Source organism: Nostoc sp. S13 (genome assembly GCF_029379315.1).
Lineage (GTDB): Bacteria > Cyanobacteriota > Cyanobacteriia > Cyanobacteriales > Nostocaceae > Nostoc.
Genome location: NZ_JAQYWQ010000020.1, coordinates 1 through 57,671, shown reverse-complemented (window position 1 = coordinate 57,671; position 57,671 = coordinate 1). Strand labels below are relative to the sequence as shown.

The window sequence follows — 57,671 nt, the reverse complement described above, 5'->3', positions numbered from 1 at the left end:
CCTAGAGCATCGATTCAGGAATCAAAAACCTAACCCCCCCAGCTTTTCCCTACTAGCGTTGGGGGAGCCAAACTCCCTTCTGTTTTAGAAATTATCTCGTTTATCTCGTTAAGAGTCTCCAACTGGGAATGCCCGTCTTTGAGGCTCCACCTCCCTGACTGGCGCCTCTGCCGCCAGGAATAGTATTTCCAGCCAGAGGCTCTTAACGAGGTTTTAAAGGAGTTTGGGCTTAAGTTGACACCAATGGCGAAACGCCCACCCCACAATAAGTAGTTGAGTATTTTTTTATTTTAGGACTTACGCACAAGAGATCCCCCAACCCCCTTAAAAAGGGGGCTTTTAAAGTTCCCCCCTTTTTAAGGGGAGCCAGCGCTGTGGGCGGGTTTCCCGACTTGAGGCGACTGGCGTGGGTTAGGGGGGATCTAGGTTTCAGGTTTTGAGTGCATAAGTCCTGTATTTGTCAGTCCCTTATCCAGAATCCTTGTAGAGACGTAGCACTACTACGTCTCTACATTCTTTTTCTTGATTCTCCCTAACCCTGCCGTTCCGTAACGCCTTTTTCTTTTGTCATGTCTTAACAAGGGTCTGTTGTGGGCACTATAATCCCAAGCCGAATACATCAGTTAGCAGCCAGAAAATTTTTTGGCAGCAAGTTTTTTATTTACAACTACAGTATCGACCTATGGCAGATAGTTTTAGACGTGATCTTTTTGTTTCTCGATCTCACTTATACACTGAGTTGACTTTGGGATGTTTACAGATTCAATTAGGAGTAATCTGTAGCGTAGGTATTTGGGCACAATCAGAACTTAAGTTACAAGCTGCTCAAACATATCAGACTTGGAAATCACCTTCAGAATTGGCCGAAGGAGTGGCCAAAGTAAATCCTGAGTCAGCAGAGCAATACTTAAAACTTAGAACTCATACAGATGTCAGAGCGGCGGCTTGGGGGAATAGCGTAGCGTTAGCGAGTCCGCGTTTGCCCTCTGGCTTTGCCAAGCAAGAAAGCAAACTGAACTTTGGTGACTTAGAATTTTCAATGCCGTTTCCCAATCGATTAAAGCCAAGACCTGTTTTGATGGCGGCACCGGAAAACTTCAATCCTGAGCTGCGATTACCGCCTGTGTTACCCGTACCGCCAGCGTTGCCCAAACCACCGCAGAATTCTAGCTCACCAACAACTTCCACCGAACCAGGAACGCCGGATGCAGTTTTGGAAAGTATTTATACGGATTATCGCTATGACACAGACAACTTTGGCCAAACCAATTTTTTCCTTGAACCAACAGTTCAGTTTCGATTGAGTAATGGCAATAAAATATTTTTCAAGACAGGTTTTAACTTCTTTGAGCAACGCGGTATTGAATCAATTACTAATTTTCCCTTACAAGTTGGATGGCAAGGAAAAATTGGGCAAGTGACTCTGCAAACAGCAGTCGGAGTCGATGTGTTCAATCGTTTACCCACAGCTATTAATCTCAATGCTAAGGTGGAAGCTCCCATTTCGCCGCCGCAAGTGTCGCCATCAGGTCGATTGCTATCGGTAGTAGTAGTATCAGGTAATTTAGAACAAGGCCCTTATAAATCCAATGCCCAAACTTTAGGCAATCAAATTACTGCTTGGCGATTTGGGCCTGATTTATACTGGCAAATTGACCGTAACATCAGCTTGTTTTCGTCATTACGTTTGGGTAGTTACAACGATGGTAATTCCGAGGTGCAGTCTTTTAGTAGATTAGAGCGCAAGTTTGGACAATTTTCGCTGGCAGCTAACTTATTCAGTTGGAGTTACGATCGCAATTTAGAACGCACAAGTGGCTATTTTTCTCCACCAGATTTCCTAGTTTATAACGCTGAGGTGGCTTGGGAGGGAGATATTGCTAATTTCTTACGCTGTCGCTTTGCTGCCAACTTAGGACAGCAGCGACTTCAAGGAAAATTTGACAACGCTAATACCTATCAAACGCGCTGCACGATAAAGCTGTCGCCCAATATAGAAGCAGACTTGGGCTATACCTTTAGTAATGTTCGCAATCAAGATACAGGGGAAAGTGCCTACAGTGGCAATTCTTTGACAGGACAGTTGCGGGTCAAATTTTAAGAGTCAGTTAATAATTCGTAATGACGCTCTCTACGAGACGCGCAAGGGACAATGAGTCCCTCTCCGTGGCGAAGACAGTAATTCGTAATTTTCAATTCTGTAGCAACAACTTCAGCCGGAGATAATACCAATTTTAAAAATGATGCCGATAAATGAATTCACATCAAGACGATTCCCAATCCAAAATCTAAAATCTAAAATCCAAAATGGTATGAGGCTGAAGAATGAAAGCGCCATTACCTGATAACGAAATACAGCGAATCCAATCTCTTTTGCAGTATAAGATCCTTGATACTCCTTCGGAAGCTGCCTTTGACGACCTCACCCGTTTAGCCTCATATATTTGTGGAACTCCTATTGCTTTAATCAGTTTAATTGATAGCGATCGCCAGTGGTTTAAGTCAAAAGTTGGTTTGAATGCCCTACAAACACCCCGAAATATCTCATTCTGCGCCCATACTATTATGCAACCTGAAGTTTTTGTTGTGCCTAATGCCACAGAAGACGAAAGGTTTGCGACAAATCCATTTGTCACCTCTGACGCGAATGTTCGGTTTTATGCTGCTGTACCGCTAATTAACCCTGAAGGATATGCACTAGGAACTCTTTGTGTAGTTGACCATATACCAAGAGACCTCTCTCCAGAACAAGTTGAAGCATTACGAATACTAGGTCGCCAGGTAATCAAGCAACTAGAAATGCGGCGCAACTTAGCAAGTTTCGTATTGGCGAGTGATACACGCAAACAGACAGAGAAAATACGCAAACAATTTTTTAAAAGAGTAGCTGCGGGATTTGGGTTGGCGTTGGCAATTTTAATCCTGATTGGCACGTTCTTCTATCAGAGTACGGGAGTGTTGATTAATACTAATAAAAAGTTGCATAACACCCAACTGACAATCAACAACTTGCAAGAACTGCTGTCTAATATCAAAGATACGGAAACGGAACAACGCGGTTATATACTCACTAGGCAGAATGCGTATCTAAAACCATATCAGACAGCAATTGCCAAATTTGCTCCCGAAATTAAGCAGTTAAGAAAATTAACAGCAAATGATCCTCAGCAACTGAGTCAACTCAATACCCTTGAATCCCTGATCACAGTAAAGCTGAACGAACTGAAAAAAACTATCGACTTGCGCCAGAATTTAGGATTAGATGCTGCACTGGAGGTAATGAATACAAATCAGAGAAATAACTTAATGAGTGATATCCGCAATATCATTCGTGAGATGAAAAACAAAGAGACGGAAGAATTTCAGCAGCAGTTAAAAATCACAAAAATTAGTGCCGACAATACTCTTTTGACACTTGCGATCGCTATTGTCCTAAATTTTCTGATTCTTTTCATAGTCTACTACTTCATTTATCGTCAGGTAAAACAGCGTAAATTAACAGAGGAGACACTGAGCAAAGAACGCAAATTTATCTCAGCAGTTCTTGATACAGCCAGCACTTTGGTAATAGTTGTTGACACACAAGGGCAAATTATTCGCTTCAATCAAGCTTGTGAACAAACAACTGGTTACTCATTTGATGAGGTGAGAGGAAGGCATTTCTGGAATTTGTTTCTACTTCCAGAAGATATTGGGCGGGTTAAAGCAGTTTTTGAGGAGTTGCGATTTAGTGAAGCGCCCAACGAATACGAAAACTATTGGGTAACTAAAGATGGCAATCGACGGCTGATTGCCTGGGCTAACACTTTTTTGCAAGACGATCAGGGCGAAGTTGAATATATTATTGGCACTGGTATTGACATCAGCGATGTCTACGAAGAGCTTCGCTTACGCAAACGAGCTGAACAGCATCTTAAAGCAGAGTATTCTACAACGCGCATCTTAGCAGAGTCAACTACAATCAACGAAGCCATGCCCCAAATCATGCAAGGAATCTGCGAAAGTTTGGGATGGGATTTAAGTGAATTTTGGATGGTAGATCAGCAAGTAAATCTACTAAGTTTGCTAAATTCATGGTATAAAATCTCCTTTGAGATGCAAGAATTTGACATCCTAAGTCGGCAAACCACCTTTCCACCAGGAATTGGGCTGCCTGGTCGTGTCTGGGCTAGTGCTGAACCTGTTTGGATCGCTGATGTTGTTAAAGATCAGAATTTCGTCCGCTCTCAAATCGCTGCTCAAGCAGAACTGCACGGAGCTTTCGGTTTTCCGATCCGTAGTGGTCAAAAAGTCCTCGGTGTTATTACCTGCTTTAGCCATCAGATCCAGCAACCTGACCCAGATTTGGCAAAAGTCATGAATTCTATTAGTGAGCAGGTAGGGCAGTTTATTGAGCGCAAGCAGGCAGAAGAAGAACTCAAACGCCAAAATTTGCGATCGCAACTATTTACTGAAATCACCCTGAAGATTCGTCAATCTTTGCAAATCAAAGAAATTTTCCAAATCACTGTTACGGAGGTACAAAAAATTCTCCATAGCGATCGAGTTTTGATTTATCAACCTTTGGCAGATGGATCTGGAAGCACCGTGGTGGAGGCAGTAATATCTAGTTGGCTGGCAATCAAAGATAAAAAGCTCACCAATGCTTACTTTCAAGCAGAATACATAGAGCAGTACTATCTACAGCAATACCGTCAAAAACAGAATCTGGCGCTTGGTGACTTGGACATAGTTGAAGTCCAAAAAAGCCAAATGGAATTACTGCAAGAATTTGGAGTCAAATCGAATTTAATCATACCCCTTCTTGTCAAAGAAGAACTTTGCGGTTTGCTGATTGTCCATCAGTGTGGCAGTTACCGCCACTGGTCTAGCTTTGAAACTCATCTTTTACGGCAAATAGCTGACCAAGTTGGTATTGCCTTAGCCCAAGCCCAAATGTTAAACGCCGAAACTGAACAGCGACGAGAACTCGAAATTGCCCGTCAGCAAGCTGAATTAGCTTCTCAAACCAAAAGTGCTTTTTTGGCCAACATGAGCCATGAAATCAGAACTCCGATGAATGCTGTGTTGGGGATGACAAGCTTAATGTTAGAAACTCCGCTCAACTCGGAGCAACGAGATTTTATCGAAACAATTCGCATTAGTGGAGACGCTCTCTTAAGCCTGATCAACGAAATTTTGGATTTGTCCAAACTTGAGGCTGGGGAAATGGCACTAGAAACTCTAGATTTTGACTTATCTAGCTCTGTGGAAGAGGTGTTGGAATTATTGGCTCCCTCAGCCCATAAAAAGGGATTAGAAATTGCAGCGTTGATCTATAACAACGTCCCCACTCACCTTCAAGGCGATGCTGGCCGCCTGCGGCAAATTCTCATGAACTTGATCACCAATGCGATCAAGTTCACCAGCAATGGAGAGGTAGTACTACGAGCCGAATTGCGTTCAGAAAATTCTACTACAGCCACCATTTATTTTGCGCTCACAGATACCGGTCTTGGCATTACCCCTGAAGACCAATGCAAACTCTTTACGCCATTTACCCAAGTAGATGCTTCCACCACCCGCAAATATGGTGGCACAGGTTTGGGATTAGCCATCTGCAAACAACTGGTGAGCTTGATGGGGGGAAAAATTGGCGTAGAAAGTCGTTTGGGGAAAGGATCTAAGTTTTGGTTTGAAGTAACTCTCGCCAAGCAACTTTACCCTATTTCCTCACAAGGCGAAGGCCAACTTTTGCTCAATCGCCGCTTGTTAGTAGTAGATGATAATGCTACTAATCGCAAAATCATCTATCATCAAGCTACCCGTTGGGGGATGCTGGTGGATCAGGCTGTTTCGGCTACTACTGCCCTGAAAGTTATTCAGGAGTCTGCCAACCAAAAAAATCTCTATGACATTGCTCTGATTGATATGCAGATGCCAGAAATAGATGGCATGACTTTAGGAGAGCAAATTAAGGCAAATTCAGCGATCGCTGGGCTACCTTTGATTATACTTACCTCTACTAATCAACGGGATGAAATCCAACGGGCGCTAAAAATCGGATTTGCGGCTTATTTGGTCAAACCTGTTAAGCCGTCACGACTTCTCGATACCATCATGACTATTTTAGGAGTGCACCCGGAACAAGAGGAGTCAGAATTTAGGAGTCAAAAGTCAGAAGTCAGAATTCAAGAGTTAGAACTGAAAAATTACGACAACAACAGCAAGGATTATTCTCCTGACTCCCCCAAACTTAGCAGTTCGACTACGCTCACTGCTAAAACTGAGCGAAGCCGAAGTTTTAGAATTCTCTTAGCTGAAGATAATCTGGTGAATCAAAAAGTTGCCTTGAAGCAACTCCAAAGCCTGGGTTACAGTGCTGATGTCGCTGGTAATGGCAAAGAAGTTTTGCAGTTATTGGAAAAAATTCCCTACGATTTAATTCTGATGGATTGCCAAATGCCAGTTCTCGACGGTTTAGAAACCACAAAAGAAATTCATCGTTGGCAAGAAAGCAGCTTTGCTAGCAGTCATCGCCCTGTGGTAATTGCAATGACAGCTAATGCCATGAAAGAAGATCAACAAATGTGTCTAGATGCCGGAATGGACGACTATCTGAGTAAGCCAGTAATTAAAGAAAAATTGGCTGCGGCGCTAGAGCGTTGGAAAAGTGTGATATTCAGGGCAAAAGAAACAGCTGTCCCAGAGCAGACAGTTTCTACCATAGATGCAGGTTCAGTTGACCTCCTAATTGATTGGGAACGTTTGCATCAAATCTCGGAAAATAACCCAGAATTTGAATTAGAACTACTGCAAATATTTGTTGAAGATATTCAACCTCGTCTAGAGGTAGTTAAAATAGCGATCGCATCTCATGATTTTCAGGAACTAGCGCTCCAAGCCCATCAAATTAAAGGTGCTAGTGCCAATATAGGAGCTACAACCATGCACTTGGCAGCAGAAAAACTAGAACAATTTGCTCGTAACCAAGAACGTCGAGGTACTACTAACTTTATCTCAGAGTTAGAAGAGTTTGTTGAACGCATCCAAGAGTTTTTGATTTCTAAAGATAGTAACGCCAAAATCTGAAGAATTAATAATATTTATTAATAAATTACCAGTGACGATTTTTTTTGAGTAAGCACGAAAAATATCTATTTTCCATTTCTCATTACTCATTCCCTATTTTGAAGCTGACTTTTCAGGGCATCTGTAAAATCTCTCTCTAAATCAAAGGAGAGAGACTTAGAATTCTCCCCTGAGAGCGTTGGGAAGCGGGTTAGGTTTTTCGTGGGCTTTTCCACATGACCTGAATTGTCAGATTTTGAAGATAGAACTTGTGAATAAGTGGGAATAATAAATTTGATGTACTAAAAGTAGGTTCGGTGAGTTAGCTGCGTCCTATGCTGAAAATTTTTAGCCTAAGTCTCAATTAAATCCATCACCTGCTATCCCAATTGATTACTAAAAAGTGAGATTTTCCTAATGAGTCAGATGAGTAAAGACGATGTACGAGAACGGCTTGGCAATATCGATCAGATCCGGGATATTATCCTGGGAACACAGGTAAGAGAGTACGAAAATCGATTTAGTAAGCTGGAATCAGATATCTCTCTGTTGCAACAACAGATGCGATCGCAGGTTGATCAACTCAAGTCCAACTTTTCGGGTGAACTAAAGGCAGGGTTTGAGGCGGTGGAGAAAAAGCTGAAGTCACTCAACGTGACAACTCAAGAAGAAACTCTTGACTTACGGCAACAGGTTGATAGACTCAATAAAAAGTTCTCTAACAGCGTTCAGTCGCTTGATGAGACATTAGATAGCCAAACTACCTCGATTCGAGATGAAATCTTTCAGACTAAAGTCCAATTACAAGATGATGTCACGGCATTACGGGATCTGATTTTAGAAGAAATAGATCGACGTTTCTCGCAGTTGACAGACGCTAAAGTTTCTAAAGACGATATGGCTGAAACTTTGTTTGCCTTGGGAATGCGTCTGAAAGAAACTGAATTCATTCCGAAATTGCGAGAAGCAGCCAATGAAGGCAGCGACAAATATACTACTCTACCGTTTCTAGAAACTACAAAGTTGTCAAAAGTGTTAACTCACTCCAACAGTACCGCAGAATTACATTCATAATCAAGTCAAAAAGCCAGCAGAGATCAAGGAGCAGGGGAAGCAGGAGGAGAATAATAACTCCTAACTCCTCTAACTCCTAACTCAGCACGGGCTAAACCCTAGCTATCCGCTAACAGCACTTTTAAATAGTAAAACTTACTGATATGACTCAGGTGGAAAATTCGATTTCTCAATCTGTTGAGTTAAAGCCAGAAATATCTGTACAGCTTGACAATTTATTACATTTACTCGTCGAACTCAAAATTATTGAATCACCTGAGCAATCTTTTTCTTTATTGCCATTAGAAACTAATCATAGTAATGAGTGTATTGCAGAACAAATTGAATTACTGCAACTTCCTCCCGCGACATTAGAAGTATGTGAAGCTTATTTAGAGTCGTCTTTTAATTTTCCTCAACAAATATCTAATTTCTCACAAATTCCTCAAGAAGAATTAGAAAAATCTCTGGAAACATTTGCAACTTTTGAGGAAAACTTAGACAATTCAGAGGATGCATTGCAAAAATTACGGGAGATATTGATCGGATACGAATTAGCAGAAATAAACAATATTACAGCTAAATTTGAACAACAGTTAACAAAAATAGAGCAGCAAATTTACGACCCTAAAGAGCTAATCAATCTACTACTACCGTCGATTTCTGAGCTTTTAAGGCTGACGATTGCGGAGTCGAGAGAGGAAATTGCCCAGGTAATTGCTCCGATTATTGATCAGGCTATTCACAGTCGCACCGAACAGGATAAAAATAGCATGAGTACAGCGATCGCTCCTGTTATTTCCCTAGCTATTTCCCAGCAGATTATTGTTGCTTCAGAAGAAGTTTCAGATGCGATCGCTCCTGTAATAGGACAAGCCATAAAAAAGCAAATTGAAATTGAACAGAATATTGTTGTGGATGCACTCTACCCAATTATTGGTAGTACTATAGCTAAATATATGGGAGAGACAATCAATGCCATTAACAGACAAGTTGAAGAAACCCTCAGCGTTGAAGGCATCATACGTAAAATTCGTGCCAAGTTACAGGGAGTTTCCGAAGCAGAATTAATTCTTAAAGAAGCTCTACCATTTACAATTCAAGCCATTTTCTTGATTCATAAAGCATCTGGTTTAATTATCTCAGATATTCAGCACTCTGATGCAGAGCACCTAGAGGCTGAAATGATTGCAGGAATGCTGACAGCAATTCGCAGTTTTGCCAATGATTGCATTAATCAATCTGGAAGCATGACAGAATTAGACGCAATTGAATATGGAACATCCAAAATAATTTTAGAAGTTGCTGGATACTGTTATTTAGCAATAGTTGTGCAAGGAAAGCCAAGTAAAACTTTTACCTACGAAATGCGGCAAATATTCAGCAAAATCATTAAAAAATATGGTGATTTAATTGAAAAATTTGACGGCGATCAAGATTTAATTCCTATTGAAGTTTATACACTTCTAGAAGATCTGAAAGGTACAGAAATACAGCAGAAAAATAAAAACAAATTATCGCCGCTACTACTATTAGGCTTAACAGTTATCAGCACCATTTTCATTCCTTGGGGTATTTGGCAATACCATAGTGGAGTTATACGTTCCATTGAAAATCAAACTTCGTTGGCTCTAACTTCTACTCCAGAACTAGCCGTATATCGGCTTACGGTGCAGGTAGAACACAAGAAATTAAAATTAACAGGACGATTACCTAATCAACTTCTTCGCCAGAAAGCCGAGGAAATCGTCAAAATAACTTCCCCTAATTGGTTGATTGACAATCAAATTTTATTAGTAGAAGTACCGCCAGACCCTGTATTAGCTGCTGCTGAAGTCAAACGAGTCACAGCAGTTTTAAATCAGACTGACGGTATAGCAATTTCCGCTCAATATATCGCTGATAAAGTAGCTGTGGAAGGTACTGTCAACCGGATTGCAGATGCTCAGATTATTGCTCATGCATTTGAACAAATTCCAGGCGTTAAATCTGTGTCTAGCGTGGTACGAGTACAACCCTTGCGAATTGAAGTTCGATTTTACTTTCAACCCGACTCAGCAAGTTTGATGAAAACGGATTTAATGTCCAAGGTTCAACAGGTAAGTTTTTTCCTGAATCAGCACCCAAATAAGGATTTGAAAATCATTGGTTATACTTATGATCGTACTGGTGCAAATGCGATCGCATCTCAAAAATTGGCACTAGCGCGAGCAAAGGCTGTACAACAAGCACTGATTAAATTAGGTGTTGAGCCATCTCGTCTACAGGTCATTGCTAGGACAAATTTACCACCAGGAATTGATGAAACTCAGCCCTTGTGGTTAAGCCGTTGTGTCATTCTAGAACCGTTAAAAATTAAAAATTGAAAAATAAACAAGCAATTTTAAGTTTATAGTAGCGATGATTCGGATCAGAGGATATTATGTCTACAATCTCTAAAAAAATATGCTTGTTTGGTGATTTTGGTGTTGGCAAAACTAGTCTAATTCGCCAATTTGTCGAGTGTCAATTTAGTGACGAATACCTTTCAACTGTCGGAGTAAAAATCTCCCGAAAATTAGTTAGTTCTTCTAAAGAAGGTTTAGATAATAGGCAGGATTTACAACTGATAATTTGGGATATTGAAGGTAGTAATAAGTTTAAGGCAGTTGCTCAAAATTATTTTCAAGGTTCTAAAGGTGCTGTGATAGTTGGTGATGTGACACAACCAGAAACGCTCAATCATCTCCGGGAGCATATTCAAACTTTTTTAACTGTTAATCCTAAAAGCTATATTGTTGTTGCACTGAACAAATCAGATATGATTGCAGCCGAATATTTAGAAAACATCCGCAAAATGTATCAATTCACTGATCAAGCTAATATACTAGACACATATATAACTTCAGCTAAAACTGGCAATAATGTTAATGAAATATTTCAAGCCTTAGCCACTCGTTTAATTTAGTAAGATGAACTTATTTTTGACAAACTTATTATCTGTATGTCGGATTGAATATTTGATAATTGATGAAAATTTCAAGATTCTGGAGAAGTCTTTAGGACTAAATCATTTTACCGATATTCCTAATGAAGTGAAGCCAGGTCAGGATGCTCGGATTGTATTTCCAGAATTAGAGGGACTTGAAGATATTTTTGATGCAATTCGACAGGGAGAGCAAGATAATTTTGAATTAAAAGGAATTATGCGCTCACAAGATACGGATTCTCCTTTGTATATTGATATTCGGATTACTAATAATATTCAAGAAAATTCTTCTAGCAATCCGCTAATCATTCTTGTAGAAGACTCGACAGAACGGATGGTTCTTGAGCAATCTTTGTTCCAAGGTGCAAATGAAGCAAATCTTTTGCTACGTAACTTAAAGGCTTGTAAAGAATATATTGACCAAATTGTGACATCAATGGCAGACGCGTTGTTGGTGACAACGCTATCAGGAAAGATAAAAAAAATAAATCTAGCCGCACAAATTTTGTTGGAATATGACGAAGTAGATATTCTAGGTCAATCTATAACAAAAATTATTAGAGAAGTCAATAGTTATCCGCCAATAATTGGTGAAAGCATTGATATTTTCCAGCCTCAAAATATAAATACTTTAAAAAAAGAGGTAGAAACCTTTTGCTATACCAAAAGTGGTAAAAAAATTCCCGTAGCTTTTTCATCCTCAATAGTGAAGACAGAAGTTGAACATTTTCAAGGTTATGTTTACATTTTGCGAGACATAACTGAACGGAAGCAGGCAGAGCTTGCGAAACAGGAATTTTTAGCGATGATTAGCCATGAGGTTCGGACTCCGATTTCATCAGTAATTGGTATAGCTAATTTGTTACTAGATAGTGAATTGACTGTTGAACAGAAAAACTTTATTGAAATTATTTACACCAGTGGAGATTCCTTACTCAATATTATTAACGATTTCCTTGACTTCTCCAAAATACAATCGGGCAACTTAGAACTAGAAGAGGAACCTTTTAGTTTGCGAAATTGCATTAATGAAGCTTTTTATTTACTTGCGCCTACAGCTCAAGAAAAAGGTTTAAAACTGACATTTTTAGATACTCCTAAAGTTCCTACTATGATTGTGGGGGATATCACCCGACTGCGCCAAGTCTTAATTAATCTACTCAGTAATGCTATTAAATTTACCGAAACTGGAAGCATAGAAATTTCAGTTATAATCCGCAAGAATAGCGATATTAATCATTCCTCTGCTGCAAATACTGAGGAAATTCAGTTTAGTGTTAAAGATACAGGCATTGGAATTCCAAGCGATCGCTTGGAACGTTTATTTAAAGCCTTCAGTCAAGTTAACTCCTCGATGACTCGACAGTATGGCGGTACTGGGTTAGGTCTTGCCATCTGCAAGCAACTGTGCGAGTTAATGGGTGGCAGAATTTGGGTTGAAAGCGAACTTAATGCAGGTAGTACATTTTACTTTACGATTGCCGCTTCTGTTATTCCAGATGAGTCGGGGAGTCAGGAGAGGTGCCCTGAGCTTGCCGTACCCTTACGGGGAAGCAAGCTACGCGCAGCGTCTTGTAGAGAAGGGTCAGGAGTAGAGAATTCAGAAGTGAAAAATTACGATAACAATGCTAATTATCATTCTCCTGATTCCCATAAATTAAGAATTCTCTTAACTGAAGATAATCTAGTGAATCAGAAAATAGCTTTGAAGCAACTCCAGAGCTTGGGCTACAGTGCTGATGTCGCTGTTAATGGTCAAGAAGCGTTGCAGCTATTAGAAAAAATTCCTTACGATTTGATTTTGATGGATTACCAAATGCCGATTCTCGACGGTTTAGAAACCACAAAAGAAATTTATCGTTGGCAAGAAAGCAGCTTTGCTAGTGGTCGTCGTCCTGTAATAATTGCGATGACAGCTAATGCCATGAAAGAAGACAAACAAATGTGTCTAGATGCCGGAATGGACGACTATCTGAGCAAGCCAGTAATGAAAGAAAAATTGGCTGCGGTGCTAGAGCATTGGGAAAGTATGATATCCAAAGTAAAAGAAACAGCTGCCACAGAGCAGACAATTTCTACAACACATGTAGGTTCAGTTGATCTCCCAATTGATTGGGAACGTTTGCATCAAATCTCGGAAAACAACCTAGAATTTGAATTTGAATTACTGCAAATATTTGTTGAAGATATTCAACCTCGTCTAGAGGTAATGAAAATAGCGATCACAGCTCATGATTTTGAGCAACTAACGCTCCAAGCCCATCAAATTAAAGGTGCTAGTGCCAATATGGGAGCTACAACCATGCATCTGGCAGCACAAAAATTAGAACAACTAGCTGACAATCAAGAGCATCAAGGTGGTACTAACTTCATCTCAGAGTTAGAAGAGTTTGTGAAACGTATCCAAGAGTTTTTAATCAGGAGTCAGGAGTCAGAATTGTGAATGTTGCAGTAATTTTAATAAGATTTACTAATAAATAAACAGTAACGATTATCAACTGTTGGCTCATAACTCAACTTGTCAGCAATGGCGGACATGATTTTTAAACCACGACCGCGCTCTTGCTCATTCTCCTCAAATTCAGACGTTTGTTGCAATTGCTGCTCTAAATCAAAGGCTTCACCTTCAGACCAAATCCGAATTTCTATGTATTCATCTAACCGCACAGCTTCTATCTCAATCGGAGTTTCAATGGGTAAATTTCTATGGGCATGTTCAACAATGTTAGTAAAGCCTTCCATCAAAAGTGTTTGACATTGCCACCAAATTTTTTTATCGGCAATAGGTGGTTGATTCATTTGCTCGAACCAAGACAACACTTGAGGCGACGCTGTTAGGTCTGTGTTGACTTTGAGATAAATTTTATTTTTCACTTCTTAACCAATAAAATATTTTGAGTTCATCATATTCGGTAATTAATTTATTTAATTTGAGTATTTTCACTATACATTCTCAACTAAATTGCATATAACTTAAATTAAAGCAACTATTTACTTAATAAACTGTAATCTATGTTTAAAATTCTGGTTATTGATGATGACCCGATAGTGCGAACAGTACTGAAAAGAACACTCCAAAATCAGGGTTATGATACCAGTGTAGCTAGCAATGGCCAGGAAGGAATTGCACAAGCACAATTACTACATCCTGCTCTGATTATCTGTGACTGGATGATGTCCCAGCTAGATGGGTTAGAAGTGTGTCGTCGAATTAGGGCAGATATAGAGTTGGCAACTACTTTTTTTATTCTATTGACGGCTAGGGGAGCGGCTCCAGGAGAAGAGGAAGATAGAGTTAGGGGACTTGACGCTGGAGCGGATGAGTTTATCTCTAAACCAATAGAGATGAATGAATTGAAAGCACGGGTAAGAGCAGGATTAAGGTTACACCAGCTGAATCAGGATTTACAAAGTCAAAAGCAAGCTTTGGAGACACTCAATCAGAATTTGCAAACCCAAAAGCAAATTTTGGAAGCAGAATTGGTTGAGGCAGCTGATTATGTGCGATCGCTTTTACCCTCGCCGCTTGTCGGAGCAGTAACTACAGAAAGTCTATTTATTCCCTCAGCACAGTTAGGGGGTGATTGCTTCGATCATCATTGGATTGACGAGGATAATTTAGCAATTTATTTGTTAGATGTATCAGGTCATGGGGTGGGTTCAGCCCTCCTATCTGTATCTGTACTTAATGTTTTGCGATCGCAATCTCTACCGAACACTAACTTTTGTGAACCAAGTGAAGTCCTCAAAGCCCTAAATCACGCCTTCCAAATGAGAAAGCACGGTGATAAATACTTCACAATCTGGTATGGAGTTTATCACCCCCTTAAACGTCAACTCATTTATGCCAACGCTGGACATCCACCAGCTTTACTGTTATCTAATACCTCTACGAACAGTATTCAAGTTAAACAGCTAACTTCTTTAGATTTACCAATTGGCTTTTTACCTGAAGTCAAATTTGAGGATGCTGTTTTTGAAATTGAAGAAAACAGCACTTTATATATCTTTAGTGATGGTACTTATGAAATTAATCAGCCAGATGGTCAAATTTGGGGTATTGATGCTTTCATTGACTTACTAACCGAATATAGCCTGAAAGATACGTGTAACCTAAATCAACTATTAGCGAAGATTCACACTTTAAATGCTCAAGACAATCTGGATGATGACTTATCTTTAGTAAAAGTTAAGTTTGGTTAGTTTAGTCAAATGTACATATTGATTTTTGTGTTATTTAGCAGCTTACTGTGTTGCCAATACTTGACGATTGAATTCATCCTGGTCAGCAAAGGTTTTAAAAATTCTATCCATTTTAGTCAGTTCAAACAACATTCTGACTTGATCGCTGATCGAACAGACAAAAAGTTTACCATTAGCAGCTCGTACGATTTGCATTGCGGAGACTAAAGCACCTAAGCCAGAGCTATCAATAAACTTTACTTCTTTAAGATCAAGCAGCAAAATATCGGCTCCATTGTCCACAACGTTGCTAACTTCACGACGTAGTTCATTACCTCTAATCCCATCTAAAATCCCAGATATTTCTAGTACTTTTACACTCAAATTCATGGTTTTTATTTTCCGATTATTTGGCTTGAAAACTATATCTTTCTATTTTGGCATTGATCTAATGTAAACCGCAATAGATATAGCAATAAACTACTGCAATTAGTTTTGTTTTATTGCTTGGTGATTACTATTATTTGCTATTGCAGTAAAGAAACTAGCATCAACCCATTGTCGAGAAATCTCAAAAGCTTCAAAATAACCATCTTTTTGACCTAATTCTCGTGCCCAAAAACGTGAGATAATAAGTATTGCATCTAGTTGCATAAATGCTTTGCTTGCCTCTGATTCATAACAACCAATAGCTGCGACTTTTTCCTCAATTACAGAGGTAATATCTACAAAAAAGTTTGGTTCAAAACCACGCAAAAAAACAGGTGGTGCTGAATACCATAAGGGTATGTTTTTGCGGGTAGCAACATTAGAAACTGCGATCGCACACACTTCATGATCTCTATGTCCATATTTTTCAGGTTGTGGTGCATGAGTAATAATCAGATCCGGTTGCCAACGCCCAATAGATTCTTCAGCAACTTTAATCACTGCTTGTGTGGAGAAATTGCACTCCTCAAGTGCATGAAACTCGTAAGTTGCACCGATGATTTTACCAGCTGCATCTGCTTCTTGATGACGTGTACCCTTAATAGGCGAACTAGAAAGACCACCATCAGTCAAAATTAAGCAACGAACATTCCATCCTGCCTTAGACATCAGACTGAGAGTACCAGCAGCAGGTAGGACTTCATCATCAGCGTGAGCATAAATTGTTAAGACAGTTCGCTGACTAAAGTTTTTTAAGTCTGAATAAGTGCTCATAGCTGTTTTCTTTCTAGATTGCATTTATGAATAAAAAGTTAGGAGTTCTTCGTCATCCCCCCATCATCGCGTCCTCTTTCGGCGGCTGCCAAACAGATGCACGGATGATAGCCGACAAAAGTAACAAGTTATAGATAGCCCATGCACCATTGATTAAGTGAATCAAAGGATTATTTAGATTACCAATTGCAAAGCGGTAAAGGCTCCATAATATTCCTAAAATAGTCAGCAAAAAGATAAGTAGTTGAGGCCAAACTAGTTGGAGATATACTCCAGATTGTCGCTGCTTAGGTGTTACTTGGAATTTGAGTTTGCTACCAAAAAACACACTTAAGACGGCTTGAATAAACAAGGGAAATAAAGCGATCGCATATTGTTCAGCTCGCCAAATTTCTCTAGCTGGAATGCCCCAAGTCGCTACAATAAAAGTTAAGCGGTTGATAATAAAAGCTGGAAAAAAGTGGAGGGCAAAATCAGAGCCGTAGGTTTTAACTGGAACGATGTCTGTGAAAAAATAGATGATTGGACAAGAGATAAAAACCAGAGTAGCAAAACCAGAGAAATAGCTATACATAGTTTTAAAATAGTGCAATCTTTGCCAAAAGGTTAGCCCTGGTTTTGTTAGTGGATTTTCTCTCAGTAATACTTGGATAGTTCCTTGTGCCCAGCGTAGCCGCTGTTTCAGAGTAGAACTCAGGTCATCTGGCGCTAAACCTTCTGCCAGAAGTTCATGGTGATAAATAGATTTCCATCCAGCACCATGTAGACGCATGGCTGTATTCATATCTTCCGTAATACTATTACTCGATATCCCACCAATTAAATGAAATTCATTTAAACTTTTTTCATCTTTGGCATACTCATCAGCAAAATATTGTAGTCCGACACTAATCAATGCCTCACGCCTTAATATTGCATCTGTTCCTGTATAAAAAGCCGCATTCATGCCATCCTTACCTTGTTGGAGTGGCCCATAAAATAAATGTGCTTGATGCCCAAACGGATCGCCTGGAGGAATGTTGTAAAAATCCTGGGGTGTCTGTACAAAAGCAATTTTATTCGGCTCATATTTACCTGTGAAAAGATTATAGGTGTAGAAATAAGGCAGAACTCGCTTGAGAAATTGTGGTTTGGGAATATGGTCAGCATCTAGGGTAAGAATAAACTGTCCTAAAGTTTCTCCAGAAAAAATCGCGTAATTGAGATTACCCGCTTTAGCGTGGTGGGCTACACCAGATTGTTTGGGACGAGCAATGTAGCGAAAACGAGCAAGTTCAACTAGTTCCAGTTCTTTCTTGCGAATAGCTTCTTTTAAGGCTTTGCGTTCGGTAATTAAGCGATCGCGTAGCGTCTTTACAGGAGAATCGCTTATACTTTGGTCAGCCGGAGATAACCAAAGTATAAGCGATCGCAGACTTTGCACAAATTCGGTAACTGGTTCTGATGATGATGATGCTTGCAGCCATTGTTCTGCGGCTTGAGTATTAGGTGTCAGATTTTCCAGTTGCTTCAAACGGTCCAACAAATAAGAGTGTTCTGCATCAATCCGCTCCGCCTCTAGCTGTAGTTTTGGTGACTGCAAATCCTCAATACACAATCTTTCTGTCATCGCTCGCATAGCAGCCGAGTTGCCATCATCCAGCACAAAAACCCGTAACTTTGTTGGCGGATAATCCATTACCAGAGCAGCTTTGGCAGTTTCTTCGACAATTTCTGGTGGTTCGTTGTAGCATGTTACAAACACATCTACTGTTGGCCAGTCTGATCTGGGTAGAAGCGGGGTCATCTGGTCGATAGACTTAATCTGTCGGACTAAAGGACGCCATAACCCAATTACAAACATCAGTCCGCCGAAATAACTATAAATTTCCGCTATCAGCAAAGGAATCGAGATCCAGAGCGCATCAAAATTGATGGAATGGGTAATGCGCCATTGCAAATACCAGATCCCAAAAATTAAATTTATTTCTGCCAAATAGCGAAATAACAGCGTTCTTTTTTTGAGTGCTGAACGACTGTTGCCGGAAAAGTTTGAGGAATTATCGCTAATAGAAATTGAAGTCATCTTAGTACCAGTAATTAATCTAAAACATTAGTGCAATGTGGCAAAATTAACTAACATTGAAAAAGCTCAAAACACATATTTTATAGGCATTATTCTCTTTTGATTCCTGGTTGTTGGCTCCTGGATTCAAGCACCAGTGGATGTCTACCTCTGGCTTGATAAAGCAGACTTTCTAAAACGATCGCATTGGTATTAACATCAAGTGAAGCATTAACACCGAGTTTGGAATTTTCGTATCGTCCTGAAAGATAGCCGCGATTTTTATCTGATAAATTTTGAACAAAGTTTCGTAGCATTTTCGTGTAAGCCTCATCTGGCATGAGAGCAAACCAAGAAAATGCCGCTTTCGTACTGACAAACCGCAATTGGGGATAGGCTTTTCCGCTAGTGTTAACGGCTTGCCAAGCTTCACCATTGGCGTAGACGCTGTAATACAGAAAGTAGGGGGGACGATCCAAGGAATCTTCATTTATAGCAGTTAAAATTCCAGTACGCTTAAACCGTTGTAGTTGCACTTTCAAAAGATTTTGCACTTGAGGTTTGACAGCATCATTCCAACCCATTTCTAAACCCCAAAGCAGATAAGGATCATTCGTCAGATAGTTAGTAGCTCCAGAGTTTTTTAAATTCCGTTGATCGATTTGCAGAGTAACACCATCAACCTTAACCGTCTTTACTGGTGGATTGGAGAGAGCATTAGTAGCTCGAATGTTCCACAGCTTTAGACTGTGAGCAGCGTATTGCTCGTAGCCTAATCGCCCTTCCTGGACTTCGAGAAGTTTGCCGGCTCTGGGGATAGCACCATTTAACCAACCATCTTTGACAAGTTTCGATAGATTCCAGCCAGCGACGATGCGATTAATCCGATCGCTATATTCTGGATAATGCGATCGCATAACATGCAATCCTAATAAAAATCGCGCCATATCTAGCACTGACCAACCACTTGTACCCTTGGGATCGGGGGTGTCATTGAGTTGGCGCATTTCGGCAGTACGGGTGCTATAAGCTTTGTTGGGTAAACCAGTTGCAGGTAGCGGCAGTTTTTCTAAGGTTTGTAGTAAATTGTTCATCCTCTGTTGAAACATATCTTGCGGCAATAACCCTAACTGGCGAGCCGCATGAATTCCTAATAAGGCGCTACCCTGATCCCACCAAGTTGTCCAGGGCAAGTTGTCTGCCGAATTTATTAAACCTGTTTGGGGATTCCAATTACGTTCAAAATATTTCCAAGCCCGCTCAGCGGCAATTTGATCCGCTTCTTCGGTCAATTGTGGTAAATGAACTATTGGCGAAGAAGTAGCAGGTTTTTCTGGCGTAGCTGTTGGTTTTAGCGGTAGTGGCGTGACTGTGGGAGCAGTAGGTTCTGGAACGGTTTGTGACGGTGGTGTTTTGACATCAGGGTTAAAGCTATTAGCGGCAGCAATGATCATAGATGAGGTAGGAAAGCATTGCCACGTCGCCGTACTCGGACAAAGTAGGAGTTGTTGATTTGTCGTTGCGTACAAAACTGATTGCAAAATCATACTTTTAATAACGGTTGTTGCCATTTATATTTTATTTGCCAACTCAGCAGGGGATAAATAGCCGAAATCCGGATTATTTACAGCGTCTTTATAACCAGCAGATTTGCCGCTATTACTGTTAATTGCCCAATCACATTCCTTATTAATATTGAAGTAAAGGATGGCTCTTACACCCATCCCAGGTAGCTGAGTGTAAGAGTCTCGTAACCATTGGTCTTTAGTACTTCTTTGTAAACCATTTTGGGTATTACTCGTACTAGCTGTTTGAGCGATGAAAATCGGCTTACTACCAGCCATAACCTTCATCCGCTTAATATATGGTTCAAAAACTTCTTTTGGGCTATTCCAGTGCTTCCAAGAAGAATTACTACAATAGCCCCAGTTGTACGAACTAAAGGCAACGATATCTACCCACTTGTCGCCAGGATAGTAGTTTTCAAAGCGATGTTCATTGTTTTCACTCCAACCATTAGGCGCAAATACCCAACGGATTGCTTGTGAAGATACACCAGTCTCTTTAAATATCTTTTGGATACGTTGATAAGCTAACTTGAAGTTCTGCGGGTCTTTGCTGTATGCTTCTCCAGCAATGTTCATCTCTTGCAACGGAGCGATAAACGCAATACGACCCTCGCCTTGATTTGCCCATTTAGCATAGGCTTTTGCCACTTTTTGCAGAGAACTATCTATGTCTCCCCTAGCAATCTGCGCTGCTGAATGAGTGGATTTGAGATTAATAAAGGCTGTGTATCCATTGTGCTTCAGTTGTTCTAGGGAAACTGGGATGTTGTAAGCAGGATTCGAGTCTTCGATATCAAAGAAAAATCCCGCAATAGAATGGCGCTTACCAGTCCATTGATCAACTTGACGCAATTGGCTGTCAATTGTACTTTGATTTCCGATGTAATCTGGAGTGTACAGTCCTAGTAGTACAGGGATACCGAAAGCTGTTTGGTTGCGAATTTGGTTTCCTTTACGGTTTTCGAGTTGCCTTGAGGCATCAGCAACCGCCATGAGATTTTTACTCACAAGGATGCTTCCTAGTAAAATTAGCATCATCAGCGCCAGCCGTACCTTGTTCATAGATTTGAAAGAATAAACAGGGATTTTGAATCGAAATGCATGTTGCTCGTAAAAGTTACCGCATCATGTACAAGTATTCCCAAAAAGAACTGATTAATAACAAAACAGAATTCAGGAGTCAGAAATCAGAGTACAATTCGTGTATTCTCTACGACTGGCGGATAGCGCAGCCTCAACTCTACCAGAGGCTCCGCCAACGAGTCCGGCTTTGATGGTGAATTCTGACTTCTGAATTCTTCTTTAATTTGTAACTTTTGTACTACTTCCTAACGTAGTTTTTTCGCTATCTGAAACCCAGTAACTTCCAGAACTATCAGAAATTAACTTGGTTCGTTGTGTAGCAGTGTTGGGTAAACCTCGCCCAGAATTTCCCTTACTAACTTCTTGCCACCAAGGAGATTTCATGGTGGTAGTCGGACGAATTAGGGGTTGTCGATTCGTCACTTCGGATAGCAAGGATTGCAAAATCATACTGTTGGTGCTGCTGGTGAAACCAATTGCCGTTTTACCCGTAGTTTCATAGAAGCCCTCATAAAATCCAACTAATGGATTATATAAGTCAGTCGTTCCTTGCAGTAACTCTTGACTGTACTTGTTTTCTGGAAGCAAGGCATGATAGGCAAAAGCTACTGCTGTACTTACCAATCGCCCCTTTGGTACAGATTTACCATCGTCTCCTAAAGCCACCCAAGACTCACTAATTGAGCTATGAACGGTGTAAGGTTTACGATCAATCAAAGTGGTAGCTGAGGCTGTGAGGATGCCGGTGCGACGGTAACGTTCAGCTTGCGCCTGAAAAATTGGCTCAAAGAGCGATCGCATTTGTGGATCTAGTCCAAACTCCAGTGCATAGAGTAAGAAAGGATTGCTAACTGTGTATTGGTTTTTGGAGTTAGTATTCCTGCGACGGCGTTGGACTGGGACCTTCACTCCCTCTACTAAGGCAGTTTCATATTCACCGCCAACAGCAGAATGCTCAACATTAAATCCCCATAATTGAAAAGCACGAGCAGCATATTCCTCATAACCCAAACGGGTTTCAGGGTTTACATGGGTAATAACTCGCCCATCTTGATCTTTAGCGGTTGTAGCACTGGAGAGAATACCTTCGCGCACCACACGCAAGTATGACCAATCCAGCACAATTTTATCTACGGCAGCCGTATATTCTGGATGACAAGTTTTTAAGTTGTAAAGCGCTGCGAGTATCCTGCCTAAATCTAAAGCTGACCAGCCGTTTCCTTCTGGAACTGGATTTCCACCATAATCTACTGGTTGGAGCGATCGCGTATCGTAACCCCGACTCGGCAACTCTGTTGCAAATAACGGTAACTTTGTCAAGGCTGCTAAAAGATGTCGGGTGCGCTGGTCAAATTCTTTCGGGGTAATTATATCGAGCGATCGCACTGCATGGAGTGCTGCCAGATAATCTCCCAATCCCCAGAGAGTTGCGCCTTTGAAATCACTGCGATCGTCGATCAGCCCACTCTGGGAGTGATAATTTGCTTGAAAGTATCCCCAAGCCGCCTCCGCATAACGTCGTTCAATAACCGTCAGTGATCGATCTAGTTTCAGGTTAAATGATGATTCAGGATTATCCACTGGTGGAATAGGTGCAATGGTCACTTCTATGACTTTATTAGAAGTGTCCGCAGGGATTGCGATCGGAGGTGTGACAGTAGAATTTGGAGGTGTTGTCGAAGAAGCATTTTCACTGGGCTTACCAGTAGACACACTTACAGAAGTGGAAGCAATTAAAGGGTGATTTCCCTTAGCTTTGTAGTATAAAATCTCTAAAATTAACCCATTAGTATTACCTGTCAAAGCTTTGTTGGGTTGTTTTGATTCTTCATAGATACCAGCATAGTAACCGCTATCATCAGGACTGCGGAGATCCTTGACTGCATCAAAAACTTTTTGGGCATAGGCATTATCTGGAAAAAGATAGCGCCAGCCAAAAGCTGCTTTTGTACTGATGCTGCGAAACTGTGGATAAGGTTGATTGGCATCGGTAATAGTTGCCCAGGTTGCACCGTTGGCGTAGACGGTGTTGTAAAGAAAATAAGGCGTTTGGTCAATATTATCTTCTGTTACCGCAGTCAACTGGCCTGTGGTATCATAACGCCGTTTTTGCACATCTAAAACCCTGGCAGCAAAATCAGCTAACTCACCTTGCAAGCCAAATTCAATCCCATCAAGGATATAAGACTCACTCACAACATAATTATTAGCATTGGTGCTTTTAAAGTCACGGGTATCAACGGGAATTTGCACACCATTAATTTCGACCAGCTTAAATGGTTCTAAAGAAATAGCCTTGGGTGCAGAGAAACCCCAAAGTCCATAGCCTCTAGCGCCGTATTCTTCGTAGCCGAGTCGTCCTTCTTGCACCAGTAACGTTTTGTTGTCTGGGAGAACAGTAGCGCCAAAAAGTTGTCCATCTTTGAGCGATCGCGCTACTTGCCATTTCGCTACAATTCCTTTGAGCCAATCATTATATTGAGGATGACAGGTACGGATGACATCAAACGCAGCCAGTATTCGCCCGACATCCAAAGCAGACCAACCAATACCCCGCTCAAGCGGATTATTACCATAATCAACCATCTGTGCGGTGGCTGCATTATAGACTTTATTGGGCAAGGTATCTTCAAATAACTTCAAGCTGCTGAGAGTCGTCAAAAACTTATTGAGGCGGGAATCAAAGTCTGCTTGGTCAGTAAGATTTAACCAGCGTGCAGCATTCAATGCCATCAGGTAGTTACCCATATCCCAGAGTGTACCAGAAGGATAACCCCCGGTAGAGTTGGTAAATCCCGTTGCTGGCTGATAATTTTTCACAAAATACTGCCAAGCAGCGTGAGCATAAGTTTGTTCCTCAGCGGTGAGAGGAGCAGTAAGAGTGCTACAGCTACTGGATTGGGATAAAACTGGTGTCGGGATGTAGAACAACAATTGCAGAAATGTTCCAATTAGGAACAATGCAATCCATCTCAACAGCTTTTGTTGAGGGGGTTTATATATCATATTGCAAAGAAGGAGTTAGGAGCGTTATAGCCCGTCTGTACAGTTATAATTCATAAATCGAGCTTTACCAGGTCTGTTCTTTTCGTAATGGCTTTATCGATTTAGTCGAGTAGCGTCAGCGAACAACATCAAATCGCGCACTCATGATAGATTTTGAGTTGACACAGTGACGTTTTCTTTAACAGCTAAATGTGTTAGAAATGCTTCTATTTCCGCACTCTCCATATCTTTAGAATGGCGCTTATCATGAAAAAAGATGTAACGCCTAATCCAGTTAATGTAGCTTTTTTCTGTTTTGTAATAATAATGCTTAAGCCGAATTGTATCCTGAACCTGTTCTAGCAGCTTTTTTGGGCCTTCTTGCATAAAGTAATATCTAGAAAATTTCCGTATAATGTCCTAAATCGGATGTTATCTAGAAAAATTCTGGATATCACCAAGGAATATACTGAAAATCAGGTTTTAAAACCAAAATAGAGTATTTATACGGAAAGAAAATTTTTAGTCTAATATCTAAAATAGGGTATTGGATGTAAAAATTCTGCATAACATGAAAATAAATACCTATAAGTATTACATATGGTATTCAAAGGGAGTATGCCCATAGATGACAGTCAGTGTATTTCTTAGCCACAACAAGGAAGACAAACCTTTTGTTAGGCAGCTTGCAAGAGATTTGGACAACCACGGCGTTAAATTTTGGCTTGATGAAGCTGAAATAAACGTTGGAGACTCTTTAATAGAGAAAATCAGAAGTGGTTTGGATAAAGTAGACTATGTTGCTATTATTCTATCTCCGAATTCAATTGTCTCATCTTGGGTACAGCGAGAAATGGATGTAGCCATGAATCAAGAGATTAAGGGGAGAAGAGTTAAGGTTCTTCCGATTATGTATCGTAACTGTGAATTACCGGGGTTTTTACTTGGTAAGTCTTATGCTGACTTTACCGAAGAATCTCGGTATGAAGATGCCTTTGCAAAACTTGTGCGTAGTATTGGGGTTGTATTCAATAAAAACGCTCTTGAAAGCAATCTTACTGGTACTACTTTAGGTCAAGCATTGGATAAAGCAGCGATAATAAATCTTCCTTTATTTAGTAAGCCATTTCACAGACCATTCCAATATATAGGCATGAGCATTGCCTCCGCCTCAACTGCCGTAAGGGAGGAACCGAATGAAGTCGGCAATATAATTATTGATAATGATGATTGTCATATGCTTCTTGAGGCCGAGGGTAATCTCATCAATTATGTTGAAGTTGATCTGAAGAAAACCGGGAGCATCCACTTTTGGCAGAAAGACTCAAATTGCAAGCAACCCATTGAGATAAGCACAACGAACAGAAAGGATCTGGTTGACACTTTCTATATTCCACTGTGCGCCAGAAATTTTAATTCTTGCGCCAATTTGTTTGATAGCAGACTCGACGGCACCAGAACCAATAGAACACAGTTGTTCAGCTTGGTAATAGCTATAGTTAATAATACGAGAGCGATGTTTTTCGAGATAAGCAATGAAGTTTTTAGCTTGTTTGCCCCGACAATGTTCAAATAAAGCTTTAGCTTTTTCTACTTGACCATGCCATAAAAGAGTTTCAGCAGCTTTGAGTCGCTTTAAAGAACCACCAATTTTATAAAGATTTTCCTTGAGATGATACCAATCCAAAATTTCCCAACGTTCAAATGGTTCAGTTCCAAATTCCTTAACTAAATTCCAAACTCCATCATGACCATCTCCTAAGCAAATAAGTGGATTCACCAAACATTGGCTATTGACGTAATCAATTAATGATTGATTATCATCAAAAAATGCACCATAGTAAATGCCTTGCAGACGAACAGTTTTATAGTCTCGCCAGTGACAGCCTGCTTTTGGTTTACCCCTGAGTCGGACTTTTCCTCCATCTAGGCTGACTTCTGAAACTGATTGTTTAGCAAGTGGTAATTGAAAATCTTGTGACAGCACTAGTTTTTGTTGCGTTGTATGTCCAACTTTCACTCCTGTCAATGCCTCAATTTCGATTTCTGCTTTTTGGTATGATTCCTTAGCTGATAGCCTCAAACAGCACTTTTGAAGTAATGGACTTAATCGACTCCTTGGTTTCAAACCCAGCCTCTGTATCTGTTTAGCTTTTAATTTCAGTTCCCCAACTAAGCTTTTGATTTTCCTCGTTTTACCAATTTTTGTTTTTGTTGTTTGTTCGAGAAAAAAAGGGCTATTTCTGGGCCGACATATTCTAATATTTGGCTACGAACTGTTTTTTCTATACCTTCAAGGTCTATTAACTGACTCTTATCAGCTTCCGAGTACAGTAATGTTGCCAGTTCTTGTAAGCAGGCTTTGATCCGTTCTTGTTTCTCTTGGCTCATAGTCAGCGATCGCACAGGGTTCTTTCCTTCTATATTTTCTCAGAAATGGTAAATCTTCCAAAACTGGATGCTCCCAGAAAACCGCACCTCATTTGCAAACACAAGAGTTTGATTCAGTACCAATACTTGGATCACTTAGTATAAATCCATCGGAAATAGAACTTTCACGAAAGTAGACACACTTCCACACTTATTATGACCACAGGAAAAAACTAAAAATAAGTGTTTCTTGTTTATATGATGGAGCTCCTTTAACAGTAGGCTTTAGTGCAAAATACTATGGAATGTAAAATAAAGAAAAGTCTCAATTCAACGCTGCTAGAATACCTAACAAGCGGCTGCACGCGGAACGGAGGCTAACGAGATAATCTAAAAGCGTCTGCACAGGAACTCTACTATATTATAATGGTGGAGCGATCGCTAATCTCAATTTGATCACAGGTAAATGCTGAGATGGAATGCGGCACAATATTTAAAATCACAGGAGTCTATAATTTGGCAGTAGCTATTTGCAGTGTAGTTCCTTTACATACTATTAGTAAAAATATCATATTTAAACAAAGATATATTGCTGTTAAAAATGCGATCGCAACTGCTGTACATGTAGATGTAACGCTGTAATAAGCTAACAAATTCCTCTTATCTAACTTCTTAGTATGCCAGATTTAATATGTGCTAAGAGGTTGTTTTAAAAGTATTGGATGAATATAATTTGCTACTACACAAGCAAAGTCTACCTCCGTGGACTAATACAAAATCAAGGATTTGCTAACCTGCGGAGGCAGCTAAACTCTCGTGTCGTTGCGATTTATAGTCGCCAATGTGAGTAATAAATTAGACATGATAAACATCCTCTAAGTAGTTTTATCATGTCTTTACCTAATCTTTAATTATCAAACAGTAATTATCGGTAAGATATATTAAGTCAGATAAATACCATTTCATCTTATAAAAACATATAAATAAAAAATCAGTAACTAAATTTGAAGTACAAAATTTGTCTGGATAGCTTAGACATAATATATAAACAAAAAGTATAACCAAAATAATGTTAGATTTCTGAATCTTTGTTGTAGTAAAAATTGATAATTTTTTGGTTTTTCTTCTAATAACTGTAAGTATTTAGCCCCAATTTTGCATCTATTATGAATAATTTAGTTATTAAAAAATATCAGCAAAATTAGAGAGAAATATAACATGGAGAATGCTTGGAGGCGTTGGATTATGAGCATTAATCTAGCTGCGGCACTAATGCCGACGCTAGTCTTTTTAGCATTCTCTCATCAGGCAACAGCTGACGATCCAGGAGTATGTTACATGATCACCTCCTCTGGTAAAACCGTTGGATTGGGAAGGCTTTGTGGCAATATAACCGCACCTTCAGACAACAGAGTTTTTCGAGTCCCAATCAAACGCCGCTTTGGTGGAACTCCTGTGATTGATGTCACCTTCAACGACAAAAAAACCTTTGAAATGATTATAGATACAGGTGCTAGCGAAACCGTTATTACTCTAAGTATGGCGAGTACACTTGAACTCCAGGCTACAGGTACAATGCAAGCCCAAATTGCCGATGGTAGCGAAGTGAAATTCCCAACTAGTAAAGTAAAATCTATTGCAGTAGGTGGAGTTACAGCCAATAATCTTCAGGTAGCGATCGCACCAAAAGCAAGCATCGGCTTATTAGGCCACGATTTCTTTGGCAACTATGATATTAAGATTCTGGAGAAAGAGGTTGAATTTCATCACCGTTAATGCGTTTTACTGGGGAGGTGGATTTTTCAATACCGACTTGCAATTCAAAGATAACGATTGTCGGAATACTAATTTCCTCAGCAGGGATACTGGCAAGGTTGTAAGCGACTTGTCCTTGACCCTTGAAGTAGTAAATCAGAGTATTGGTATCCAAAACGTATATTTAGAGACTTTCCCGTAAGATGTCTTGTCCGAAATTGTTGAGTTGGTAAGATTTAGCGCTAAACCCAGCATTTACATAAGCTTAATAGTCAATTATATCCAGCCTCGCAATTTTTTATGTACCTGTGCCAGATATTACGTATAATCCTCAATTTTGTACTGGTCAGCAGCTTTAACTATATATTCTTGAGCTAAATCAAGATTCTTCTGGGCTTCGTAATATAATCCCAAGTAAAGATGACTGTAAAAATTCCCCTTTATTCCTTCTGATTGACCAACAGTTAAAATATCATCTGGTGTACAATTTCCTGCATACAAATCATATACGTGCTGCATAACACGTCGAGGGTCATTTTTTACAGTTAGTAAAGAATTACGTGCCTCTTCAACACCTAACGAACGAGCTATGCAGAGATATCGCCATACTGTTTCTTCTACATCTTCAGCATTCACTGTCAAATCTATTTCAAATTGTTCAGCGCCCTCAGCAAATCTTTCTGCATAATAGTACGATAATCCCCGTTGCCAGAGGTAGGGTTTAATACGGGTATCCAATTGCTCTGCCATGTCAAAATCTTGAATAGATTCATCAATCTTGCCCAGTTGAAAATTAACCATACCTCGACGAATGTAAGCATTAGGATTTTTCGGCTGATTGCGAATGGTTTCGTTCCAGCGCTGGAGTTGATTTTCCAGAGAATTTGAAAAAAACATGAGTTTGTTAAATTGGAATAAGATGCGGTGAATGGTTTAGAGATTGCGATCATCTACATTATGATAAAAGGCGATCGCATTGGGCACCTGCAAGATAAACTATTAGGTTATTGATAGCTTAAAAATAAAAAATCCGCAGAATTACAAATGAGCGATGCCTATGGCGGGCGTAGCTGCCGCTGGACACTTACAGGAAAGAAAGCACTGGTTACAGGTGCCACGAAAGGTATTGGACTAGCTGTTGCCAATGAGTTCTTATCTCTGGGTGCAGAAGTCACAATTGTCGCACGGAATTCTCAGGATGTTGACCAACAACTAATTATTTGGCAACAAGCAGGATTACCTGCTTATGGGATTACGGCAGATGTTGCAACCCCTGATGGTCGTCAAGTCATCTTTGAGAAGGTTAGCAAAACCTGGGATAAATTAGACATCCTGGTTAATAATGTCGGAACCAATATTAGTAAAAAATTGGTAGAGTATACCTTAGGTGAGTATGAGTTCATTATCCAGACAAACCAGACATCAATTTTTGAGATGTGCCGTCTGTTTTATCCTCTGCTTCAAAATGGGGAAAACAGCAGCATTGTGAATATAAGTTCTGTGGCGGGTTTAGTCTCAAATCGTACAGGTGCTCCTTATGGTATGACTAAAGCAGCTATAAATCAACTGACGCGATCGCTGTCAGTTGAATGGGCTTCAGATCATATTAGGGTAAATACCGTAGCACCTTGGGCTATTCGCACGCCTCTAACCGAGTCTGTACTCGATAACCAAGATTTTCTCGAATTAGTTCTATCACAAACACCTATGGCGCGGGTTGGTCAACCAGAAGAAGTAGCGGGTTTAGTGGCATTTCTTTGTATGCCTGCGGCATCTTTCATCACTGGACAATGTATCACCGTCGATGGGGGATTTTTAGCTTTTGGTTTTTAAGTCTCAAAGCGAGATTTATCCACGAGGTAGAAGAAACTACTTACAAAATTCAGTATTGTAGAATTGGTGTCTTAAAATCAGGAAAAAACGCTCGTGGTTCCCATTAGAGATAATAATCCGACAACAATCACCCCTTATGTGACTTATGGACTGATTGCTGCCAACGTCCTCGCTTTTCTTTATGAAGCAAATCTTCCCCCACGAGCATTAAATGGGTTTTTACACCTTGCAGCTGTAGTTCCACGAGAACTGACTTTAAGCTTTGCTGGTATCTCTCTACATCAACCAGTGCCAGAGTGGGCAACTTTGATTACCTCACAATTTTTGCACGGTGGTTTCTTGCACTTAGCAGGTAATATGTTGTTTCTGTGGATTTTTGGTAACAACGTTGAAGATAAATTAGGTCATGTCAAATATTTGCTGTTTTATTTATCTTGCGGTATATTAGCATCCTTGACCCAGTGGTACTTCGCTCAAGATTCTAGCATTCCTTCTTTGGGTGCAAGTGGTGCGATCGCAGGTGTCATGGGTGCATACATTCTCCGCTTTCCTAACGCCGAAGTTCTCGGCGTTGTACCTTTAGGGTTTTTCTTCCCAACTTTCCGTGTCCCGGCATATTTCTTTTTGGGATTCTGGTTTCTCGAACAAGCCTTCTACGGATTTGCTAGTCTCGAAACACCTACTAACATCGGTATGGAAAGCGGCGGTATTGCCTACTGGGCCCATGCAGGCGGGTTTATATTTGGGGCAATTATCGGGCCACTATTGGGTTTATTTAGTGATAAATCTCAGGAAGAATCTTGGTATAAGTAATTTTTCATCGGATCATAATGCCCCTCAATTATACTGTTTGATTTAACAGGTGAAATTAGCTAGAGTTAGCAACTGCTAGCCTTACAGGCTATATTGCAGTTAGTTAATAATTTAGGAAAAACACCTTTGTTTCCCCTCTACGATGAAAATCCGACGCGAATCACCCCGTATCTCACCTACGGGTTAATTGGCATGAATATTTTAGTTTTTATTCACGAGGTGAACCTGTCACAGCCACAATTGAGTCAGTTTTTAAGTCAGTATGCAGTAATACCTCAAGAGTTAACCACCAATTGGAGTGGAAAATGGATAACGTTATTTACGTCGCAATTCTTACACGGCGGTTGGTGGCACTTAATCTCGAATATGTTGTTTCTCTGGGTTTTTGGCAACAATATTGAAGATCGATTAGGTCATTTCAAATATCTGATTTTTTATTTGGCGTGTGGTGCTTTAGCTGCCTTGTCTCAATGGTTTATTGGGATGAATTCTGAGATTCCTTCCTTGGGCGCAAGTGGTGCAATTTCTGGAGTTTTGGGTGCGTACATTATCCGCTTTCCCCACGCGAGAGTTAGAACTTTAGTTTTTTTGGGGTTTTTCATCACCACAATCAGAATTCCAGCACTAGTCATAATTGGACTTTTCTTTGTGCAAAATGTGCTCTCCGGTCTTGCTACCCTGCAAACAGCTGCTAAGATGAGCGTGGAAACTGGTGGAGTTGCCTATTGGGCACACATTGGTGGTTTTGTTTTTGGGGTGATTCTCGCTCCCCTATTTGGGTTATTTAGGGGCGACTAAGTGCAGAATTTCGCGAGTTCGTAGCGAATCCTTTAAAAAAACTCTGCGTACCTCTGCGCTTTCCAGCCTGCGGCAAGCCGCAAAAGCGTTTACAGCGTCCCTCTGCGTTTAAAAATGCTACAAAACTAAGTACGGAATTTCCTAAAACTCGTAGCGAAAAAATTGCTACCTATCAAACCTTTGTGTATCCTGTGCCCTAACCTTTGCGTCCTTATTCTAATTCGCCAAGGTTTTACCCAAAGCCGCACAAGCAATTCCGACATGTCTATTGACTATTTGGAAACTATTAGTTTTTGCTAGCACGCGCTGAAAATTCTTCTGATTCTTCTACTTGAGATCTAAATGTTGGTACTTCTACAACTTGTTCAAATACAGAAACGATGATATCAGCACCATTGATAATTGTTCCCAATAATCCTAGTTCCGATTCAACTAATTGATCAATAGCTTCACCTAGCATGTTCTCTTGTGTATAGTGTGGTCGCGTCACTAGTACGATCCCATCGGTGTAGGGTTGGATTAACAAAGGGTCATTGGATATGCTGAGAGAGCTAGTGTCTAAAATAACTAAATCAAAACGTTCGCGGACATCTTCGATCAGCCGCCGCATTTCGCTAGATTCAAGAATAGCAGCTGATTGCCGCACAGGACCAGGGCTGGGAAGAATGTATAAATTTTCTACATCAGGAACTAAACGAATACATTCACTCAAATTAGCGTAATAACGCAGGGGTTCAATAGTGGCATCGGGATCAGGAATTACTTTCAGGGATGCACAATGGGAAGGCGATCGCAAATCTGTTTCAATAATCAAGGTTCTTTTACCAGCACGGGCTGAAGCTATACCCAAATTATATGCACTTGCCGTTTTACCCTCAAGACTACTGGTGCTAGTAATCAACACCACCTTTAAGTTTTTACCACCAACCCGGCGCAGATTACTCCGAAATTTCTCATAAAATTCTAAATAAGGAGAATCGGCAGAAAGTAGCACAGGCATCGCTTCTGGATCTAAATCATCAACTGGCATTAAAGGCAATTCTCCCAACAGTGCCACTTCCCGTTGCTTGAGGCTCTCGCGGATATCTTCCCTGGTTTTGAAAGTCCCTTCCATTGCTCCCAACACAAATATCACCCCGCCACCAATCAACACACCTAAGAAACCACCCACAGCAAGGGTAATCGCCACACTCTTGGGAGGTTTGAGATCGGCAACGACTGTGGGGCGTCTGGCAATGCTGAGGCTGCTAGTAGTTTCTGCCTCTGCGGTTTTAGCATCGGTTAGCTTCACCTGCATTTGGTCATAGATGGCTTTTTTGAGTGTAACCTCCTGTTCTAAACGCGATCGCTCTAATTGCTTATTGGGTATCAGAGCATACTCTCGCCGGAGTCGCGCTTCTTGTTGAATTTCTTGGGCTAGTTGTTGTTGCAGCGTCTCCCCTTGGGTTTGCAACGCCACCATTTGATTTGCCAACTGCTGACGTGCTGGATCTAAGCTACTTTGGGCGCGAATACCTGCAATCTTACCCGGAAGCGGAGCTGCCGTACCTTCACCACCTAACACCTCAGTAGCACGTTGTTGCAGCAATTCCTCAGCAGCTTGTTTCTGACGCTGCAACTGAACCATCGTTGGATGTTCCGGTCGCAAATCTTTTGTGAGTACGGCGATTTGCGACTCACTTTGATAAATTTGCGTTCGCAAGCTACCAATAATTGGATCGGCACTTAAAGCAGAAGAAATATAAGCCTGTCCGACTGTTAAGCCTAACTTATTTTGTAAACTGCGAACTTGACCATCAACCCCAGAAATGGTTAATTGAATTTGCCGTTGCAGATTTTGGCTGGTAGTAATAGCGCTTAACAAACTGCCATTCTCTGCTGCTAATATTGCTGTTCGCTCTATGCGATCGTACTGTTCCAACTTCTTTTCAGCAATTTGCAATTCCCGTTTAGCTTGTGGTGTGCGATCGTTAATCTTTTGAATAATTGCCTGTAATCGCCCAGTATTGATATCACTGCTCAACTTGATCATTGATTGCATCAATTCCGCCAATACCTGTATAGCTCGTTTGGGGTCAGTATCTACATATTTCAATTCCAAGATATTAGATTCCAATTCTCCAGTCCTGGGGTTTTTTTTAGGTAAAGTAAGGGCAATACTGCTAGCGAGCTTTTTCGGGTTGAGATCAGCTTTCTCTGCCACTCCTGCAATTATCTGGTTTGATAGTAAAACTTCCTCATTCAGTTCCTTTCCTTGCTGTTGGATTTGAGTACCAGTTGTAGAAAAAGAAACTGGTGGGCCACTATAGGTAAGTGCAGCAGATCCTATATAACTAGTAGCTGGCTCTGGTTGCATAGCCACCACAGTTGACCCTGCTATAACTAAAGCAAAACTAGCCAGTCCAATCCACTTGTACTTCTCAAAAGCAATAAGATAGCGCTTAACAATTGGTGGGGTCATGGTCGCTTCGCTCCAATTAAAAATTAAAAATTAAAAATTAAAAATTAGGAAGCACCAAACTCGATATAGTGGCTTTGATACAAGAACGCTATCAATTTCCTACTGTATATATCGGTTGATATCTTTTAGAGTTTTCCATTAATGGATTCAAAGAGAAGTTGGAGATGTGGCTTCCTCGACTCCCAACTATTTACAGATTGCATCTTTCTTTTCTAATTACTAATTTGATCCATTGCCACCGACGTTTCTAAAAAATTGGAGAAAGGATTGGACATTGAAGAAAGGTTGGGTAATAGTAGTCAGTAAATTAGTAATCTTACCGATGAGGTTACGACCAACAACAATAACGTCATTATCTTGAAGCGGCACATTTTGAGATGCATCACCGCCTAGAGCTTTTTTAGCATCAAGTTTCTGGGTAACAGCTTTACCTTGTTCAGAATCAAACCGAACCAGAGCGATATCCCGGAGGTTAGCAGCGTCGAGATTTACTCCTCCCAAAGCATCTACAAATGTACTGCCGTTAGGTAACGCTTGAGTGGAAAGACCTCCCCCAGCGTAGTTTAAAACCCGGACTCTAATCTGTGGTGTGGCCAAGGATGAACGTGCTACCAAATTGCGGTCATAACCATCATCATTACCAACTTCACGACGGGGCACGAGTACCGCATCTCCGTCTTGTAAGCGTAAATTAGGGATTGAACCGCCATTTTGCAATGCTGCATATAAGTCAATAGTTTGTGAAATCACAGAACCATCGATTAACTTCCGGCGTACTTGCACTTGTCGCAGGTCTGCATTCAACGTTGAACCACCAGATATTAGCAAGGCATCAGCAACGCGGGGTGTTGATGAATTAATCGGATAAATTCCTGGTTTAAATATTTCACCGCTAATAGTAACTTGAACTGGTCGCGTACCTGCCAAGGATACTACCACAATTGGATCTGGAAAAATGCGACTTAAACCCAAGCGAATTTTTTCTTGAGCTTCTTCCAAAGTTAAACCTTGTAATGACACGGTTCCCACTTGCGGCACTACAATGTTACCTTCTGGACTAATTACAGCTTGAAAACTGAAGTCTTGACGCTGCGTTGCTAAGGCTAAAACTATTACCGGATCAACTACATAACGATTTAAACCCAAGCGAATTTTTTCTTGAGCTTCTTGCAAAGTTAAACCTTGTAAGGAAACTGTTCCTAGTAAAGGTACCACAATATTACCTTCTGGGTTGATTAAAGCTTGAAAGCTCAAATCTGGAAAGCGCTGAACCGCAACGCTAATTCCATCTCCTATTCCTAAGCGGTATGGCCCAGGAGGACGCTGAAGCACAACGCCAATGGTATCTCCTGGCCCCAAGAGGTAGCGGCTCAGTTGGGGGGAAATTTCGTTATTTGCACCTGGAGGCACAACCTCAGTACCTGGCACAGGCGAGGGGGGTTGCCCTGGTGATTGTCCTTGAGATGGAAAAGGCAGGGCAACGACAAGTTGGATAGGTGTTGTTAAGAAAACTCCTACTTGAAGACTAACAAAACACAGGGCGCTAAATCGACGCATATTAAGAATTGGGATCTATGAACATCGGTGCAGAAAATACTGATATAGAAATTAGTCGCGCCGAATGGTTATTTTACTCTATGAATGTCCTAAATGTCTTTTCTGTCTGCAAGTATTTACCAAGAACAACAGGATAGTTTACCAAAATTTTATATCTAGCTTCATATTGTTAACATCTTTTAGCTCAGTTTCAGCCTGAACGCAATTTATTGAGATATTGTTGATGAATCTCTGGACAAACGTATATGTAACAGACTCTATAAAGGGCCTGCCATCAATACAGCTTGCACTGTTTCTCCGATAGACTGGGCTAAAGACCAAGATGTTTCTACTTGCCCCAAAGGTTCCATTGGAATCAGAATACTGACGGCCACCCAAGGAATGCGTTGCTTGTGCCATTGTGCCAATTGATCCGCCAAGAACCAGTGTAAAGGTAATGGATTTCCACCGTCTGGCATAGCGTACCATTGCAAGACAGCGAAGGTTTGCTCTGGTGTGGAGGCGCGAAAGAATCTAGCTTCTACTTTAGTTTCGACATTAGAAGTCAACTTTGCACGCGGTTTCACAGTAAATTCCGCAGAGCGATATTGAGCTACATCCCACTTTCCCCAGCGTGACCTTCCCCAGCCGTTAACCTCTGTCCACTCTACTTCTGGTTGATCCATAGGGCCATTTTGCGGCAGCAAAAGCAGGATTGCCTGGGATTGTGAACCTTCTTTTTTAATTACCTGCAAAGACCATTTATGTTCGCCAATTTGCTGTTCTGCTTGTTCAATGGTTTGCCAACCAGGAAGAGTTAATCCAGTTTTATGGATCTGTTTTAATTCCTTGAGGGTAGTAACAGGTGGCGGCTGTTTCCATTGCCAGTGTCCTGTCAGGTATCCGGGAAGCCCTCCTATTGCTAGCAGCAGTAGTAATAACAAAAGTGCTGCTACTTGACTCAATTGGTTTTGCTTGAAAAACTTCGAGAAGGAAATCATCACTAAAATTTATAATACTTAGGCAAAATTTTACTTTATAAAATCACACTCTGAGTTCATTGACATACTCCCTCGTTTAGAAAACGGGGGATTGTGAGGTCAAACAGTAATTGCAGGCACTACCCGACTTACATCACCTAACTCAACAGTCGATGCCCCGACTGCTTGAATATTCTTAGCGGCGTTTTCATCACGTCCATTAACTGACTGACAGTGTTGACAACGCCACTCTCTGACTGACAAATCCAAACTCTCTAAAATGTGTCCACAGTTAGAGCAAGTTTTGCTGCTGGGATACCACCTGTCCACAAATACAACCAGTTTGTTTTTCTTCTTGGCAACCCATTTTAGGATTTGTAGAAACTCGCCGAAAGCCAAGTCTGATATTTTTCTGCCCCAAAGACGTTGCATTCCCTTTAGGTTTAGGGTTTCAAAGCACAGGACATCAAACTTCAGGGTTAAGGAATGCGCTAATTTCCAAAACCAATCACGTCTTCGGTTATAAATATCCTCATGTTTGCGTACTAGGTTCTTTCTTGCTCGTTCCCGATTCCATGAACCTTTTAGTTTTTTAAAGTGATGAATGCTTGCTTTTTTAATAGCGTTAAGGGATTGCTTGAAGAATTGGGGCGATTCAATTCTAGATCCGTCTGAGCAAGTGAGAAACACCTTGAGTCCAAAATCAAATCCCGCTATTTTACTAGGCGTAGAATTGATTTCTAAATCAACAGTATTATCTACAACCACAACCATAAACAATTTACCTAATGGTGTACGTTTTATAGTTAAGGTTTTAACTGTCCCCTCAATTTCTCTAGACTTACAAAATTGATAAACTCGATTACCAATATGCACTCGGTTGCCACCCAAAAACTTATAACCAGCTTGCTTAAGTGTGAATGACTTGTACTTCCTAACCTTTTTGAAGCCTGGTGGTCTAACCCCCTTTTTATGGTGTTTAAAAAATAACTGATAGGCTTTTTCAATGCGTTGACATATATCTTGTACCGCTTGAGAGCCTACTGATTGCCATAAAGGGTTACGCTTTCTCAGTTTGGCAAGATGAGACTGAAGTTTTGCACAGTTTAAATGCTTGCCCCACATCCGATAATATCTTTTGTGGAGAGCAATACAATGATTATAAATTACCCCAGAGGCATTAATCATGCGCTTGAGGTATCTATTTCTTTTGTGTTGATAAAGCTTAAACTTCAGTGTTTTCATACACACTATTTTATTATTTTATAGCCGAATAAATTCGGCTTTTCGCTGATATCCCCCGGTTAGAAACACGGGGGCTTCACACATCACGACTCGTAATATTTATGACTTACTGATCAGCGAGGAAAAATTAAGGGAGTGGGGAGTGGTGGGATGAGGGGGATGAGGGGGATGAGGGAGACAAGGAAAATAATCCATGCCCAATGCCCAATGCCCAATGCCCAATCCCCAATGCCCAATGCCCAATGCCCAATGCCCAATGCCCAATGCACAGTGATTCTAACTTTCTGCTTCTTGCTGTGTTTCTAGAGATGCTAAAAAATAGCTATTAATCCAATTTAGTAAGGGCACTAATGACACCAGCATACAAGCAGAGTAGAGATCACCACCCCAACCCTCATGCAACCATTTAAAAGCCGCTTCTTGACCTGTACCGTGAAAGAAAGTCAGTAAAGTATTACGAATGATATTGGCAGTAATACTAACGATCGCAGCAATACATAAAAACGATATAGTTGTGCGACGTGAAGACAAAGCGTCTGTCCAATAAAGCAGCATCAAGCCTACGTAGAGAGTAGTAAACAACATTTTTAGCCCTGCACAATAGGGGGCAACTTCCACAATCCGTCCTCCCACGTAGAGATTTGTCTCATACACGGTTACTTCCATACCAAATTGATTCAGTATAAAGCCTGCTGTGCCGGCGATGAAACTTTGGAGCGGAAGGGTATAGGGAGCAATGAGATAAGGTACTGCTGTTGGGGTTGCCAGAAATACTAGTAGCAGGGGAAATCCTTGCGATCGCAAACCTGATATTCCCTTAAACCACAAGCATAATCCTGCCAGTATAACGGGCAAGGAAAGGTTAACCCACTCTGTAACACCGCTAAGATAAAAAACTGCCCCTAATAACAAGAAAACAACGCCCAAAGGATGGCTGGTATCTGGCAAACGTTTCCACTTTTTCCGGTTCATCCAGCCCAGATAAGCAGCAAATGGTAAACCGATAATCCCGTGGCTGAAATATTCGTGTTCTGTACTGATATTTTTGTGCAGCCAACCATCCAACCAGTGTAGCAATATCGGAGCATAAAGCAGCAGCAAAATGCCTAAAATGGCTAGATTTAATAAGCCTGATGCGTTTATGTTTTTTACCTGTTGCCGGAGTGCCATGATTTTTAGTAACTCAAAAACTTAGGTCATTTGTCATTTGTCATTTGTCATTTGTCATTTGTCATTAGCAAAGAATAAAGAACAAATGACAGTCTTAACAAAAAAATGTGTAATTTAGACGCACATTAGGTATGAATTTACTTCAGACTACCACGCTGCTAAGGTCAGCAGGAGAGGGCTCATCTGTTTTATAACTCGTTGAGACTGCATGAGCGATCGCTGCTACAACTTCTTTGACTTGGCTACTACTCAAACCAGGATACATCGGTAATGATAATATCTGCTTTGACAGTTTTTCGGCTTGGGGAAAATCTCCAAGCTGATAGCCTAAATTGGTGAATGCTGGCTGGAGATGACAAGGAATTGGGTAGTGAATACCAGTTTGAATTCCTACTGCTGTGAGTTTTTCCTCAAGTTGCTGGCGTTGTATTGGGCAAGACTCATCAACTTTAATCACATAAAGATGATAAACGTGTCCTGCACCACTTTGATTTTCCATAGGGATAATCCCAGCAGTTGCTAAAGGTGCTAGTTCTTTATTATACTGTTGGGCAATAGTCAAGCGATCGCGATTCCACTGTGGCAAATATGGTAGTTTCTGATGCAAGATTGCTGCTTGCAAAGTATCCAAGCGGCTATTTGTACCTGGTTCAGTATGAAAATACTTTTGCGATGCACCATAATTTCGCAAGCGCCTCATCTTCTGGGCGACATCTGAATCTCGTGTCAGCAGCATTCCTCCATCCCCAAATGCTCCCAAATTTTTGCTGGGATAGAAACTAAAAGCTGCTGCTATTCCTACTGAACCAGCGTGATATCCATCTCTTTGGGTGAGGTGTGCTTGTGCTGCATCTTCAAAAATTACTAGTTTGTAGGTATCGGCAAAGTTCAATAACTGGAGTGGTGATACCATCTGACCATAGAGATGCACAGGGATAATTGCTTTGGTATGAGGCGTAATTGCCTTTGCTGCTTCTCTTAAGTCAATTAAAGCTGTTTGGCGATCACAATCTACCAGAATTGGCTTGGCACCAGCACGTAGCACCCCAATTAAGGTTGCTATAAATGTGTTTGCTGGTAAAATCACTTCATCGCCAACACCAATATTACACGCTTGTAATCCCAGAGCGATCGCATCTGTTCCTGATGCCACACCAACTCCATATTCTGCCCCAGACACTGCCGCAAATGCTGCTTCAAAATCTGATAGTGCTTGCCCTAAAATAAAATCTCCCCGTTCCAATACAGATTGGATTGCATCTTGCAATTGCGTTTTAATTGGTTCATGTTGTAACTTCAAGTCTACAAAAGGAACTCTAATAGTCATTTTATTCATTAGCAGTTGTCCTCAAAAAGAGATTTACTTGTATGCAAAAAATAGATAAGCCTGCACAATTTTCAGGATGAAATTGTAATCGCTTCAATCTATCGGATCAAGAGTTATATAAACTATCTAGGATTGTCAGCGATCAGTGCTAGCTATTATCAGTAAAAATGGCTATATAAATTACATTATTATATTTATAATAAGTAAATTTACCCTGAAGGTTGCCATAGGAATTTTCCCTTCTGTACATAAAAAATGACAGACTTTTGGTATTGTATCCTTAGGATTAGCTTACCCTGACTGAATCCAAATCTAACGCAGTCTGATTGCAAAATCTCAAGCAATAGAAACCGCACTAGTGGTAATAGAAAACATTCAGCACCAGTAACTAGTAAAGACCGCGTTGCCGACTTAATGGAAGGCATAAAAAATTTTTGCCCCAAATTTGTTTGTCACAGGCAAAATTAGGGAATGCTTAAAGATAGGAGTTGATAACCTAGAAATAGGACTTGTATCAATTTCCAGTATCGAGAAATTATTAAGGTAACAGTGGCAATGGTAGAGCCTGAAAACAAATTATTTGCCCTAAAGGATGGTTGGGATTCTCCTGAATCAAGAGAAGAACAACGCCTCAAAGCTTTGTCAGATTTAGGTTTGCGGCAAGCAGAAACGATTCCGGTTTTTGAAGAAGCCACACAGACTGCTGCCCACTTTTTGGAAGCACCAATTTCCATTTTGGGATTTGTGGATCAAGAACGCCATTGGTTCAAGTCGGCGGTGGGTTTATCTAGGTTGGGACTAATGAATCATTTGGCACAAAGCCGCCAACTCTCACGCCGGGAATCCTTTTGCACTCAGGTAGTAGAAAGTCTGCAAATATTTGTAATTAATGATACACATAAACTTACAGATCCAGTCTTTGCTAGCAGCAAGTTGGTGCAGGATTATGGTATTCGTGCTTACTTAGGAGCGCCACTGATTGATGCTGAGGGACATTGTTTCGGTGCATTGGAGGTGATGGATTTAGTGCCGCGCAGTTTTACAGCGCGAGACATTGAATTTTTACAAATTATCGCTCGTTGGAGCATGAGTGAATTTGAGCGTAACCGACTCCTGCAAGGGAAACTGAAATCAAGGACTCCCAAGAACACTCCGATATTTTCACTCAATGACGAACATAACACTGAGATTAAAATCACGCCACCCACTAAAGATAGCGACTCGCTTTCTACTAAGCAACTGAAACTGGAACTTTTGGGTCAGCTAACTCACGAGTTACGCACGCCCTTAACATCTGTACTCGGTATGGCTAGTGTTTTAGGACGTGAGATTTATGGGCCTTTGACGACTAAGCAGAGAGAATATTTGGAAATTATCCAACACAGTGGTCGGTACTTACTTTCCTTAGTAAACGAAATTACCGAACTAGGAGCTATGGATGAAAACTCTACTGTGCTGAATGTAGCTCCTGTGGATATCGAAATGCTGTGTCAACAAGCTATCAATACTCTAGAAGAAGTGGCTAATCGCCGCGAGCAAGATATTCGCCTTTCTATAGAACCGGGACGCAATCGCATTTTGCCTTTAGATAAAGAGAAGGTGCGGCAAATCCTCTATCACCTGGTTTTCAGCGTGATTCAACTTGCGGCTACAGGTAGCATTGTTCGCATTCATGTCTCTTATAAGGAAGATACACTCAACATTACTATTTGGGTTTCCCATCCTTGGCTAGGGGACGGCATAACTGAGGTTGATCCCTACTTCCGTCTGAATTCTTTATCGCTGCTGGATCTGACAGGTGAGGTAGCAACTTACAATACTCATGCAGAAAGCCAAGAGCAATCAGATACTTCATCAGTAGTAGTGGACAATTCAAAAAACTCAAGTGATTCCCACTCAAAATTCTTTGCTAGTAGTTCAGGTATAAATTTAGCTAAATCACATGGAACTCTTTCTCGTGAAAGCTTGGGTCTATTGCTAAGTTGTCAGCTGGCAGAGTTGCACGGTGGACAAATTTTGATTCAAGGTTCACCAGAATCAGGATATCGTTATGTGCTTTCTTTGCCACTGCAACTGGCGAGTTCCTCACAAGCAATTAGCGATGTCTGATCAGAATCTATAGGGATCAGGTGACAAATAATAGTGTACTCTAACTGGGAAGTCGGGATTGAAAAAAGGTATTTTCATCTATATTATTGTGTCCTAAGTAGATGAGGGGCTGTTTTGACTTAGTGTTAGCTGAAGTGGTTTTGGATTAAAGGTAGTGGCTGGTGGCTAAAAATAAGAATGCCATCACTAACAAAGCAATCTCCCTTATTACCTTTTTATAGCCATAGGCATTATGATCAATTCCAAGTTCTGCGTCGGCAGGCTAATTGATCGCAATGTTTTTTATGAATTTAGTCTGGCAACGATTTACTTTATCATCTTTACCGCTCAAAGAATATCTTGCTACCAGTTACGTACATCGTTCTCTGGTCGGACTGTTGAGTTCTTGGCGGCAAACCAGCGTCTTACTCCAGTGGGGAGATGCGATCGCAGCTGCTTTACTCAGCTTAATATATGCCCTTGCACCTTTTGCGTCGAGTACATTGGTGGGCTGGTTGCTGGCGGCTTGTGTGGGATTTTGGCTGTTGTTGACTTTATCTGATGAAGTCACACCAGCAAATGTCTCGACAGTCACTCCTATTCACCTGCTGGTATTGCTCTACTGGGGAATTGCCGTAGTCGCAACAGCATTATCGCCAGTGAAAAAGGCGGCACTTAACGACTTGGGAACGTTAACCTTGTATTTGCTACTATTTGCCCTTTGTGCCAGGGTATTGAGGTCGCCTCGCCTCCGGTCTTGGATCATCATCCTTTACCTGCATGTATCGTTAATTGTCAGTGTATATGGATTGCGGCAATGGTTTTTCGGAGCCACAGCACTGGCAACTTGGGTTGACCCAGAATCTCCTCTGTCTAAGACTACAAGAGTCTACAGTTATTTAGGCAATCCCAACTTATTAGCTGGATACCTCCTACCAGCAGTAATTTTTAGCTTAGTGGCAATTTTCGCATGGCAAAGCTGGCCCAAAAAAGCCCTAGCATTAACAATGCTAATTGTCAATACTTCCTGCCTGATCCTAACTTTTAGTCGTGGCGGTTGGATTGGATTAGTAGTGGCATTTTTGGCTGTGATGGCATTGCTAGTTTATTGGAAAAGCGTGGAAATGCCTCGTTTTTGGCGTACTTGGTCGCTACCGATTGTCTTGGGAGGTTTGATCGGGGTATTGCTGCTAGCAGTGATATTTGTAGAGCCAGTTCGCCTGCGGGTGTTCAGTATTTTTGCTGACCGTAAAGATAGCAGTAATAATTTTCGTCGAAATGTGTGGGATGCTGTCTTCCAGATGATTCGCGATCGCCCGATTTTCGGCATTGGCCCCGGTCACGGCTCTTTTAATAAAGTTTATCCCCTCTACCAACACCCTCGTTACACTGCTTTAAGTGCCTATTCGATTTTGTTTGAAGTGACAGTAGAAACTGGATTTGTTGGTTTAGCCTGCTTTCTCTGGCTAATAATTGTCACATTTAATACGGCATTTTTGCAAGTGCGACGATTGCGACAATTTAGAAGTGTAGAGGGGTTTTGGTTAATTGGAGCGATCGCTATTTTGTTGGGTATGCTAGCTCACGGCACTGTAGATACTGTCTGGTATCGTCCTGAAGTCAATACCCTCTGGTGGCTGATCGTTGCCTTAATTGCCAGCTACTGGACATCTTTAGCTCAAAACCAGACAAATTTATCTAACTCAGAACCAGCAGTAAACTAACATCAGTAAGTTGTCAGTTGTTTTTCTACAGAACAACTGACAATGTTTGAATTTTAAATTGTCTAGTCTCTGTAGGTAGTGCCGCCTGGAGCATTAGGGTCGCGATAAGCGGTCGGTTCCTGATTACGCTTTTTGCCACCCAAACCAGCTAGACCAGCTAGACCAATTAATCCTAGCCAACCCCAATCAAAATCGTTGCGATCATCGGAAGTAGAAGTGGTCGTTCTTGGAGCAGTAGTGGCTCCGGGGTCAGCAGTCGTCTGAGCTTGTGCGGATAGAGTTAATGGTAAAATTCCCATACTCAAGCTGAGAACGCCAGCGCCAAGAGCTGTAATAAAATTACTTTTCATAAGAGTGAAAATTCCTCATGCCATCCGAAGTTACTCACCACTGTATCGAGTTCCAACCTTAGCGAAATCAATCTACGGCTATAGACTAGGCATTTTGATAACTCACGCTGTGGATATACAACATGCTTTTCACAGCAATCCGTTTTTCACTATAGTGTGGTAGTTTCGCCACACTGACCCTTAATAGTTTTTCATTGCCCGTTGAATGTCACGCTGGTCTTGGCGTCGTTTCAGGTCTTCTCGCTTATCGTGGAGCTTTTTACCTTTGCCAAGGGCGATACTCACTTTTACCCAGCCGCGTTTGAGATACATTTTCAAAGGGATTAAAGTTAAACCCTGCTGTTCTACTGTGCCAATTAACTTGCGGAGTTCTTTGCGATGCAACAGCAGCTTGCGTGTACGCCGTGGTTCATGATTGAAATATTGTCCACTAGCGTTATAAGGCGAGATATGCACATTGATCAACCATGCTTCGCCATTGCGAAGCAAAGCATAGCCATCTTGGAGATTGACTTTACCCGCACGAATCGACTTCACCTCAGTTCCTGTCAATTCAATTCCAGCTTCGTAAGTTTCCAGAATTTCATACAAATAACGGGCTTGACGGTTGTCGCTAATAACTTTGTAACCTTCGTTCTTGTCGCTCATTGATAATTTTGTGTGCTTTAAATGTACCTAAAAAATTATTTCGATTGACTTGTGAATTATCGCGTGTATCTTAGAACTGCTATAAATGCTGAACTGTATATCACTAATTTAGCTTTTCTAAGTTCGTAATTAATACTTTTGTGGGAAATTTAAATTACCTGGAGCCAATAATAAGCGTGCCCAATGGTTTTGAATATCCGAGGAGTAAGTAGCAATAGATACCACTGTTGATTGCAGCAAGCTGGCCTTGATTTTAATTTCCTTAGTTAATTTAGCAATATCATAGCGTAGGCGTAGCCAGCACTTCTCTACGAGACGCTGCGCGAACGACAAAGCTCAGTGACCACCGTAGGCATCGCTGCTGCAATGTCTTTTAACCCAAATATGCTCTTTACGATCGCTTTTTGAGAAGTTAACATTATTTTAGCCATTTAAAAAGAAGTTTAAGATAAGTTTTCTCCCATTTATTTACCCTCAAACAGATGCTTGAGTTTTTGCGTCAAACCATAGACTGCAACTATGGAGTCGTCTATGAAATTTATCTTAGCTAAGGCTAGTTTGGATTGATTGTGGGTGATTCATCCATAAGATTAATCCTAGATAATCGACTTTTGTGCAATCTCCAAAAAACGGTATCGGAGACTCACATTTTTTAGCGTAGGCGTAGCCCAAACTAGGCATGGCATAACTTTTCGTCGGTCTACTTACAATAAGATTCAATATGTTTTCAGATTGCCGTAATTATCTACATATATCATCATGAGAAACAAATTAGTTGTTCTGAGCGTTGGATTAGCCATGCTACTGGCAGGGAACCGCAGTATAGCTGGAGTAATTACTCTTTATGATGGCGCATCAAGTGTCACACCCGATCAATATAATGCACCATCCCAGTGGCTAAATTTCGGCACTGTCAATCCTGTTACTGGCACTCCTATTGGAACACAAAGTGTTAGTGGTGGGTTAACAAATTTAGATACCAGTTCTAGCAACAATATATATGGTGGCTATAGCAACTATAATGTCGCTAATCCGCCAGTTTCTTCTTCTGTCATTACCCCTACTACCCTGGTTAACTCATCATTTCCTTCTCTAGATCGAAATGCTGGTTACGACTTGAGTTTTACTGTGAGGATTAACTCTCAAGTCAACGATGGAACTAATGGCCCTTATCGTGCTGGCTTCAGCGTCATAGTTCTCAGTAGTGACAAACAAGGAATAGAAATAGGTTTTAGAAATACTGATATTTTTTCTCAGGTTAATTCCTCTTTTAATTCTATTTCTTCTGCTGAACAAATAACTGGCGTTTCCAGTTTGCTATCAAACCTCACTACTTATGATTTAAATGTTTCTGGTAACAACTATACGCTAACTAATGGTGCGACTACTCTCTTAAGTGGTTTACTACGCGACTACACCGCAGCTACTGGAGTTGGAAGTGATGTTTATAAAACTCCTAACTTTGTTTTTCTCGGAGATGATACTACATCTGCACGAGCTAACATCGACCTTAAATCTATAAATCTTACCAATAACACTGCTGGCGTACCCTACGAATTTTCACCAACTACTGGTATTTTGGCATTAGTCGCTGGGAGTATTATAAATCATTTGTTGAAAAAGAAAAAGTCATGAAATCATGTGGCTTTGATATTATAGAACAGCTAAAAAAATCTAACTTTTGGCTATCGGCGATCGCTGTTGGTTTAACAATTATTCAACTCGATTTAAATTGGAAATTTATTGGTAGTATTGATGCTCTAACTCTCAGAGGTTTGTTTTTAACAGCTATACTATATTTAATTTGGAAAAAACAGCATATCCTTAATCTAAGAAGCGATTTATTTTCTAGTTTAATTGGCTTATTCTTGATTAGCTTTATCCTAATAAAAAGTCTATCTTTGTTCTGGTTTGAATCTTTTTTTATCAAAATATTTGCTTTGTTGTCATTTCTAGGGCTGGCTTTAATAGCATCAGGAATTAAAGGATTAAAGCAATACTGGAAAGAATTTATAATTTTGCTTTTATCCTTATCTGATGGATTACTCATATCATTAATTGCAACCAAGATAGATGTTAGTTTACTCGCTGCTAAGTTTTCAAACTTTGTGCTTTGGTATCTAGGTTTTGCTGTGTATCGTCAAGGTGTGAACGTCATTCTTCCCACAGGAGGCATCGAGATATATCCTGGTTGTTCTGGCTTAAATGCCATATTATTATTATTACAATTATCACTGGTTTTTATTCTAGTATTTCCTCTTAATATATTTCAGAAAATTCTATTACCAATTGTGGCTGTATTTCTAGCATTTATTATTAACATTTTCCGATTAGTATTGATGACATTGCTAGTGGCAGACTCCAATCATCAAGGATTTGAATATTGGCATGGGGAATATGGAAGTCAAATATTTTCTACAATTTCGATTTTAGCTTTCGGGTTTGTCTGTCATTGGATACTAAGAGAAAAGAAACCAGGATGATTAAATTTACTCAATGGAAAAAAGAAATCAGATTTTGGGTACAGATCCGAATATCATTGCTGGCTATAACTTGTATTGGAGTTTTTGTTACATTAGGAAAGTTAATATTTGATACTGATGCTGCTAGTCATAAAGTTAGCAACTTTATATTTCCAGCCAATGTCTTATTAACAGACGGGAAAATCTTAGAAAGTCAATTATTAATTGATAAAGTGGTACAAGAATCAAGAAAATATGATGCTGTCATTGCTGGTAGGCGCTATCGATATCGTTATAACAGCATTCCTCTGGATATAGAAATGCGTTATGTCGTAGGTACATTAGGGGATGTCGAAGGACTAATAAAAAATAATACGACTATAAATTTGCCTCCTGGTAAGGCATTTCAAACAGTACGCCAGCAGCTAGGGATAGGATATTATGGTTTATTTACCTATCAAAATAAGGCGTATCTAAGTAGCTGTATAAATCCCCAAGGTGATAGTACAGTTACTACAGGACAATTTCTTCACAATAGACACATTTACAATATTCGCTTGAATCGTTTTTTACCTTGGTTACTTGGCGAGGAAAGCTTTTTAGATAGACGTTGTTTATGGGCACATTTATCCATTACTGTAAATAATGCTGACTATCAAAGTGCATATAAATTATTGGAGAAAGCTTGGTTATCTTGTTATTTTTCGTGGAGTCCTCGCTTTCCTAAATATTAAATTTCAATAAATATAAGTAGTTAAGTATGAATAACTTAGATAAAGATTACTGGCCTTCTATTTTTAATTTGCGCTTCATTGGTTATATATTATTAATATTGTCTTCTATTGATGTTGTCAATATTTTTATTCCCTTTCAGTTTACTAATCCTGTCTGGGAATTTCAAATGATTGGAGCGCTAGTAGAACATGCACCTTTACCTTTAATAGGCTCAATGCTTGTATTTTTTGGAGAAATAAATTATCGCCGAGAAGTAGAAATATATCTATTAAATTTTATTTCATGGGCTGCTCTCTTAGCTGGGATTTTATTTTTATTGCTGCTGCCTTTAGGAATTAACAATACCTGGCGTATCGATAACCAAAATCGGGTGCAAATTACAAATCATTCATCACAACAAATTACCCAAATGCAACAAATCAAGAAAGTGTTGAGTAAGGCGACAACAAACCAAGATATCAATCAAATCATAAAGTCTTTAAACCGCCAAGAGAATACGCCAGAGTTAAAAAATCCTCAAGAGGTAAAAAGTCAACTCTTATCACAAATTTGGCAATTAGAAAAAAACACTAATAATCAAGCTCAAGTAGTACAAAATAATACACACAAAGAACTCATTAGAAATTCTCTAAAATGGAATTTAGGTGCTTTAATTTGTTCATTTGCTTTTATTTCGATTTGGCGTGTTACACACTGGGCACGTTGATCGTTTTGATTCCATTCGCTACGAACTTAGGCAAAGCTTTACAATAATTCGTAATGACGCTCTCTACGAGACGCTAAAAGCGTAGCTTGCTTCTCTGTAAGAGTACGCGGACTCGCTACCGCTACGAAGACAGTAATTCGTAATTAAGTTTTGTAACGTTCGCAGAGCGTCTCGTAGAGAAGAGTGCTGTTGTAGGGACGGTTTCCGCCCACAAAACTTGCTGCTTTTAGAAGCAGGGACTTAAACATCCAGAATTTGTTAATTAAGTTAATATTAATTTACACTAAGGTAAACATTTCCTCTGCCTTATTGATGAGTTATTACAAATTACAAAGCTCTCTGTGCCTCCCAAGCAGAGGGAGTTAAAGGTGAGTTACACTTCTTGAACCGAACCAAAATATTTAAGATTTTCTTTATAAATCAACATTGAGGCCGTTATTAGCTGGTCATACTGTCATAGTATGAAACATAAGAACAGTGTTCTTACCTGTGTTCACTGATGAAATACGTAGAAGCAAATTTCTGAGTAAAAAAATGCTAGGGGTGTATTATCCATGCCCTTGACGATCCTTGTAGTGGATGATGATTTGGGCACTCGTCTGTCTGTTAGCGACTATCTTGAACTGTCTGGCTACTCGGTGATCATGGCTAATGACGGTCAAGAGGCTTTGGTTATGGTGGATGAGTATCATCCTGATTTGATTGTCACGGATATCGTTATGCCACAGATGAATGGCTATGAACTGGTGCGCCGGGTGCGTCAACAACCAGTGTTTCGTTTATTGCCTGTAATTTTATTAACGGCACGTACTAAGACACAGGAAAGAATTCTGGGCTACCAATCAGGGTGCGATTTATACTTACCCAAGCCTTTTGAACTGGAAGAGTTAGCAGCAGCAATCCGCAATCTTTTGGAGCGATCGCAAATCATTCAATCGGAGTACCGGTTTTCTCATAAAGAGAGTTTGGGCATTTCCGGTTCGACAAAAGCGGCGGACGCCCATAATTCTCTGTCCACTCAAATTCAGAAATCCTACTTGCACTCACCCCTAACTCATAGAGAACAGCAAGTCCTAGAGTTATTGACTCATGGTCTTTCAAATGCCGAAATGGGTCATCAGCTACACCTGAGTCCTCGAACAGTTGAAAAGTACGTTAGCAGTTTATTGAGAAAAACCTCAACCAGCAACCGAGCGGAATTAGTGCGTTTTGCGATTAAGCATGGTCTGGTGGAATAAAAGTTAGGAGTTAAGAGTGAGGAGTTAGGAGTTTTAACTCATAACTTATAACCCTTCTCTACGAGACGCTGCGCGTAGCTTGCTTCTCCGTAGGGGTACGGCAGGCTCAGGGCATCGCTCATAACTCACATAACCCTTCTCTATCAGACGCTGCGCTTCCCCGTAGGGGTACGGCAGGCTCAGGGCATCGCTCATAGCTCATAACTCATAGCTCATAACTCATAACTCTTAACTTTTGTCAGCAGACCTTCACAAGCATCGATCAGTAAATCAATAACCTGATTAAATCCCTGTTGACCACCGTAATAGGGATCTGGAACTTCCTTTAGGGTGTGTCGAGAGCAAAACTCGCACATCAAACGCACTTTATGCTGATATTGCTTAGTTTGATCAAGAGTGAGGATGTTGTCATAATTTTCTTGATCCATCGCCAAAATCAAATCAAAGTCTTGAAAGTCTGACTTTTCAAACTGGCGTGCTCGACCACGCAGTTTAATTCCCAACTTTGTAGCCGCCGCAGCACTCATGCGTCTGTCAGGTCGGCTACCAACGTGATAACTAGATGTACCAGCAGAGTCACAGAGGATATGTTCGGTCAAGCCAGCCTGCTCAATTAAGTGATTCATAATGTTTTCTGCCGATGGCGATCGGCAGATGTTACCTAAGCAGACAAATATCAACTTGTAAGGCATAGATATTTTTTGTCCTTTGTCAATAGTCATTTGTCATTTGTCAGTTGTCCTTTGACCAATGACCAATGACCAATGACTCTGGACTAAAATCCAGGTAGTTCCAGTCCACTGGTTAATTCTTCCATACGTTCCCGCATTGTTGCAGTGGACTTGTTGTAGGCTTCTTTCATTGCCACTGTCACGAGATCGGAAAGTACTTCTGCACCTTCACCTAAAGCATCTGGAGAAATTTCCACTCGCTTGGGTTCTTGGTTCCCACTGACAATCACCTTCACCAGACCACCGCCAGATTCTCCTTGAATCTCCATTTGCTCCAATTCTTCTTGGAGTCGCTTTGCGCCTTCTTGAACTTGCTGCGCTTTCTTAAAAGCTTCAGCCAATTCTTTCATTTTTCCTAAGCCAAAGCCGAATCCCTGTCCTTTTCCTGTCATAATTATTTGTACGCCTGTGCGTTGAATAACAAATCAAATTCAATTATAGATGCGGTAAGTAATTTGCCTCTTTTTTTACCAATAATTAATGCTTCATAGAATGGGGAGTGGGGAGTAGGGAGTAGGGAGTAGGGAATTAGGCATTGGGAATTGCACATTGGTTATTAATTCTTCTTTCTCATCTCGCTCATCCCGCTCATCCCGCTCATCTCTCCCGCTCATCTCTCCCACTCCCCACTCCCCACTCCTCATTCCCCACTCCCCATTCCCCACTCCCCATTCCCTATCCACAAGCACTTTGAAACTCTCCAAGCATTTTGACTTCTGGCTCTAAATTAATAGCCCAACGTTCTTGTACTTGATGTTGGATGTGGCGAATGAGACAGAAGATATCACTAGCTTTTGCACCACCACGGTTAACGATGAAATTAGCATGGAGTAGTGCTACTTGTGCTCCACCAATTTGGTAGCCTTTCAGCCCAGTTTGTTCAATTAACCAGCCAGCACTGTAAGGTTTGGGATTGCGGAATACACTGCCACAACTGGGGAAGTTGTATGGTTGGGTGCTCAATCGATGCTTTTTATGTTGTTTGGTGATTGCCACAACTTTTGCTGGGTCAGCACCTGGCGCGAGTTGTAAGGTGGCTTGGGTGACTATGCGATCACCACCTTGCAATAATGAAGTCCGGTAGCTATAACCTAACTGATTGGGCGTAAGAGTTTCCAGCGTACCATCGGGTGAAAGTACTTGGGCGCTAACTAACATATCTGCGATACAGCTATTATGTGCCCCTGCATTCATCACCACGGCACCTCCTGCTGTTCCGGGGATACCAACAGCCCACTCCAATCCTTGCCACCCTAATTCTGCTGCTGCCCAAACCAAGCTGGGAATTGATTCTCCGGCAGCAACGGTTAATTGACCTTTATCTGGGTCAAAGTTACTGAAGCGGAGATGACGAGTCGCAATGACTAAACCTGATATACCGCGATCGCTCACCAGCAAGTTAGAACCTGCTCCCAGTGTTGTCACCTTTAAATCACGTTCTTTTGCGTATTTAAGACTTGCTTGCAGTGCTTCTAAGTTTCGAGGGGCAACATACAAATCAGCTGCTCCCCCAACTCTATAGGAAGTAAACGCTGACAAAGAAGCCTGGGGCTTGATCGCACAATCAGTATTGGGTAAGTAGATTACTTCACTCTCTACCGAATTAGTTGTTTGGTGTTTCTTTGTATTCAAAGTAGAAACTGTGCAGACGTTTCCAGCTGCCTGGGAAATGGTCATCTTTACTTTATATTGGTAAAATTTTTACATTTATTTACCGCAAAAATACGGTAGAGTGAACCTATGGAACCGTTGCTAGAGGGCGCTTTGCTCAGAAATAAAACTTCGCAAAGTCTCCACTTAAGATGTGGCTTTAGCAGGTTCGCAAAGTGTCGTAATTACTTCAGGAATCACCTGATTCAAGTTCCCAGCCCCCAAAAACAGTGCCAAGTCTCCTGGGCGTAGTGTTTGTAGCAAGTACTCACACACTGAGGTTAAAGTTGGTTGATAAACTACCTGCGAATGTTGTTTAGCAATTTCCGCCGCTAGACGTTCACCACTAATTTGACCTAAATTTGGTTCACCTGCACTGTAAATATCAGTCAGCACAACCAAATCAGCATGGGTAAAGGACTCGGCAAATTCTTGTAAAAAGGTCAGTGTACGACTATAGCGATGGGGTTGGAAGATAGCAACCACTCTTTGCCCTGGTCTTGCCTGTAAACGTGCTGCGGCGAGAGTCACGCGAATCTCGCTGGGGTGATGAGCATAGTCATCAATGAAGGTAATACCATCAACTTCACCCCGGAACTCAAAGCGGCGTCTTGCTCCTTCAAAGGTGGCGATACCTTTGGCAATTTCTCCAAATTCTAAGCCCAATGCGCGACCAACAGCCACTGCTGCTAAGGCATTGCTGAGATTGTGTCGACTGAGCAACCGCAACTTCAACACGCCCAAAGCTTTACCTCTTTCCCAAACTAGAGCCGTGGTGCCATCAGCACGATAATCAATATTACTGACGGTGTAGTCAGCGTCAGTATCTGAGTGCAAGCTGTAACTAATTGTCGGTTGCAAGCGATCGCGCACTGTCGCACAGTCAATACTACCTATTAACGTTTTACAACCCTTAGCAAATGTCTGGAAGATGTCAATGACTTCTTCTAATGTATCGTAGTGGTCAGGATGATCGAGTTCAATATTGGTGATGATGCCAATCTCTGGAGCGTGTTTTATCAAGGAACCATCAGATTCATCTGCTTCGGCTACCAAATATTGGCTTTGTCCCAATCGAGCATTACCCGACCAAGCATTGACTTCGCCACCTACTAAAATCGTTGGGTCTAGACCTGCTTGCAGAAGCATATAGCCAATCATGCTACTGGTTGTAGTTTTGCCGTGTGTTCCTGCCACTGCAATACTGTAGTAATCGGCAATTAAGGCGGCTAGTACATCTGAACGATGTAAAATTGGACAACCTAATTCCAGCGCTGCTTTGTATTCTAAATTATTCGTGTTAATTGCTGTTGAACAAATGACTTGAGGCAGTTTTGACTTAGTATCACTAGGTAATTGTTCTTGTGAATTTAATACTACTGTATTAGCCAATAGCTGAGGGCGAAAGAATTCGAGATTGCTTGCCTCTTGTCTATCAAAAATATGAGCACCGATAGATTCCAACTTGTGCGTAATCTGGTTGGGACGAAGATCCGAACCTGATACTGGAAATTGCCGCTTGGCAAGAACGTATGCCAGAGCAGACATACCTATGCCACCGATACCAATGAAATGAAATGGTCTACCACTAAAATCTACAGAATTAGTCATTTATTGCTCCTCTTACACCACACCACACCATAATCACAAATGACACGCGTATCATAACAGGAATTTGATTTTTACCGTAACTGCTCCTATATGATGTTTATGTTTGATGCCCGAAGGATGTTTCCGCTCTGGCTTTCCTTGTTCAGAATGATTTTACCTTGGTTGGAGGTTTTTGCTATTTTTGAATTGTTCTTAAGATTATTCTGAAAATTTTGGCCGCATCGGGAAAGAAATTCTTGTAATGTCAAATACATATTTTTGGCTACCTTACTGGAATTGGCTACATAATACATTGTTGAGTGAAACTGATTTTAAATTGCATCAAGTCTAGACGTGAGTTGAGTACAATAGTACATTGGTAGTGAAACTATTTTTCAATTGCATAAAACCCAGGCATAACTGGATGCAACAAGTTGCAATTTTTGGTGGCACATTTGATCCAATTCATTGGGGACACCTGCTCGTAGCCGAGACAGCTTTGCATCAAGTATCCCTTGAAAAGGTAATTTGGGTGCCATCCCTAAATCCTCCTCATAAAGAAGCAGCTTTGTTTGAGCATCGTGTCAAAATGCTGCAATTAGCCATAAAAGATAACCCAGCGTTTACTGCCTCACTAGTGGAGGCAAATCGCTCTGGGACTTCTTATGCCATTAACACCCTGTTCGACTTATCTGCTAGTTATCCAAATACTCACTGGTACTGGATTATGGGCTTGGATGCTTTCCAAACCTTACCCCGTTGGTATCGTGGACACGAACTAGCACAAATGTGTGATTGGTTAATAGCACCCCGACAGCTAGGTGGTGAGACTATAACTCAAAGCAAATTAATCTGCAAGCAAGTGGAGCAACAAATCAGGGAGCAGTCATATACCATTCACTGGCAACTCTTGAATATACCTTTAATAGGAGTTTCGTCAAGTCTAATTCGCAAATTTTGCCGCGAACACCAGTCAATTCGTTATTTAGTCCCAAAATCGGTTAGATCATATATTACTAACAACAACCTCTACTCCCACAAATCTGAATAAATTATGTGTTTTTTTATTGATCTAACACTTCATGGTTATAAGTGCTCCCCCCCTTTGCGATATGATTGGGGTCAACGATATCAACATATAAGCATAAATACAGAGGGCAAGACACTGTGATTAGAGTTGCAATCAACGGTTTCGGGCGGATTGGACGTAACTTTGCGCGTTGCTGGGTGGGCAGAGAGAATAGTAAAATCGAGCTTGTCGCTATTAATGACACATCAGACCCTAGAACCAATGCTCACCTGCTAAAGTATGACTCAATGCTAGGGAAGATCAAGGGTGCTGAGATTAGTGCCGATGATAACTCGATCATCGTTAACGGTAAGACGATTAAATGCGTATCCGATCGCAACCCAGAAAAATTGCCCTGGAAAGATTGGGGAATTGACCTAATTATCGAAGCAACCGGGGTGTTTACTAGCAAAGAAGGTGCGCTCAAGCATGTGAATGCTGGAGCCAAGAAAGTTCTGATTACCGCTCCTGGTAAAAACGAGGATGGCACTTTTGTGATTGGTGTGAATCATCAGGATTATGACCACAACATACACCACATTATCAGTAATGCTAGCTGTACAACCAACTGCTTGGCGCCGATCGCAAAGGTGTTGAACGATAGATTCAGCATCATCAAAGGCACGATGACCACCACCCATAGTTATACAGGTGATCAGCGCTTGCTAGACGCTTCTCACCGGGATTTGCGACGGGCGAGGGCAGCAGCGATCAATATTGTACCCACCTCCACTGGTGCGGCAAAAGCGGTAGCGCTGGTAATCCCAGAGCTGAGAGGCAAGCTAAATGGCGTTGCCTTGCGTGTACCGACCCCGAACGTCTCAATGGTAGATTTCGTAGTTCAGGTTGAGAAGCGTACTATTACTGAAGAAGTTAACCAAGCTCTTAAAGATGCTGCTGAAGGGCCACTCAAAGGCATTTTGGACTATAGCGAACTAGAATTAGTATCTTCCGATTATCAAGGTCATGATGCTTCTTCGATTGTCGATGGCAACTTGACTTTTGTCTTAGGTAATGATCTAGTGAAAGTTATGGCGTGGTATGACAATGAGTGGGGTTACAGCCAACGAGTTTTGGATTTGGCGGAATTGGTAGCTGAAAAGTGGCAATAACTTAGTCATTAGTCATTAGTCATTAGTCACTAGTCATTAGTCATTAGAAAAATGAAAAATGACAAAGGACTATTGACCAAAGTGTTGAAATCCCTGGCTAAGACTCAGAACTTGGTCAGGAAATTTTTTTTGTTGGTCGTGGAATAGTACTGTTGATCCGGCTGTAATCCTGCCCACGATCGCAGCACCTTCACCAAGATGTTGTACTAAGGCTGATGCTAACTCTTGTGGTAAGCACAGCACTAATTCAAAGTCTTCGCCACCGTATAGAGCATATTCTAGCGCTTGCTCTTGTGGCAACCAATGGTTAAAAGTTTTTGGTACAGGAATTTGTCTGCGTTCTAGGACAGCGCCAACGCCACTGGCGCGGCAAATTTGGATAATCGCGTCTGCCAAACCATCACTGCTATCCATACCAGTAAAGGAGAGTTGGGAGTTAGGAATTAAGATTTTCCAGAGGATTGGTAAGACATCTAATCGTGGTTGTGGGCGTTGGTGTGCATGGATTAGAGCCGTGCGTTCTGCATCTTTGAGGCTTTGCCCTAATTCGGGATGCAAAAGCAGTTCTAAGCCAGCTCTTGAGGCTCCATGAACGCCTGTAACGACGATCGCATCTCCCACAACAGCAGCAGAACGGCGGATAATTCGATTAGGGTTAACTTGACCAAAAGCGGTAATTGCTACAGTCGTCACAGGCGATCGCACAATATCACCCCCGACAATTAGAGTATTGTATTTTTGCAGGCATTCTGTCATTCCCTGGTATAGTCGCTCAACCCAACTCACCCTAACTTCACCGGGAAGTCCCAACCCGACAGTAATTCCCAATGGGAAAGCACCCATTGCTGCTAAATCTGATAAATTGGCAGCAGCCGCTCGCCAACCAGCATCTTCTGGAGAAGTGGTGAGGTTGCTAAAATGTACGCCTTCAACCAGCACATCTGTAGTCACCACCAAAGATTGCTCTGGTGCAATCTCAAGTACTGCGGCATCATCGCCGATAATTTCTGGAGGGCAAAAGCGCTGTAATCTTTCTAAAAGACCTTGTTCGCCAATGTCTTTTACTTGTTGAGAAGATAAATTACTGTTCATTGGGCATTGGGCATTGGGCATTGGGCATTGGGCATTGGGCATTGGGCATTGG

Annotated in this window: 46 protein-coding genes and 1 pseudogene; 22 read left to right on the top strand and 25 right to left on the bottom strand. The window is 41.0% G+C overall.

Annotated features, from left to right (window positions below; translation table 11 throughout):
- Positions 1–682 precede the first annotated feature (682 nt).
- The 6 genes from PUQ00_RS09545 to PUQ00_RS09520 all read left to right on the top strand — a co-directional run bounded on the left by PUQ00_RS09545 (position 683) and on the right by PUQ00_RS09520 (position 13,514).
- Positions 683–2,101 (top strand): hypothetical protein, encoded by a 1,419-nt coding sequence (locus tag PUQ00_RS09545; RefSeq protein ID WP_300415476.1) that lies wholly within the window; start codon positions 683–685, stop codon positions 2,099–2,101.
- Between the two features lie 224 nt (positions 2,102–2,325).
- Positions 2,326–7,071 (top strand): GAF domain-containing protein, encoded by a 4,746-nt coding sequence (locus PUQ00_RS09540; RefSeq protein ID WP_300415474.1) that lies wholly within the window; start codon positions 2,326–2,328, stop codon positions 7,069–7,071.
- A 405-nt stretch (positions 7,072–7,476) separates the two neighbouring features.
- Entirely contained in the window at positions 7,477–8,124 is a 648-nt protein-coding gene (locus PUQ00_RS09535; protein WP_300415472.1) for a hypothetical protein, read from the top strand.
- 143 nt (positions 8,125–8,267) lie between these two features.
- On the top strand, positions 8,268–10,469 hold the full coding sequence (locus tag PUQ00_RS09530; RefSeq protein ID WP_300415470.1) for an OmpA family protein: 2,202 nt from the start codon (positions 8,268–8,270) through the stop codon (positions 10,467–10,469).
- A gap of 56 nt (positions 10,470–10,525) precedes the next feature.
- Entirely contained in the window at positions 10,526–11,050 is a 525-nt protein-coding gene (locus PUQ00_RS09525) for a Rab family GTPase (RefSeq protein ID WP_300415468.1), read from the top strand.
- Positions 11,051–11,066: 16 nt separating this feature from the next.
- Complete coding sequence (locus PUQ00_RS09520) at positions 11,067–13,514, top strand: ATP-binding protein (protein ID WP_300415466.1); 2,448 nt, start codon at positions 11,067–11,069, stop codon at positions 13,512–13,514.
- A 14-nt stretch (positions 13,515–13,528) separates the two neighbouring features.
- Here the strand turns inward: PUQ00_RS09520 and PUQ00_RS09515 are convergent, their stop codons facing one another.
- Positions 13,529–13,945, bottom strand: a complete 417-nt coding sequence (locus PUQ00_RS09515) for an anti-sigma regulatory factor (RefSeq protein ID WP_300415464.1) — start codon at positions 13,943–13,945, stop codon at positions 13,529–13,531.
- Positions 13,946–14,083: 138 nt separating this feature from the next.
- On the opposite strand from PUQ00_RS09515, the gene PUQ00_RS09510 reads away from it, so the two are divergent.
- Positions 14,084–15,274 (top strand): SpoIIE family protein phosphatase, encoded by a 1,191-nt coding sequence (locus tag PUQ00_RS09510; RefSeq protein WP_300415462.1) that lies wholly within the window; start codon positions 14,084–14,086, stop codon positions 15,272–15,274.
- Between the two features lie 42 nt (positions 15,275–15,316).
- Here PUQ00_RS09510 and PUQ00_RS09505 read toward each other — a convergent pair whose 3' ends face one another.
- From PUQ00_RS09505 to PUQ00_RS09475, 7 genes are all read right to left on the bottom strand, one after another.
- Positions 15,317–15,643 (bottom strand): STAS domain-containing protein, encoded by a 327-nt coding sequence (locus tag PUQ00_RS09505; protein ID WP_300415460.1) that lies wholly within the window; start codon positions 15,641–15,643, stop codon positions 15,317–15,319.
- Between the two features lie 99 nt (positions 15,644–15,742).
- A complete protein-coding gene (locus PUQ00_RS09500) occupies positions 15,743–16,456 on the bottom strand; it encodes a PIG-L deacetylase family protein (protein WP_300415458.1) in 714 nt (237 codons plus the stop codon).
- Positions 16,457–16,508: 52 nt separating this feature from the next.
- A complete protein-coding gene (locus tag PUQ00_RS09495) occupies positions 16,509–18,521 on the bottom strand; it encodes a glycosyltransferase family 2 protein (RefSeq protein WP_300415456.1) in 2,013 nt (670 codons plus the stop codon).
- An 89-nt stretch (positions 18,522–18,610) separates the two neighbouring features.
- Positions 18,611–20,071 carry a DUF3131 domain-containing protein gene (locus PUQ00_RS09490; protein ID WP_300415454.1) on the bottom strand — a complete coding sequence of 487 codons (1,461 nt, stop codon included), beginning with the start codon at positions 20,069–20,071 and terminating at the stop codon, positions 18,611–18,613.
- Complete coding sequence (locus PUQ00_RS09485) at positions 20,072–21,130, bottom strand: glycosyl hydrolase (protein ID WP_300415452.1); 1,059 nt, start codon at positions 21,128–21,130, stop codon at positions 20,072–20,074.
- 240 nt (positions 21,131–21,370) lie between these two features.
- Positions 21,371–24,127, bottom strand: coding sequence for a DUF3131 domain-containing protein (locus PUQ00_RS09480; protein WP_300415450.1), 2,757 nt, complete (start codon positions 24,125–24,127; stop codon positions 21,371–21,373).
- Between the two features lie 171 nt (positions 24,128–24,298).
- Entirely contained in the window at positions 24,299–24,523 is a 225-nt protein-coding gene (locus PUQ00_RS09475; protein WP_300415448.1) for a site-specific integrase, read from the bottom strand.
- 241 nt (positions 24,524–24,764) lie between these two features.
- Between PUQ00_RS09475 and PUQ00_RS09470 the strand changes: the two are divergent.
- Positions 24,765–25,133, top strand: a pseudogene (locus PUQ00_RS09470) (toll/interleukin-1 receptor domain-containing protein); the annotation flags it as partial.
- Positions 25,134–25,460: 327 nt separating this feature from the next.
- Here PUQ00_RS09470 and PUQ00_RS09465 read toward each other — a convergent pair.
- Positions 25,461–26,527 (bottom strand): ISKra4 family transposase gene (locus tag PUQ00_RS09465; RefSeq protein ID WP_300415518.1). Its coding sequence is split into 2 segments (ribosomal slippage): positions 25,461–26,362 and positions 26,362–26,527, totalling 1,068 coding nucleotides; the frame shifts between segments, so codons are not numbered across the junction.
- Between the two features lie 1,197 nt (positions 26,528–27,724).
- Here PUQ00_RS09465 and PUQ00_RS09460 point away from each other — a divergent pair.
- Positions 27,725–28,282 carry a retropepsin-like aspartic protease gene (locus PUQ00_RS09460; RefSeq protein ID WP_300415446.1) on the top strand — a complete coding sequence of 186 codons (558 nt, stop codon included), beginning with the start codon at positions 27,725–27,727 and terminating at the stop codon, positions 28,280–28,282.
- On the opposite strand, the gene PUQ00_RS09455 is transcribed toward PUQ00_RS09460, so the two are convergent.
- Positions 28,242–28,436 carry a hypothetical protein gene (locus PUQ00_RS09455; protein ID WP_300415444.1) on the bottom strand — a complete coding sequence of 65 codons (195 nt, stop codon included), beginning with the start codon at positions 28,434–28,436 and terminating at the stop codon, positions 28,242–28,244. The genes PUQ00_RS09460 and PUQ00_RS09455 overlap by 41 nt on opposite strands.
- Positions 28,437–28,579: 143 nt before the next feature.
- Positions 28,580–29,158, bottom strand: coding sequence for a hypothetical protein (locus PUQ00_RS09450; protein ID WP_300415443.1), 579 nt, complete (start codon positions 29,156–29,158; stop codon positions 28,580–28,582).
- Between the two features lie 147 nt (positions 29,159–29,305).
- Between PUQ00_RS09450 and PUQ00_RS09445 the strand changes: the two genes are divergently transcribed.
- The 3 genes from PUQ00_RS09445 to PUQ00_RS09435 all read left to right on the top strand — a co-directional run bounded on the left by PUQ00_RS09445 (position 29,306) and on the right by PUQ00_RS09435 (position 31,705).
- Positions 29,306–30,094 (top strand): SDR family oxidoreductase, encoded by a 789-nt coding sequence (locus PUQ00_RS09445; RefSeq protein WP_300415441.1) that lies wholly within the window; start codon positions 29,306–29,308, stop codon positions 30,092–30,094.
- A 93-nt stretch (positions 30,095–30,187) separates the two neighbouring features.
- Positions 30,188–30,907, top strand: a complete 720-nt coding sequence (locus PUQ00_RS09440; protein WP_300415439.1) for a rhomboid family intramembrane serine protease — start codon at positions 30,188–30,190, stop codon at positions 30,905–30,907.
- Positions 30,908–31,033: 126 nt separating this feature from the next.
- Positions 31,034–31,705: a rhomboid family intramembrane serine protease gene (locus tag PUQ00_RS09435; RefSeq protein ID WP_300415516.1), complete on the top strand. Its 672-nt coding sequence runs from the start codon at positions 31,034–31,036 to the stop codon at positions 31,703–31,705.
- A gap of 286 nt (positions 31,706–31,991) precedes the next feature.
- On the opposite strand, the gene PUQ00_RS09430 is transcribed toward PUQ00_RS09435, so the two are convergent.
- The 4 genes from PUQ00_RS09430 to PUQ00_RS09415 form a co-directional block, all read right to left on the bottom strand.
- A complete protein-coding gene (locus PUQ00_RS09430; RefSeq protein WP_300415437.1) occupies positions 31,992–34,166 on the bottom strand; it encodes a polysaccharide biosynthesis tyrosine autokinase in 2,175 nt (724 codons plus the stop codon).
- Between the two features lie 219 nt (positions 34,167–34,385).
- A complete protein-coding gene (locus tag PUQ00_RS09425) occupies positions 34,386–35,723 on the bottom strand; it encodes a polysaccharide biosynthesis/export family protein (RefSeq protein ID WP_300415435.1) in 1,338 nt (445 codons plus the stop codon).
- Between the two features lie 257 nt (positions 35,724–35,980).
- On the bottom strand, positions 35,981–36,703 hold the full coding sequence (locus PUQ00_RS09420) for a cyanoexosortase B system-associated protein (protein WP_300415434.1): 723 nt from the start codon (positions 36,701–36,703) through the stop codon (positions 35,981–35,983).
- A 99-nt stretch (positions 36,704–36,802) separates the two neighbouring features.
- Positions 36,803–37,927, bottom strand: a complete 1,125-nt coding sequence (locus PUQ00_RS09415) for a transposase (protein WP_300415432.1) — start codon at positions 37,925–37,927, stop codon at positions 36,803–36,805.
- Positions 37,928–38,095: 168 nt separating this feature from the next.
- On the opposite strand from PUQ00_RS09415, the gene PUQ00_RS09410 reads away from it, so the two are divergent.
- Positions 38,096–38,233 carry a hypothetical protein gene (locus tag PUQ00_RS09410; RefSeq protein ID WP_300415431.1) on the top strand — a complete coding sequence of 46 codons (138 nt, stop codon included), beginning with the start codon at positions 38,096–38,098 and terminating at the stop codon, positions 38,231–38,233.
- Here the strand turns inward: PUQ00_RS09410 and crtB are convergent.
- Positions 38,204–39,097 (bottom strand): cyanoexosortase B, encoded by an 894-nt coding sequence (crtB, locus tag PUQ00_RS09405; RefSeq protein WP_300415429.1) that lies wholly within the window; start codon positions 39,095–39,097, stop codon positions 38,204–38,206. The genes PUQ00_RS09410 and crtB overlap by 30 nt on opposite strands.
- A gap of 142 nt (positions 39,098–39,239) precedes the next feature.
- A complete protein-coding gene (locus PUQ00_RS09400; RefSeq protein WP_300415427.1) occupies positions 39,240–40,424 on the bottom strand; it encodes a DegT/DnrJ/EryC1/StrS aminotransferase family protein in 1,185 nt (394 codons plus the stop codon).
- A gap of 555 nt (positions 40,425–40,979) precedes the next feature.
- On the opposite strand from PUQ00_RS09400, the gene PUQ00_RS09395 reads away from it, so the two are divergent.
- The gene (locus PUQ00_RS09395) at positions 40,980–42,533 is read left to right on the top strand and encodes a GAF domain-containing sensor histidine kinase (protein ID WP_300415425.1); all 1,554 of its coding nucleotides are present in this window, start codon (positions 40,980–40,982) and stop codon (positions 42,531–42,533) included.
- A gap of 284 nt (positions 42,534–42,817) precedes the next feature.
- Positions 42,818–44,236, top strand: coding sequence for an IctB family putative bicarbonate transporter (locus tag PUQ00_RS09390; protein WP_300415423.1), 1,419 nt, complete (start codon positions 42,818–42,820; stop codon positions 44,234–44,236).
- Between the two features lie 62 nt (positions 44,237–44,298).
- Here PUQ00_RS09390 and PUQ00_RS09385 read toward each other — a convergent pair whose 3' ends face one another.
- Positions 44,299–44,586 carry a WGxxGxxG family protein gene (locus PUQ00_RS09385; RefSeq protein WP_300415421.1) on the bottom strand — a complete coding sequence of 96 codons (288 nt, stop codon included), beginning with the start codon at positions 44,584–44,586 and terminating at the stop codon, positions 44,299–44,301.
- 180 nt (positions 44,587–44,766) lie between these two features.
- Positions 44,767–45,234, bottom strand: coding sequence for an SsrA-binding protein SmpB (smpB, locus tag PUQ00_RS09380; protein WP_190893799.1), 468 nt, complete (start codon positions 45,232–45,234; stop codon positions 44,767–44,769).
- A 759-nt stretch (positions 45,235–45,993) separates the two neighbouring features.
- Between smpB and PUQ00_RS09375 the strand changes: the two genes are divergently transcribed.
- From PUQ00_RS09375 to PUQ00_RS09355, 5 genes are all read left to right on the top strand, one after another.
- Complete coding sequence (locus PUQ00_RS09375) at positions 45,994–46,869, top strand: PEP-CTERM sorting domain-containing protein (protein ID WP_300415420.1); 876 nt, start codon at positions 45,994–45,996, stop codon at positions 46,867–46,869.
- Positions 46,866–47,717 (top strand): cyanoexosortase A, encoded by an 852-nt coding sequence (crtA, locus tag PUQ00_RS09370; protein ID WP_300415418.1) that lies wholly within the window; start codon positions 46,866–46,868, stop codon positions 47,715–47,717. The genes PUQ00_RS09375 and crtA overlap by 4 nt, the downstream gene beginning before the upstream one ends.
- Complete coding sequence (locus PUQ00_RS09365) at positions 47,714–48,430, top strand: cyanoexosortase A system-associated protein (protein ID WP_300415416.1); 717 nt, start codon at positions 47,714–47,716, stop codon at positions 48,428–48,430. Before crtA ends, PUQ00_RS09365 begins: the two co-directional genes overlap by 4 nt.
- 26 nt (positions 48,431–48,456) lie before the next feature.
- Positions 48,457–49,137 carry an HpsJ family protein gene (locus PUQ00_RS09360; protein ID WP_300415414.1) on the top strand — a complete coding sequence of 227 codons (681 nt, stop codon included), beginning with the start codon at positions 48,457–48,459 and terminating at the stop codon, positions 49,135–49,137.
- 554 nt (positions 49,138–49,691) lie between these two features.
- Positions 49,692–50,375 (top strand): response regulator transcription factor, encoded by a 684-nt coding sequence (locus tag PUQ00_RS09355; RefSeq protein WP_300415412.1) that lies wholly within the window; start codon positions 49,692–49,694, stop codon positions 50,373–50,375.
- A gap of 212 nt (positions 50,376–50,587) precedes the next feature.
- On the opposite strand, the gene PUQ00_RS09350 is transcribed toward PUQ00_RS09355, so the two are convergent.
- From PUQ00_RS09350 to murC, 5 genes are all read right to left on the bottom strand, one after another.
- Complete coding sequence (locus tag PUQ00_RS09350; protein ID WP_300415514.1) at positions 50,588–51,067, bottom strand: low molecular weight protein-tyrosine-phosphatase; 480 nt, start codon at positions 51,065–51,067, stop codon at positions 50,588–50,590.
- 83 nt (positions 51,068–51,150) lie between these two features.
- Positions 51,151–51,498, bottom strand: coding sequence for a YbaB/EbfC family nucleoid-associated protein (locus tag PUQ00_RS09345; RefSeq protein ID WP_292762183.1), 348 nt, complete (start codon positions 51,496–51,498; stop codon positions 51,151–51,153).
- A gap of 93 nt (positions 51,499–51,591) precedes the next feature.
- Positions 51,592–51,771, bottom strand: coding sequence for a hypothetical protein (locus PUQ00_RS09340; protein ID WP_300415410.1), 180 nt, complete (start codon positions 51,769–51,771; stop codon positions 51,592–51,594).
- A gap of 10 nt (positions 51,772–51,781) precedes the next feature.
- Entirely contained in the window at positions 51,782–52,783 is a 1,002-nt protein-coding gene (murB, locus tag PUQ00_RS09335) for a UDP-N-acetylmuramate dehydrogenase (protein ID WP_300415408.1), read from the bottom strand.
- Between the two features lie 120 nt (positions 52,784–52,903).
- Complete coding sequence (murC, locus tag PUQ00_RS09330; protein ID WP_300415406.1) at positions 52,904–54,367, bottom strand: UDP-N-acetylmuramate--L-alanine ligase; 1,464 nt, start codon at positions 54,365–54,367, stop codon at positions 52,904–52,906.
- A 403-nt stretch (positions 54,368–54,770) separates the two neighbouring features.
- Here murC and nadD point away from each other — a divergent pair, with 403 nt between their 5' ends.
- Together nadD and PUQ00_RS09320 are read left to right on the top strand one after the other, a co-directional pair.
- The gene (gene nadD / locus PUQ00_RS09325) at positions 54,771–55,397 is read left to right on the top strand and encodes a nicotinate (nicotinamide) nucleotide adenylyltransferase (RefSeq protein ID WP_300415404.1); all 627 of its coding nucleotides are present in this window, start codon (positions 54,771–54,773) and stop codon (positions 55,395–55,397) included.
- Between the two features lie 116 nt (positions 55,398–55,513).
- Positions 55,514–56,527 (top strand): type I glyceraldehyde-3-phosphate dehydrogenase, encoded by a 1,014-nt coding sequence (locus tag PUQ00_RS09320; protein WP_300415402.1) that lies wholly within the window; start codon positions 55,514–55,516, stop codon positions 56,525–56,527.
- Between the two features lie 69 nt (positions 56,528–56,596).
- Here PUQ00_RS09320 and thiL read toward each other — a convergent pair whose 3' ends face one another.
- Positions 56,597–57,619 carry a thiamine-phosphate kinase gene (gene thiL / locus PUQ00_RS09315; protein ID WP_300415512.1) on the bottom strand — a complete coding sequence of 341 codons (1,023 nt, stop codon included), beginning with the start codon at positions 57,617–57,619 and terminating at the stop codon, positions 56,597–56,599.
- Between the last annotated feature and the right edge of the window lie 52 nt (positions 57,620–57,671).

Coding starts and splice junctions, on each gene's coding strand:
- PUQ00_RS09535 (WP_300415472.1), top strand. CDS start 7,477: ATGAGTAAAGACGATGTACGAGAACGGCTTGGCAATATCGATCAGATC.
- PUQ00_RS09450 (WP_300415443.1), bottom strand. CDS start 29,158: ATGTTTTTTTCAAATTCTCTGGAAAATCAACTCCAGCGCTGGAACGAA.
- crtA (WP_300415418.1), top strand. CDS start 46,866: ATGAAATCATGTGGCTTTGATATTATAGAACAGCTAAAAAAATCTAAC.
- PUQ00_RS09420 (WP_300415434.1), bottom strand. CDS start 36,703: ATGATTTCCTTCTCGAAGTTTTTCAAGCAAAACCAATTGAGTCAAGTA.
- PUQ00_RS09510 (WP_300415462.1), top strand. CDS start 14,084: ATGTTTAAAATTCTGGTTATTGATGATGACCCGATAGTGCGAACAGTA.
- crtB (WP_300415429.1), bottom strand. CDS start 39,097: ATGGCACTCCGGCAACAGGTAAAAAACATAAACGCATCAGGCTTATTA.
- PUQ00_RS09425 (WP_300415435.1), bottom strand. CDS start 35,723: ATGCGTCGATTTAGCGCCCTGTGTTTTGTTAGTCTTCAAGTAGGAGTT.
- PUQ00_RS09415 (WP_300415432.1), bottom strand. CDS start 37,927: ATGAAAACACTGAAGTTTAAGCTTTATCAACACAAAAGAAATAGATAC.
- PUQ00_RS09400 (WP_300415427.1), bottom strand. CDS start 40,424: ATGACTATTAGAGTTCCTTTTGTAGACTTGAAGTTACAACATGAACCA.
- nadD (WP_300415404.1), top strand. CDS start 54,771: ATGCAACAAGTTGCAATTTTTGGTGGCACATTTGATCCAATTCATTGG.
- PUQ00_RS09360 (WP_300415414.1), top strand. CDS start 48,457: ATGAATAACTTAGATAAAGATTACTGGCCTTCTATTTTTAATTTGCGC.
- murB (WP_300415408.1), bottom strand. CDS start 52,783: ATGACCATTTCCCAGGCAGCTGGAAACGTCTGCACAGTTTCTACTTTG.
- PUQ00_RS09460 (WP_300415446.1), top strand. CDS start 27,725: ATGGAGAATGCTTGGAGGCGTTGGATTATGAGCATTAATCTAGCTGCG.
- PUQ00_RS09365 (WP_300415416.1), top strand. CDS start 47,714: ATGATTAAATTTACTCAATGGAAAAAAGAAATCAGATTTTGGGTACAG.
- PUQ00_RS09525 (WP_300415468.1), top strand. CDS start 10,526: ATGTCTACAATCTCTAAAAAAATATGCTTGTTTGGTGATTTTGGTGTT.
- PUQ00_RS09545 (WP_300415476.1), top strand. CDS start 683: ATGGCAGATAGTTTTAGACGTGATCTTTTTGTTTCTCGATCTCACTTA.
- PUQ00_RS09410 (WP_300415431.1), top strand. CDS start 38,096: ATGAGGGAGACAAGGAAAATAATCCATGCCCAATGCCCAATGCCCAAT.
- PUQ00_RS09505 (WP_300415460.1), bottom strand. CDS start 15,643: ATGAATTTGAGTGTAAAAGTACTAGAAATATCTGGGATTTTAGATGGG.
- PUQ00_RS09395 (WP_300415425.1), top strand. CDS start 40,980: ATGGTAGAGCCTGAAAACAAATTATTTGCCCTAAAGGATGGTTGGGAT.
- PUQ00_RS09445 (WP_300415441.1), top strand. CDS start 29,306: ATGAGCGATGCCTATGGCGGGCGTAGCTGCCGCTGGACACTTACAGGA.
- PUQ00_RS09350 (WP_300415514.1), bottom strand. CDS start 51,067: ATGCCTTACAAGTTGATATTTGTCTGCTTAGGTAACATCTGCCGATCG.
- PUQ00_RS09495 (WP_300415456.1), bottom strand. CDS start 18,521: ATGACTTCAATTTCTATTAGCGATAATTCCTCAAACTTTTCCGGCAAC.
- PUQ00_RS09485 (WP_300415452.1), bottom strand. CDS start 21,130: ATGAACAAGGTACGGCTGGCGCTGATGATGCTAATTTTACTAGGAAGC.
- PUQ00_RS09490 (WP_300415454.1), bottom strand. CDS start 20,071: ATGGCAACAACCGTTATTAAAAGTATGATTTTGCAATCAGTTTTGTAC.
- PUQ00_RS09540 (WP_300415474.1), top strand. CDS start 2,326: ATGAAAGCGCCATTACCTGATAACGAAATACAGCGAATCCAATCTCTT.
- PUQ00_RS09500 (WP_300415458.1), bottom strand. CDS start 16,456: ATGAGCACTTATTCAGACTTAAAAAACTTTAGTCAGCGAACTGTCTTA.
- smpB (WP_190893799.1), bottom strand. CDS start 45,234: ATGAGCGACAAGAACGAAGGTTACAAAGTTATTAGCGACAACCGTCAA.
- PUQ00_RS09430 (WP_300415437.1), bottom strand. CDS start 34,166: ATGACCCCACCAATTGTTAAGCGCTATCTTATTGCTTTTGAGAAGTAC.
- PUQ00_RS09345 (WP_292762183.1), bottom strand. CDS start 51,498: ATGACAGGAAAAGGACAGGGATTCGGCTTTGGCTTAGGAAAAATGAAA.
- thiL (WP_300415512.1), bottom strand. CDS start 57,619: ATGAACAGTAATTTATCTTCTCAACAAGTAAAAGACATTGGCGAACAA.
- PUQ00_RS09385 (WP_300415421.1), bottom strand. CDS start 44,586: ATGAAAAGTAATTTTATTACAGCTCTTGGCGCTGGCGTTCTCAGCTTG.
- PUQ00_RS09530 (WP_300415470.1), top strand. CDS start 8,268: ATGACTCAGGTGGAAAATTCGATTTCTCAATCTGTTGAGTTAAAGCCA.
- murC (WP_300415406.1), bottom strand. CDS start 54,367: ATGACTAATTCTGTAGATTTTAGTGGTAGACCATTTCATTTCATTGGT.
- PUQ00_RS09375 (WP_300415420.1), top strand. CDS start 45,994: ATGAGAAACAAATTAGTTGTTCTGAGCGTTGGATTAGCCATGCTACTG.
- PUQ00_RS09355 (WP_300415412.1), top strand. CDS start 49,692: ATGCCCTTGACGATCCTTGTAGTGGATGATGATTTGGGCACTCGTCTG.
- PUQ00_RS09475 (WP_300415448.1), bottom strand. CDS start 24,523: ATGCAAGAAGGCCCAAAAAAGCTGCTAGAACAGGTTCAGGATACAATT.
- PUQ00_RS09390 (WP_300415423.1), top strand. CDS start 42,818: ATGAATTTAGTCTGGCAACGATTTACTTTATCATCTTTACCGCTCAAA.